Origin of the sequence: Streptomyces radiopugnans, assembly GCF_900110735.1 — a bacterium.
Lineage (GTDB): Bacteria > Actinomycetota > Actinomycetes > Streptomycetales > Streptomycetaceae > Streptomyces > Streptomyces radiopugnans.
Genome location: NZ_FOET01000003.1, coordinates 1 through 57,171, shown reverse-complemented (window position 1 = coordinate 57,171; position 57,171 = coordinate 1). Strand labels below are relative to the sequence as shown.

Genomic DNA, 57,171 nt, shown 5'->3' with positions numbered 1-57,171 from the left:
CGCTTTCCGCCGGGCTCTCGGCTGTCCGGGGCCGGGCCGGCGGCCTTCGGGCCTCCTGCCTTCCGGACCCGGACAGCCGGGAGGCCGGGGGCGGCGCGTGTGCGTGCCCCGGCCTCCGCCGCCTCCGGCGCGACGGTCCCGCCCGGCTCCGTCCGAACCCACCGGGCAGGACCGGCTCCCTCGCTCCGGAGCCGGTGTCCGAGTCCGGGCTCAGCCCGTGTGGTGGTCCCGCTGGACGAGGGCTGCGTGCTCCAGCACGTCCTCCATCGGGTCGTCGATCTGCCCCGTGGAGATCAGCGCGACGGTGGGCCCGTTGTGCGATCCGTGATGGGTCTCGTCGGCCCAGGCCGACGCGGCCCCGCCAGGCAGCGCGACCGCCATCACGACGGCCCCCGCCGCCACCCCGCACCAGCGCATCGTCCGGTTCCGCCTCACCGTGCTTCTCCTCTCGTCCTTCATCCGGTCACGGCAGATCGCCGTCCGCCGTGCATATCTGCCGGTGAGCGGAAAAGTTACGAACGGATTGTGGCCCTGTACTACGACGCGCCCCGTCGCGCACTCCGGGGAGCGTCCCCGCCGCCGGAGCCGCCGCGCTCGAAGGCGTCCAGGACGCGATCGGCCGTGCGCTCGAACACCGCTTCGTAGTCGGCGGGGCGTCCTGCGCGACGCCGCGGCCAGGCGCGGATGCCGCCCGTACGCCACCCGTCCGGCCACGGCCCGGCCTCCCCTCACGGGCGCGAGCCCGCGCGCCGGGCCGGCCCGCCGATCGCCAGCGCCATCGGTACCGCCGCCCCGCACAGCGCACCGGAGACGATCCAGGCGGCGTCGTAGGAGCCGAGGGCGTCGCGGAGGACGCCGCCGGTGAACGCCATCACTCCGGCGCCGAGCTGGTGGAAGGCGAGCGTCCAGCCGAAGACGACCGCGCCGGCGCCCTCCCCGTAGATCTCGCGGACGGCCGAGAGGGCGATCGTCGGCGGGACGGTGGCCACGTCGAGCAGTCCGAAGAAGACCACGAAGACGATCAGGGGCCAGTCGGCCTCCGGCCCCAGGAGGGAGGGCAGGAGCAGCAGCGAGACCCCGCGCATCCCGTAGTAGAGCGCGAGCAGCAGGCGCGGGTCGTGGCGGTCGGTGAGCCAGCCGGAGACGACCGTGCCCGCCACGTTGAAGATCCCGATGAGCGCGAGCAGCGAGGCCGCGACGGTGGGCGGCATGCCGTGGTCGTGGGCGGCGGGCACGAAACCGCTCCACATGATCCCGTTGGTGGACGCGCCGCAGACGGCGAAGGTGCCCGCCAGCAGCCAGAACGGGCGGGTACGGGCCGCCGAGCGCAGTACCCGCAGCGCGTGGCGGGCCGCGCCCGGGGCCGGTGCCGGGCGGGGTGCGTACTCCCGGGCGCCGTAGGGGCGCAGGCCGAGATCGGCGGGGTGGTCGCGCAGCAGCAGCCCCGCCAGCGGGACCAGGGCGAGCGCCGCCAGCGCGACCGTCACCGTGGTCGGGCGCCACTGGTACCGCTCGATGGACCAGGACAGCAGCGGCAGGAAGACGAACTGGCCGAAGACGCTCGCCGCCGTCAGCAGACCGGTGACCAGGCCGCGCCGGGCGGCGAACCAGCGCTCCACCACCACGGCCGCGAAGCCCATCGCCACGGAGCCGCAGCCCAGTCCCACCAGCAGGCCCCAGTAGAGGGCCAGTTGCCAGGGCTGGGTCATGACCGTGGTGAGCGCCGCCCCGGCGGCGACGGCCGCCAGCGCCCCGGCGGCGACGCGCCGCAGCCCGAAGCGGCCCATGAGCGCGGTGGCGAAGGGAGCGACCAGCCCGGAGGCCGCCATGTTCACCCAGACCGCGAGGCCGATGGAGCCGCGCGACCAGCCCAGGTCGCGGTGGAGCGGCTCGACCAGCAGCCCGGGCATGGTGGCGAAGGCGCCCGCGCCCATGACGGCCAGTGCGGCCACGGCGGCGACCCACCAGGCCCGGTGCACGCGCCGCCCACGGGCGGTGCGCGGAGCGGCCCGGCCGGTGCGGACGTCCTCGGTGGTGGTGCGGGTCGTGTGCGTCATGCCTCCGATGCTGTTCGGACCGGCCGGCCCGAACGAGTGGCCGGATGGACGACATCTGGAAGAATCCGGCCATGGACGTCTTCACGCACCCGGGACGGCACAGGGTGGCCGTCCTGGTCCGCCACGGGGTGCTGCCGATGGAGCTGGGCCTGGTCCACCAGCTGTTCCGCGCGGCCGAGTCGGCCTCCGGCGCACCGCTGTACGAGGTCGTGACCTGCGCGCCCGCCCCCGGCGTGATCCGCACCGACGCCGACTTCCCCGTCCACGTCGGGCACGGCCCGCAGGCCCTCGCCGAGGCCGACACCGTGGTCGTCCCGGCCAGCCACGAGGACGACGAGACGTACCCGGACGGGCGGCTGCCCGCCGCGCTCGCCGACGCCCTCGCCCGCATCCGGCCCGGCACCCGGATCGCCTCGGTCTGCACCGGCGCCTTCGTGCTGGCCGCCGCAGGGCTCCTCGACGGCCGCCGGGCCACCACCCACTGGAAGTCCGCCGAGCACTTCCGGCGGCTCCACCCGGCCGTACGGCTCGACCCGAACGTCCTCTACACCGACGAGGGCGACGTGCTCACCTCCGCGGGCGAGGCCGCCGGGATCGACCTGTGCCTGCACATGATCCGCCGCGACCACGGCGCGGCCGTCGCCAACCGGGCGGCCCGCAGCACGGTCGTACCGCCGCACCGCGACGGCGGGCAGGCCCAGTACATCCCGCGCCCGGTCGCCGAACCGCGCCGCTCCTCCACCGGCACCGCCCGGGCCTGGGCGCTGGAGAACCTGGACCGGCCCATCACACTGGCCGAACTGGCCGCGCGCGAGTCGATGAGCGTGCGCACCTTCACCCGCCGCTTCAAGGAGGAGGTGGGCGTCACCGCCGTTCAGTGGCTGAACCGGCAGCGCATCGAGCGGGCCCGGCAACTGCTGGAGGAGACCGACCTGTCCGTCGACCGGGTCGCCGCCGACACCGGCTTCGGCACGGCCGCCTCGCTGCGCCAGCACATGCAGCGCACCCTCGGCGTCACCCCCACCGGCTATCGCGCCACCTTCCGCGGCCCCGCCACCCGCCCGGCCGGCCTGTGACCGGGTTTGCGCGCCGTTCACACGGAGCGGCTGAAAGCCGCCGCCCGACCCCGCCGAGCCGGTGCCTTTCCGCCCATCCGCGGAAGGGAGTTCCATACGTCCGCTTCAGAAGCGGCCTCTGGAGGCGGGACGACGGCCCGGGAGATCGACGAGGGGCATCGCCTTCGGCGCCACCCGGGAGGACGCCCGGAGCTGGGCCTCCGATCACCCCGGCGAGACGTTCACCTGACGGCAGATCGACCTCCGGGCCCGCGACGTGGTGCGGGCCGGGCATCCGCGGCTGGAGGTGCACGAGGGGATCCGCCGGGACGAATGCCTGGGACTCTTCCCCCGCACCGCCCGGCAGGCCCCGGTGGGCGGTGCGGCGGGGTGCCGCTGAGGCGGGCGGCCCCGAGGGAGCGTGAGCGGCCCGCCCCGGGTGGGGCGGGCCGTGGGTACGGGCGCCGGGTGTGCCGGTCAGCTCGGCCAGTAGGTCCAGCCGGAGCAGCCCACGTGGTCCTCGCAGACCCGGAACTGCTTGATGCGGGAGCTGTAGCTCGCCCACGGGCCCCAGTTCCCGTCCGCGCCGTTGCCGTCCCACTGGGAGACGTGGGCGCCGTTGGCCAGGTAGGCGTCGGCGTAGACGCCGTTGCCGTCGCGCTCGCCGTCGTAGGCGCGCATCGCGTAGGCGGTCGCCTGGGCGGCGTCGCTGCCGTGGTAGCGCGTCACGGTCGCCGAAGCCGGCGCGGCGGTGGTGAGGGCGAGCAGGAACGCGCCGCCGAGTACGGCGGCCGTACGCGCGATTCTCCTCGTCCTCCCGGTCGTCTTCGTCATTTTTCCCCCTTGCGGTCACTCGCGGTCGATGTGGTGCGCACGGGCCGGACGGCCCGCTCCCTCAAGTCTGGAAAGGAGATGTGTCGACTTCTCGCTTTCGGCGACGAACGGCACGAAAGGGGTACCGGGGGAACGGAGTTGCGAGTGCCGCCGGAGGGGCGGTCACGCGCGGGCGCAGTCGCGGCAGGCGCGGGCGGAGGACGCCACCACGGTGTGGAGCGCGGCGGCGAGGGCGCCCGCCGGCGCGACCAGCGGCCAGTTCCCCGACAGGGGGGAGGACGCCGCGAGGGTGAGCGCGGACACGCCCAGGCACACACCGGCCGCGGTGCCGGCCCAGGCGGTCGCCCGGGGGAGCCGGCGCGGGGTGGGCAGCCGCCGGGCGAGGGGGCCGGTGGCGGCCAGTGCGGCCGTCGCGAGCAGCGCGGCGGCGGCCGCGACCCCGGCCAGGGGAAGCGTCACCAGCCTTGTGGCCAGCGGCAGTTGAGAGCCGTGCCCCATGACCAGGAGCAGGTACCAGCAGACGGCCGGGAGCGGGGCGGCCAGGGCGACGGCGCGGGCGGTGTGGCGGACCTGGGCGACGGTCAGTTCCCGCTGGCAGGCGGGAGCCACCTCCGCCACGGTGCCGAACTCGCGCACGGCCCGCCGGACGGCGAGGTCGCGGGGCAGCCCCTCGTCGGCGTACGCGGCCACCGTGTCGGCCAGGCCTTCGCGTATCTCCGCCACCAGACGGGCCTTGGCGCGGACCGGGCCGCGCAGGGCGGACGCCAGGGCCGCGGCGTACTCGTCGGCGTACTCCTCGGGGCGCTCCCCGGCGGGACCCGTCCGCCGTCCGGCGCCGCTCATCCGGCGTGCCCGGGGTGCGGGGCGGGGTCCAGGACGGAACCGATCGCCGCCGTGAACGCCTGCCAGGCCGTCCGCTCCTCGGCCAGCGCGCGCCGTCCGGCGTCGGTGAGTTCGTAGCGGCGCCGCTTCCGCTCGCCGGCGGAGTCCCAGCTGCTGCGCAGCAGTCCGGTCCGCTCCAGGCGGTTCAGCGCGGGGTAGACCGTGCCGGTGCGCAGTTCGAGCGCGCCCGCGCTGCGCCGCTGCACGGCGGTGATGATCGCGTACCCGTGCAGCGGCCCCGGTTCGAGCACGGCCAGCAGCAGTCCGTCCAGATGTCCGCGTACGGCGTCGGCCTTCATGAGTAGGCAGCCTACACAAGCGCTGCGTAGCCGTGCTATGTATTGGCAGCCAACGTATTCATCCCGGAGCGAGGAGACCGCGGTGACCAAGGTGCTGCTGTCCGTCCACGTCCTGGCGGCGATCGTGGTGATCGGACCGATCACCGTCGCCGCCTCCCTCTTCCCGCGCCACGCGCGGCAGGCCGCCGCTTCGGCCGCTGCGTCCGGGGAGCCGGGGGAGGGGCGGGACGCGGGTATCGCCGCGTTCCTGCACCGGATCTGCCGGAACTACGCCGTCGCCGGCATCGCCGTCCCGGTCTTCGGGATCGCCACGGGTGCGCGGCTCGGCGTCCTCACCGACGCATGGCTGGTCGCCTCGCTCGTCCTGACCGCGCTCGCCGCGGCCGTCCTGGTCCTGGCGATCGTCCCCGGCCAGCGGCGGATGCTCCGGCCGGCGGGCGGCGCGGGGGCGCGTACGGCGGCGGACGACGGGGGAACGCGCTCGGCGGCGGCCCGGCTGTCCATGCTCACCGGCGTCTTCAACCTGCTGTGGGCGGTCGTCGTCGTCCTGATGATCGTCCGCCCCGGCTCCACCACGGGGGCGTGACCGGCGTGCGCACCCTGCGGATCGCCGCCGGCGCGGAGGCCGCCACCCTGGCCGTCCTGCCGGCCAACCTGCTCACCGTCCACGCGCGGCCGGTCACCTCGCTCGCCGGCCCGCTGCACGGCACCGCGTACCTGGTCGTCATCGCCGCCGCCTGGCAGGCCGCGACCACCGCGGACGCGGGCGCGCGGTGGTACGCCCTCGTCCCCGGCGTCGGCGGACTGCTCGCCCTGCGCCGCATCCGCAAGACCCCCGCCCCCGGCATCCAGGAGGGATGACATGACGGACGCTTACGAGGAACTTCCTTTGCCACGCACCGAGTTGGCGCTGGAGGCCCTTCGCCACGCGAAGCGGACCGAGCATCCGGCGATCTTCAACCACAGCCTCCGGACCTACCTCCACGGGCGCGCTTCCGGCGAACGGCGCGGCCTGCTGCCCGGCCGCGACTACGACGACGAACTCCTCTTCCTGGGCTGCGTCCTGCACGATGCGGGACTCACCCCGGAGGGCGACGGCGACCAGTCCTTCGATCTCGACGGCGCGGACCTGGCCGCCCGCTTCCTCACCGAGCGCGGGATGCCCGCCGACCGGGTCGAGATCGTCTGGGACGCGATCGCCCTCCACCTCCACCACGACCTCGCGATGCGCAAGCGCCCGGAGATCGCCCTGGTGACGGCGGGGGCCGCACTGGACCTCGGCCTCGACGACCCGCACGCCCTTCCGCCCGGCCACGCCGACCGCGTCCACGCCGTGCTGCCCCGCCTGCACGCGGCGGCCGTCCTCCACGACACGGTCGTCGGCCAGGCCCTCGCCAAACCGCACAAGGCCCCGCCGTTCAGCCTGCCCGGCGAACTCGTCCGCCGGACGACGGGCGCGGCCTGGCCCACCTGGGAGGAACTGGACCGGGCCGCCGGATGGAACGACTACGACGGCTACCGGCCGGAGAGCCGAGCACGGACACCCGCCCGCTCCGGCCTGCCCGCCGGCCGGCCTGACGACCTGCCGTAACGGCTTGAACGGGGGCCCGCCGGGCCGGTCCTGCCCCTCAGCGCCGACGAACCGCCGATGTAACCTCAAACCGGGATGAAAGGTTCGACCGGATCTCCTCCGGTCCCTTCCGCCGCGTCGGGCAGCGGCTCCGGTGTACGGCCGCAGGGCAACAGGACAGGGGGCACTCGTGACGCTCTCCGCGGGCAGCCGGGTCGGCCTGGCCGGAGCGACGGTGGTCGGGGTCGCCTTCGGCATGGCCCGGTACGCCTGCGGTCTGACGCTGCCCGGCATCCGGCAGGACCTGGAACTCTCCGAACCGGTACTCGGCCTCGTCGCCGGCGCCACGTTCGCCGGCTACCTGGCCGGCCTGGGGCTGGGGACGCTGCTGGTCCTCACCGCCGCGGTGTCACTGCTCAGCGGGGTGGCACTGATGCTGCACAGGACGTCGAGGGGAAGGGCCGCCGCGGAAACCGGGCGGTGACACGGAAGCCCTGCCCGCCGTCGGCGTACACACCCCGCGCTGCGAAGGGCGGGAGGGCCTGGGCGTGGGCTGCGGTGGGCTGCGGCGTGATCCCCGCGGCCGGTCGTCACGGCGCCGGATCCGGGCGTTTCCCCAGCAGGCCGTCGGTCGTCGCATAGAGTTCCGCCGCGAGGAGGGCCGGGTTGTCCGTCACGGAATGATCATGGACGTCCCTCGTTCCCGTCTCCGCGGACACTCTTCGAAAGCGACCGCCCAGCGGGTCCGGTCACCGTCACACCGGAAGGGGGCGTGGCATGTCCAGCGATCGTCTGATGCGCATCCACAGCGCCGAGTTCCAGGCCATGGCCGAGAGGGTCCTGCGGGTCACCGAGCTCACCTCCCGCCTGAACGCCTTGCCTTTCGATGACGAAGCCGGCAGAGCGAAACTGTTCGAACAGATCCTCGGCAAGCCGCTGCCGTCGAGAGTCACGATCTATCCGCCCTTCTACACGGACCACGGCCTCAACCTCGACCTCGCCGAGCGCGTGTTCATCAACCAGAACTGCACGTTCCTGGACTACGCCGGCATCCGGCTCGGCGAGCGCGTGATGATCGGCCCGAAGGTCACCTTCATCACCAGCGGTCACCCGGTCGACCCCGAGGAGCGACGGCTGTATCTCACCGGCGCACCCATCGACGTCGCGGAGAACGTGTGGATCGGTGCAGGCGCCACGATCCTGCCCGGCGTCAGCATCGGCCGTGACGCCGTGGTCGCCGCCGGCGCGGTCGTGGCCGATGACGTTCCGCCGGCAAGCCTGGTGACCGGCAGCAAGGCGACCGTGCACCGGCGGTGGTGACGATCCCTCCGGGGTGCTGATAACCAGGGCCGTAGCGCTCCAGCCGGGACACGCCCGCCCTTCACGCGGTGGGGACCGTGTCCCGTGACACCGCCGAGGGGAACGCGGCCCGGGCGGGCCGGGAGACACGGCCGGAGGGATGTCCGAGTTCTTGGAGTCGCGGACGGCGATGCCGGCGGCACCGGGTGTCTCCGCGGCCTCCACGCGGTTGCCGCTCTGTGCGTTGGAGCCACTGGGCTTCCGCAACTGCCCGATCGGCAGGTCGTGCCGTCTACCGCCGCAGGCGGTCGTAGGTGTCCCGCGCTTCGCGCAGGTACGGCTCGGTCGCGGCCGGCTCGTCCCGCGCGATCCGCTCCAGCAGGGTCACGGCCTCGGCCGCTGCCTCCCTGGCGAGGTCGGAGCGGTCCCCGGTCAGGAGCCGGGCGCGGGCGAACGCCGAGAGGGCCCGGGCGAGCGCGTCCCGGTGGGCCAGGCGGTCCTGGTGTGTGAGCAGCCGGGCGAGTTCCAGAGCTTCCTTCGTGGTGTCGGCAGCTTCCCGTGCCCGTCCGGCCTCGGCGAGACGGAGGCCGTGGCTCGCCAGTGCCGTGGCCGTGGCCGAGCGGAGCAGGGGGAAGGCGTCGACGAGGCGGCGGAGGATGGTGACGGCCTCCTCCGAGGCCCGGAGTGCCTCCGGGTGCCGTTCGGGGACCGCGGCCAGACGCTGTCCGAAGTACGTCAGCGTCTGGGCGAGTTGTATCTCGCCGACCGGCCCGGTGGGCTCCGCGCAGGCCCTGCAGAGGTCGACCGCCTCTGCCAGGAGGCCCAGGGCGTTCCCCTCGCCCAGTTCGGCCGCGATCATGCCGTACGTGGAGGACGCCGCCGCTGTGGCGGAGGCGGCCGTGTCCGGGTCGGCCACCGAGCGGCTGACGTCCACCGCCCGGGCGCCGGTTTCGAGGGCCGCCCCGCCGTCTCCGGCATGGAAGAGCAGGGCGGCCAGTTGGGACAGTGCCGAGGCCAGGGACGCGGCGTATGTGTCCGGGGCGTCCGCGTGGAGTACCTGGAACCCGTCCACGGCCTCCTGGGTCGGCGGCAGGGCGTCGGCACGGCGACCGCAGTGCAGCAGGCGGATCCCGAACGTCAGCGCCGCCTGAGCCGCCTGTACCTGCGCCTGCGCCTGCACTTGCGTGGGCGGGGTGGTGGCGTTGCCCTGGTGCTCCAGCACCTCGCGGCGGAGTTCGAGCACCTCCTCGGCGGCCGCGAGGGATTGCCTGAGCCGGCCCAGCGCGAACAACTGGTTGCCGTGCTTCTCCAGGTGTTCCGCGAGCAGGGGACGGTGGCGGCCGGGATCGCGGCCCATGAGCCGGCGGCTCACCTCCACGGCCTCCTTCGCCCGGCGGAGGGCCTGTTCGGGCTGCCCGGCGAACTGCAGCAGGATTCCGGTGGAGGAGAGGATCATCGCCAGGTCGGCCTCGTACCGTTCGGGTGCGGACCCGGCCAGGGAACGCAGTCCGCGCACGGCCTTCTCCCCCGCCGTCATCGCGTCCCCGAACCGTTCCAGACCGACCAGGCATCTGTACTTGACCAGCCAGTTCTTGTTGAGGATGTCCGCGAAGGCGGCGGCCTTCCCCCGTGCCAGCCGGGTGTTGACGTCAATGGCCTCCTCGACGGTGCGCAGGGCGGTCTCCAGCTCCCCGGTCCGGAACAGCAGCGCGGAGAGGTTGTTGAGGCAGACGGCCAGACCCGGACGGAAGGCGGCCGGAGCGGTGGCGGCCAGTGACCGGTAGATCGACGCGGACCTCTCCAGGGCGTCGCGGGTGTCCTCCAGCCTGCCCACGCCTTCGAGTCCCTGGGCGAGGGTGACGAGGACCATCGCGAGTTCGGCGCGGAATGCGCCCGGATGCTCCTCGGTCAGTTTCCCGAACCTCCTGACGGCCTCCTCGGCGGCCTCCAGCGCCAGGTCCGGGCGCTCGTGGCTGAGCAGGCTGTTGGCCAGGGTGTTCAGGGACAAGGGAAGGCTGTAGGTATGAGCCCGGGGGTGCTTGCCGGCCAGCTCGCGGTACGTCTTCACCGACTCTCTGGCGGCCTCCAGCGCCTCGCCGTGCAGCCCCAGTTCCCCCAGGTCGATGGAGAGGGCGTTGAGGGTGTTGGCGAGGTCGGCCCGGTACGTCTCCGGCCGGGCGTCGCTCAGCTCGCGGCGGATGGCGATGGCCTCGCGGGCGGCCTCCAGCGCCCGGTCCCTGAGTCCCATGAGGCGGGCGGCACCCGAAAGGGTGGTGAGTGCCAGGGCCAGGCCGGGCCGGAACGCGTCGGGGTTGTCGGTGGCCAAGGCATTGTGGATGGCGACGGCCTCGTCCGCCGCCTTCAGGGCGTCCTTCCACCGGCCGCACTCCATGAGGTAGACAGCCGTGTTGTGCAGGCCGTCGGCAAGGAGGGAGACGAACTGCTCCTCCTGCCCGTGCCGTTCGCACAGGCCCCGGCGGATCTCCAAGCACTCCTCGGCGATCCGCAGGGCGGTCCGGTGGTCGCCGAGTTCGCTCTCGGCAGAGGCCAGCGACGTCAGCCCCCGCGACAGGTGGTCGAGCGCCGCCGGGTCCCCGGACCGGGCTTCCTCGCGCATCAGCCCGACGGCCGTGCGGGCGGCCTGGAGCGCCTCCCTCCGCTGACCGAGCGCGCTGTGCCACATGGCCGCGTTGTTGTGGCAGGCGCCCAGTTCGGACCGGCGTTCCGGAAGGTGCTCGGGCAGGGCCTGCCACAGGTCGACGGCCTCCTGGTTCGTCCGGAGGGCCTCCTCCCGCCGCCCCATGTGACCCAGGCGCTTGGCCAGCTCCCGCAGGGCCACGGCGAGCCGAGCCCGATGCTCCGGGGAGCCGTCGGCCTGTTCGCGGTGGACCTGGACGATCCGCTGGTGGAGCCGCAGGGCCCAGGGGGCGAGGTTGTACGAGATCCTGGGCAGGTGCGCGGCCAGGTGTTCCAGATCGGTCAGGGGTGTGCCGGGGTCGTCGACGATCGCCCCGAGCGCATCCAGCAGCGGCTCGGGGTCCTCCACTCCGGTGGCCACGGTGATCGCGGGGAGGACCAGGACGTGCCGGTGGCGGACGCACCAGCCGGTCAGGTGGTTCTTGTCGAGGATGCCGCGGACGGCCGCGCGGGTGGTGAGGGTGAGGAACCGGGCGGCCTGGTCGGATGCGGCACCGGGCAGGAGGCTGTCGGCGAGCTCCGGGTACTCCTCCAGCCGACCGCCGACGAAGCGCTCGGCCAGCCGGTCGGGTTGCAGGTCGCCGACAGGACGGCCGTCCGGGGAGGGAAGGACGGCCCGGAGCCAGGAGAGCACCGAGCCGAGCCGGTCCTCACTCTGGTCCGACAGCCGGGGCACGCGTCGGACGAGAGTACCGGCCTGGCTCCGGTCCCGCGGGTACAGCACGACCGCTCCCACGACCGCGTCGAGCAGGGCGTCGTTCGACAGTACGGGCCGGCCCACCCCGTGGGCGGCGGCCACGCGCAGCCAGTGCGACCGCTCGTGAGCCAGCAGCTGCTCCTCCACCGCCGCGGTGCCGTCGCCGGGTCCGAAGACGGGTGAGGGCGACGGTTCGCCGGAGCCGGCGGCGTCGAGGAGGCTCACCAGGGCGGCCATGTGCAGGGTGAGGGGGGAGCTGAGGTGTCCGCCGGGTTCGATGGGGGCAAGCCCTTCGGCCAGGTCCCGCCAGGAGGGTGATCCCTCGCCGGTGCGCTCCCAGCCGGGCATGTGCTCCAGGACCGACGAGAACGCGAGGGCGGCCTCGCGGAACGAGCGCCGCTGCGTCTCGGCGTCCGTCTCCAGACCCGGCAGGGGAATCTTCAGCGTTCTGCTCATGAGGGCCGCGACGGGAAGGGACGCCTCGCTCTCCCGCCGGCTGGTCCACCAGCCGTCCGACCGTGCCGTCAGCACGACCTTGACCGGGACGCCCCGGTTCCGCGCGGCGAACTCCACCGCTGCCGCGGCCTCCTCCACGCGGCTGTCGGCGCCGTCGACCACCACGAGCAGTGGAACCGTGGGCGACGGCATCCGGCGGATGTCGCCGGGGCTTCCGGAACCCAGCCAGAGGACCGCCCAGTCCTCCTCTCCCGAAGCCAGTTCACGGGAGAACTCCAGAACCAGACGGGTCTTCCCCCGGCCGCCGGGGGCGTGGACCAGAGCCGCTCCCGGTCCGGGCCGCCGCGACCACTCGCGCAGGAGGGCCAGGTCTTCGTCGCGCCCGCCGAAGGGAACGATTCCCCGGGCGGGGTGGAGCAGTTCGATGACCGAGGAGGGAGCCTGGACCAGGCCGGGACCGTGGTCCCGATCGGCGAAGTCCGCGTACTCGACGGGCTCGAGGACATGGATGCCCGGCGGCCCGTACCGGTTGACGGTGTCCAGGAAACCCTCCGCCCGGAGCAGGGCGGTGGCCGTTTCCGCCTCCAGCCGGGCGGGCCGGTGCCCCGGCAGTTCGGCGAAGACGACGCCCGTCAGGAGATCTCCGCAGAACACGGCCGCCCCGGAGACCCCCCGCCACGGCGAACCCTCGGCCGGGGACGGTGGGGTGGTGTCGCAGTCGACCACGTAGGTGCCGCCGACGAAGCCGTTGCCCGGATTGATCGTGCCGAGGACCTGGGTGCTCTCACCCGGACGGTGTTCCGCGTACGGGAACCCCCACACACGGCACTCCACGCGGTCCCGCTCCCCGACGATGCGCCCCCAGCGCGGCCGGTCCGGCGCGGACCGCCGTCGGCCCGCGGGAGACTCCTTCCACCCGGCCACATGGATCAGGGCCGCGTCGACACCCCGCTCGTTCCACCCCTTCGGGTCGCGGGGGTGCGCGTCGCGGGACATGCCGCGCCACACGACCCGCCCCGTGTGCACCGACTCCGCCCCCTGCCTGCGCACCCGGACCCACGAGTCCGTCTCCTCCACGGTGTGGGCGGCGGTCAGGACGAGACCGGGCAGGATCTCGCACCCTGAGCCCCGCCCTCTCTCGGCCACCACGTGCACAACGCGCTCGCTGTCCATCCCCCCGGACCTCTCCGCCGCTCAGCGGCACTTCCACAACCGGCACCCCGGCCCGGCGGCCGGGGAAGACGGCCCCGTCTGCCGTCAGCGCCTGGGAGAGCGCGTCATGCCCTCGGGGAAGGACCCGGGAACAGGGACCTCGCCCTCGTCCGAGACCAGTACGGCACGCCCGTCGGCCCGGCGGGGGGTGAGGGTGAGGGCCACGCGGTGGCCGCGGCCCCGGGACAGACCGCCCTCGGCGTCGGCCGTGAGGACCCATGCGCGCAGGCCCGACTTCCCCCGGACCTCCTGCCGGAGTTCGACCTGGAACTCCATCTCGATCGGGCCGACCTCGAAGGCGATGTCCTGGCCCGCGCCGCGGGACGCGGCCTCCATCAGGCCGTCGCGCACGGCGGCGACGGCTTCGGCGAGTTCGATCTCCATGTGGTCCCCCCGGATCCGGCGATGTGCTCGGTCGCCGTCCACTTCTCCCGGCAGTCGGCTGACTGCCCCGCCGGACCTCTCCCCACCGGCCGGCGGCCGCGGAATCGCGGACGTGCGGTCAGACTGTAACGACCCGGCGTGGCGCCTGATGCACGTTCCGTGAAATCTTCCCCGTCGCCATGTCCGGGAAGCGTCGGCATGCGCGCCGGTGACGCGTCCCGCGTCGCGGGGCGACCGTGCTTCCCCCCGCGGCGGAATCCACCGGCTCCGGCTTCGGGCATGCCGGTTTCGCGCCGGTGGGAAGCCGGGGAGGTCTACTGTCGGCGGGACACGGCCGACGGCGGGAAGCCGACGCGTCCGCGTGTGACGGGCCGTGCCCGAACGGGGAGGGAACGGTTATGAGCAATCGGGTGCTGCTGCGGCTGCGCGGAGCGGACGGCGAGGACGCGGACCGCCTGGAGCTGGCGACCTCGGCGTTACGCGAGGAACTGCTGGAGCTGGACGTCGAACGGGTCGATGCGGTGAGCGCGGGGCCGGCCCCGGACGGGACCCGGGCGGTGGACGTGGCGGAGATCGGCGGTCTGCTGGTGACCCTCGCACAGGCGCCCGTCGCCCTGCACGAGCTGGTGACGACGGTCCGGCACTGGCTGACCAGGGGCGCGGACTCCGGAGCCGCCGACCGTACCGCCGAGCTGACGATCGACGGCGACACCCTGAAGGTCACCGGCGTCTCGGCCGAGACCCAGGACCGGATCGTCGACGCGTGGCTCCGGGCCCATGCCCCCGCTTCCCCCGCTCCATCCGCTCCGTCCGCTCCCTCCGAGCCGGAGAGGAGCTGACCGCGGTGGCGGGACGACACGCTCTGATCGTGGCCAACGACGTCTACGAGCACGAGGGGCTGAGCCGCCTGGCGGCCCCGGCCCACGACGCCCGGGCCCTGGAGTCCGTGCTGGCCGATCCGCAGATCGGCCGGTTCCAGGTCACGGTGGTCCGCAACCAGCCCGCCCACGTCGTCCGGCGGGAGATCGCGAACTTCTTCGCCGACCGCAGGCCGGACGACTTCCTGCTGCTCCACTTCTCCTGCCACGGACTGAAGGGCGCGTCCGGCGCGCTGTACTTCGCCGGCGCGGACACCGTGCCGACCCGGCTGTCCGCGACGGCGGTCTCCGCCCGCTTCGTCGACCAGGAGATGACCGAGAGCCGCGCCCGGCGGATCGCCCTGTTCCTCGACTGCTGCTACGGAGGGGCCTTCTCCCGGGGCGTACGGGCCCGTGCGGCGGACGCGATCGACGGGGAGAGCGCCTTCCCGGCGGCGGCGTCCGGGGCCGACGGCGCGGGCGACGGCCGGGGCCGGATGGTCATCACGGCCTCCGGCGCCACGGAGTACGCCTTCGAGGACGACCGGCTGGCCCGGACGGACCGGCACGGGCCGTCGGTCTTCACCGGCGCGCTCGTCCACGGGCTGCGCACCGGCGAGGCGGACACCGGCGGGGACGGCCTGGTCGACCTGGACGAGCTGTACGACTACGTCTACGCGCGGGTGCGCGCCACCACCAGGCACCAGACCCCGCAGAAGTGGGTGGACGCCTCCGGCAAGCTGGTCGTCGGCTGGGTTCCGCTGTCCGCCCGGCTCAAGGGCGCGCCCCTTCCCGCCGACCTGGTCGCCCGTACGGACGGGCAGGCCCCCGCCGACCGGCTGGCGGGGGTGCGGGAGTTGCGGCGGATCCTGCTCGACGACGACGTCGAGCGGGCGGTCGGTGCCATGGACCTGCTGCACCGGCTGACCGGGGACGACAGCAAGGAGGTGTCCGCGGCCGCGACCGCCGCTCTGCAGGAGGCGCAGCTCAAGGCCGTCCCCGACCGTGTCGAGCTGGGAGCGGCGGCGGAGGGCGGATTCGGAGTCGGAGCCGGAGCCGGAGGCGGGGGCGGAGGGCCGGCGGGGGCCGCCGGGCCGCCGGCCACGCACACGGTACGGCTGGTGGGCTCGCCCCTGGCACGCGTCTTCCAGGCCACCACCACGGCGGGCTGGATCACCGTGGAGCACAGCGGCCCCTTCGATCCGTCGGGCGGATGGGTCAGGATCGGCGTCGACCCCGGGGCGCTCGCCGAGCACTCCGGGCCGCTGCGCGGCTCGGTCAACATCGTCAACCGGCTGGGCGAGTTCGAGATACCCGTCACCGCGCCGGCACGGGGATCGCTGTGGTCCCGGTCGGCCGACACCACCGTCCCCCGGCTCCCCCGGCCCGGCTGGCTCCTGGACAGGAGGGTGCCCCCGGCCCTCGCCGCCGTGGCCGTCGTGGCCGGTGTGTTCTCCGAGGCGTCGGCCGTGATGGAGACGAACCTCGTCGGCGCGGTGTTCTTCCTGCTGCGCTCGGCGCTGCTCCTGACCGGGGCCCTTCTGCTGGACCGGCCGGGGACGAAGGGCGCGGTGGGCCGGGGCCTGGTCGCCGGGAGCGGCGTCTACTACCTGGCCTTCGGCCTGGCCCTGCTGGCCACCCACGCCGATGTGTACGCGCTGCTGGGGCTGGCGGCCACCGTGCTGCTCCTGGCCGGACTGGGGCTGCGGCTGTGGCCGCACCGGGCGGCCCTGAGGGGGATGACGCCGACGGCGGCCGCCGCGAACCGGCTGACCTACATCACCGGGGCGGCGCTGGCGGGTCTGTTCTTCATGCTGTTCGTGGCGCTGCCGGAGACGGACGTGACCGCGGTGGACGCCAGTGGGCTGCCCGCGGCCCTCTGCGCCGTCCTCCCGATGGGGGCGCTGTGCGTCGCCGCGACGTCGGCCGGTCTGCGCGGAGCGCGGGCGCGTCTCTCCACGGTCGTGGCCATCGCCTCCTACTACGGCCCCGAGTTGTACTTCCTTCTGGGCTCCCTGTTCGCGAAGGACCATGTCTACGTGGGCAACGCCCTGGTATCCCCGTACCCGTCCCCCGGGTACATCCTCGTCCAGGCCGGGCTCGTCACGGCGCTCGCCCTGCCCGCGGCCCTTCCGCTGTGGCGCGGCTGGACGCCGCCGCCGAATGCGCCGCTGCCGCCGAACGCCCCGCCGCCCCCGAACGCCCCGCCGCCGGCGGCTCCACCGCGTCCCTGGTGAGTTCCTGGCATCCCGGCGGCGCGGCACACGGTCCCGCAGACGGGCTCAAAGGCGCTCGAAGCCGCGTACGCGCTCCCAGTCGGTGACCGCGCGTTCGAAGGCGGACAGTTCGGCGCGGGCGGCCCGCGCGTAGTGGGCGACGGTCTCCTTGCCGAAGAGTTCGGCCGCGATGCCGCTGCCCTCCCAGCGGTGCAGGGCCTCGGTGAGGGTGGCGGGCAGGCGGGGGACGGCCGGGTCGGCAAGGGCGTTGGCGGTGTGCTCCGGCGGCAGGGGGAGGCGGTTGTCGATGCCGTACAGCCCGGCGGCGACGGCGGCGGCGACGGCCAGGTACGGGTTGGCGTCGCCGCCGGGGACGCGGTGCTCGATGCGCAGGGACGGCCCCGAGCCCACCACCCGTATCGGGCAGGTGCGGTTGTCGCGGCCCCAGGCGATGCCCGTCGGTGCGAACGCGCCGGGCTGGAGGCGCTTGTAGGAGTTGACGTTGGGCGCCATCAGCAGGGCCAGGTCGGGCAGGCAGGCGAGCTGCCCGGCGATGAAGTGCCGCATCAGCTCCGACATGCCGTCGCCGGCGGACGGGTCGGCCAGGACGGGCGTGCCGTCGGTGCCGCGCAGGGAGAGGTGGACGTGGCACGAGTTGCCCTCGCCCTCGTCGAACTTCGGCATGAACGTCAGCGAGGCGCCCTCGGCGGCGGCGATCCGCTTGGCGCCGTCCTTGAACAGGACGTGGTTGTCGCAGGTGGCCATCGCCTCGTCGTAGCGGAAGACGATCTCGTACTGGCCCGGGTGGCACTCCCCGCGCGCGGTCTCCATCCGCAGCCCGGCGCGCGTCATCGCGCGGCGGATGCGGCGGGCGACCGGCTCGACCTCCTCCAGGCCCTGGAGGGAGTAGTCGGTGTTGTAGCGGGCGGCGGGGCGCAGGCCGGTGTAGCGGCGCTCCCAGGCCTCGCGGTAGGAGGCGGTGAACAGGAGGAACTCCAGCTCGGTTCCGGCGTACGCGGTCAGGCCGCGGGCGGCCAGCCGGTCGAGCTGGGTGCGCAGGACGTGGCGGGGGGCGACGGCGACCGGCTCGGGTCCGTGTTCGGGGCCGTGGCCGGGTCCGTGTCCGCCGCCGGGGCCGACGGGCCACACCGCGTCGGCCAGGACGAGGGCGGTGCCCTCGTCCCAGGGCAGGACGGTGCGCAGGGTGGCCGGGTCGGGGCGCAGGACGAAGTCGCCGAAGCCGCTGTCCCAGGCGTCGATGGCGTAGCCGGGGCCGGTGTCCATCTCCACGTCGGTGGCGAGCAGGTAGACGCAGGCGCCGAAGCCGCCGCGGGCGGCCTCCTCCAGGAAGTAGGGCACGGACAGCCGACTGCCCATCAGCCGCCCCTGGAGGTCGGGCACGGCGACGACCACCTCCTCGACGCGCCCCGCCTCGGCCTCGGCGCGCAGCCGCTCGTACGGGTCGGTCACCTGGACTCCTCGGTGGAAGCGGCGGGTTCGGCGGGCACGGTGGTTCCGGCGGGCTCGGCGGACCCGGAGAGGGGGGCCGCGCCGGCCAGGGGGTTGGGGACGGTGCCGTGGACGACGTCGAAGCCCTCGTCGCGTTCGGCTCGGTCGTGGAAGCCGCCGCCCAGCAACTGCTCGCGGTTGAGGGCGACCCGGTCGAAGGAGGGCGCGAGCAGGCCGAACTCCTCGAACTGGTCGGCGAGTTCGGGATGGCGGTCGTGGTAGCGGCCGACCTCGGCGCGCACCAGGGACCAGAAGTCCGCCTCGGGGACGCCCAGATGCTCCTCCACCAGGGGCGCGAGGAAGCGGAAGTGGCCCGCGAAGACGGCGCTCAGCAGCGAGTGCGCCAGCTCGCGCGCCGGCCAGCGCAGCAGCACGGCGTCGGCGCGCGGCGGCAGTCCGGCGTACTCGGGGCGGCGGCCGGGGAGCAGGTTGACGTCCTCGGCGAAGTCCTTGAGCGCGATGCCGACGGGCACCTCGCGGGCGTCGTGGACGACCACGGTGTTCTCGCCGTGCGGGCAGAAGGCGATGCCGTGGCGGTACAGGCAGTGCAGCAGCCCGGGCAGCAGGGCGGCCAGGAAGCGGGCCAGCCAGGTGCGCGGGGCCAGGCCGGAACGTTCCACCAGTTCGGCGACCAGCGCCTTCCCGTCCGAGCCGGTCTTGAGCAGGGCGGCCATCGTGCGGGCCTTCTCGCCGTCGCGCAGCAGGGCGGTCACCGGCTCGCGCCACACCGCGCCCAGCAGCTCGTGGTAGCGGTAGGGGGCGTCGGCCACCGACTCGTACAGCGGGTGGCGCACGGCGACGGAGGCCACCTCGCCCAGGGGGTGGAAGCGCAGTTCGTCGCGGAGGTAGGGGTCGGTGTCGCGTATCGCGTGCAGCCAGGCGCTGATGTCGGGCGCGGCCCGCGTCGGTTCGGTGGACAGCCCGCGCCACACCAGGGTGTTGCGGATGAGCAGCGGCACCTTGACGTTGCGGCGGCCGGGGTGGTCGAGGTTGGCGAGGGTGCGGATCGACTGGAGGGGCCGGTAGCGGTCCGGGCCCTCGCCGAGGGGGACGATCCGGCCGTCGGCGAGGTAGGGGGCGAAGAGGGTGGCAACGGCCTCGTCCCAGTGGAAGGGGTGGACCGGCAGCCAGACGAAGTCGCCCGGGGCGTAAGGGCCTTGAGCGCAGGCGTCGGCGAGGGCCGCGGTGAAACGTTCGCGCACGGCCGCGTCCAGCTCCTCGGACAGCAGCGCCTGAGCGTTCAGGCCCGGTATGCCCGCGTACGAGGCCAGGGTGGTGTGGACGGCCGCCCAGCGCAGCCGCACCTCGCCGGCCGCCTCGGGGGCGTAGGCGGCGGCGTCGGAGGCGGAGAAGCCCAGGCGGCCCTTGTTGAGCAGCATGCAGGGGTGGCCGTCCTGGTGGGACTCCAGCTCCAGGTGGTCCAGGTCGGCCAGGGCGGCGGCGGGCAGGTCGCGGGCGATGACCTCGGCCTCGGCGCGGCGGGTCGCGGTCAGCTCGCGCAGCGCCTCGGCGGTGGTGGGGCCGTCCCAGCCCAGCACCGCGCGGGCGTCGAGCAGCAGCCGCTCGGGGCCGGACTCCTCCCCCTCCGCGCCGCCGCCGGGCGCGGGGTGGCGGCGCAGGGTGCCGGGGACCAGGCGCCAGGAGCCGAAGGAGCCGCGGGCGGCGCGGAACGACCAGGACACCCCGCCGCCCAGGTCCAGCCGGTACGCGCCGGGGGAGCCGGCGGGCCCGGCGGCGGGGTCGGGCTCGGGGACGAGCAGCTCCTCGTAGGCGAACTCCTCGACGGCCTTGACCAGCAGTCTGCGCCCCGCCTCCCGCCAGGCGTCGCGGGGGACGGCGCTCATCGGGCCGCCTCCCCGGTGCGCGCCCCGGGCTCTTGGGCTCCGGGCCCCCCGGGTTCGGGCCCGGTCTCGGGCTCGGGTGCGCCGAAGGTCGTCCATGCCGCCCGGTCGGGCACGGGCAGCACGGTGCGCCCGGCGGCGGAGTTGAGGATCACCGCCGCCCGCCACGCGCCGAGGGTCAGGTCGGGCGCGCCCACGCCGTGGGTGTGCATCTCGGCGTTCTGCACGTACAGCGCGCCGGTGACGCTCGCGTCGAGCGCGACGCGGTAGTCGCCGCCGACGCGGTAGCGGCCGCGCGCGTCCCAGTCGACGAGCTTCTCCAGCGGGTCCAGGCAGGCCGGTCGTACGGCCGCGTAGCCGGTGGCCGCGACGACCGCCGAGGTGCGCACCTCGAACTCCGTGCCCTGCCGGGTGTGGCGGCAGCCCAGCACGTAGCCCCGCCCTCCGGAGTCCTCCACGGGGCGCACGGCGGTGATCTCCACGCCCGGGTGGAGGCCGGCGCGTGGCCGGCCGCCGCCGATGGTCCGCTCGTACAGCTCGTCGTGGATCTCGCCGAGGGTGTGCTCGCTGACGCCCTTGTAGAGCTGCCACTGCTCGCGCACCAGCCGGTCGCGGACGGCCTCCGGCAGGGTGCGGAAGTAGCGCACGTAGTCCGGGGTGAAGTGCTCCAGGCCGATCTTGGAGTACTCCATGGGCGCGAACGCCGGGGTGCGCGCCAGCCAGCGCACGTACGGGCCGCCGCGCCCCTCGCCGTCCTGGCGCCGCAGCAGGTCGAGCACGACCTCCGCGCCGGACTGCCCCGCCCCGACCACCGTCACGTCGTCGGCCGCGGCGAGGGCGGCGCGGTGGGTGCGGTAGTCGGCGCTGTGCAGTACGCGCCCGGCGTGCGCGGGCGTGAGCAGGGGGCGCAGCGGCTCGGGCACGACCGGGGTGGTGCCGACGCCGAGGACGACCCGCCGGGCCAGTACGCGCTCCTCCCGGTCGCCGCCCGAACCGCCCGGCGCGCGGTGGACGACGGCGAACGCCTCGGCCGACGCGTCCCACTCCACCGCCGTCACCTCCGAGCCGAAGCGGCACGAGGGCAGGCGCTCGGCGACCCAGCGGCAGTAGTGGTCGTACTCGCGGCGCGGGATGTGGAAGCGCTCGGAGAAGAAGAACGGGAAAAGCCGTCCGTGCTCGCGCAGGTAGTTCAGGTACGACCAGCGGCTGGTGGGGTCGGCCATCGTCACCAGGTCGGCCATGAAGGGCACCTGCAGGACGGTGCCCTCCAGCAGCAGACCGGGGTGCCAGGAGAAGGCGGGCCGGCGGTCCAGGAAGAGGGCGTCCAGCCCCGGCACGCCGTCGCAGAGCGCGGCCAGGGAGAGGTTGAACGGGCCGATGCCGACGCCGACGAGGTCGTACACGCCGTGCGGCGGGGTGGAGTGGTCGGTCACCGCTGTGCCTCCGCGAGGGGGTTGGGAAGGTCGATGTAGACGGACTGGGTGTGGACGTCGCCGACCAGCTCGTCGAGCCCGTCCACGCAGGTCAGGAAGTTGGCCTTGCAGCGCAGCGACGGGGCGTCCAGCAGCAGGTCCAGCAGGCCCTTGGCGCCGGGCTCGGCGGCGCGCAGCCGCTCCAGCGCACCGCGCAGCACGCGCAGCAGGCGCTCCTCGCGGGCCAGGCCGAACGAGCCGAACGCGCCCACCAGGCCCAGCAGGTTGCTCACGCCCAGGTAGTAGGCGACGCGCTCGTCGACGAAGGAGTCCTCGAAGACCAGCTCCACCCCCTCGTACAGGCCCGGCAGCAGCCGCTCCAGCGAGGCGGCGCGGGAGGCGGCGACGTAGTAGCCCTGGCTGTCGCGGTACCGGCCCGCCACCGGCAGCCCGTCGGCGCCCAGCGCCACCAGGGTGTTCTGGTGGTGCGGCTCCAGCGCGATCCCGTGGTGGGCCTGGAGGCGGATCAGGGGGACGGCCAGCACGTCGAGGTAGCGCAGCAGCCAGCGCTCGGACGCCTCGGCGGCGGAGATCCCGTGGGCGCGGGCGGTGCGCTCCACGGCCTCGCACAGCGCGGCGCGGTACGGCGGCGGGGAGCCGTCGCCGGGGCCGGTGCGCTCGGCGAGCAGGCCGGCCACGCACAGCGCCTCGCCGGTCCCGTTCCCGCTCCGGCTCCGGCTCCCGCCCCGGAGGCTCCTGCCCCGGAAGGGGTTGTCGCGTATCGCCGTCTCCAGACCCGTCTCCGGTCCCGCTTCCGGGGCGCCCTCGCCGCGGCCCACCGAAACCCAGGCGAAGTCGCGCAGGATGCCGAACTCCGGGTGCTCGGCGCGCAGCCACCCGCCCGGCCCGGGGCGGGCCGGCGATCCGGCGGCCAGCAGCCTTGCGGCCCGCACCCCCAGCCGCAGTTCGCCGCGGAGGTTGTTGCGGCGGGAGTTGGTGATCCGCATGCCGAGCGACAGCTTCAGCATCGCCTCCGCGTCCGGCCGGTGCACCGTCCGCAGCGAGGAGGTGGGGTACCAGGCGGGGCCGGCCGGACCCAGCGGACGCAGCAGCCCGGCGGCCAGCAGCGCGGCGGTCTCCGGGCGGCGTGCGGCCTCGCGCGCCTGCCAGGGGTGGGCGGGCACCGGCACCATGCCGCCGGGCACCTCCACGCCCGCCGCCAGGGACCGCAGCAGCTCGGCGACGGGACGGCCGTCCGCGCTCTCGCCGACCACCGCGTCCGGGTGCGCGGCGAACCAGTGCAGCGGGAAGGAGCCGCGCAACTCCGGCGAGTACGCCTCCAGTTCGGCGTCCGACGCCTCCCCGCGGCTCTTGGGCGCGGGGTGGAGGGGGTGGCCCAGCAGCAGCGCCTGCTCGGCGTCCAGGAAGGGGGTCGGGCCCGCCGTGCCCGGGGCCTCCGCGCGGCGCCGGGCCAGATGGACGGCGGTGCGGCGGGCCGAGTCCAGCACCCGGGCCACCGCGTCGTCGCCGTCGAGCAGGGAGCGGCCGCGCCGCAGCGCGTGCTCCCGGACCAGCCCCGCCGCCGCCAGCGAGATGCCCGCCGGGAGGCTGCCGCCCCGCTCCGAGGTGACGACGCGCACCTCGCCGAAGCGGTGCCAGCCGGTCGCGGACCGGTAGCGCACCGGAACGCGCAGCGTCATCCTGCTCAGCGGCAGCACCAGGTGCAGCGACTGCCCGGCGGCCGGCACCTCGGTGCCGGTCTCGCGGACGTACGCGCGCAGCAGCCGCTCGGCCGCGGCGGTGCCGGCGGCGCGCTGCGGGTCGGGGTGGTCGAGCGGGTCGTTGCCGTCGTACGGGCCGCCGTTCGGGCCGCCGCCGCGCACCGGCGGGTTTCCGTCCCGGGGGGTCGGGTTCACAGGGGCTCCTCCTCGGCTCGGCTCCCGGCTCGTTCACCGGTGCGCTCCCCGGCTCCTTCCCCGGCCCGCTTCCCGGCGAGACCCGCCTCGGCCCGCTCCTCGGCGAGGCCCGCCTCGGCCCGCTCCTCGGCGAGGCCCGCCTCGGCGACCGCGTGCAGCAGCCGCTCGACGTCGGCGGGTGTCGCGTGCGGGTTGAGCAGGGTGAGTTTCAGCCGCACCCGGCCCGGCCCCTCGCCCGGCAGCTCGGTGCGGCCGACGACCGCGCGGCCCTCGCGCAGCAGCCTGCGCCGCAGAGCGGCGTTGATCCGGTCCGCCCGCGCCGGGTCGGCGCTGTGATCGGCGCGGCGATCGGCGCGGCCCTCTTCACGCGGTACGTAGCGGAACAGGAACGCCGTGAGCACCGGGTCGGCGTGCAGCTCCAGCCGGGGGTGGGCGCGCACCGCCGCCGCCCCGGCCAGCGCGAGGTCGTGGCAGGCGTCCACCAGCCGGCCCAGGCCCTCGCGGCCCAGCGTGCGCAGGGTGACGGCGATGGAGAAGCCGTCCGCGCGGCGGGTGGTGCGCAGCGACAGGCCGAGCAGGCTGGGGTAGCCGGCCTCCTCGTCGTCGCGCGGGTTGAGGTAGACCGCGCGGCGGGCGAGCGAGGCGTACGTCTCCGCGCGCCGGACGAGGAACACGCCCGCCGCGACCGGCTGCCAGCCCAGCTTGTGCCAGTCCAGGGAGACGGAGTCGGCCAGTTCGACGCCGTCCAGCAGCGGGGCCAGGCGGTCCGACAGCAGCGCGCCGCCGCCGTAGGCCGCGTCCACGTGGAACCAGGCGCCGTACTCGGCGGCCAGGCGCGCGCACTCGGGCAGCGGATCGACCGTGCCGGTGTCGGTGGTCCCGGCGGTGGCGACGACGGCGACGGGCAGCTCGCCGGCGTCCGCGCACCGCTTCAGGGCGCCGGCCAGCGCGCCGGGGTCCATGCGCTGGGCGTGGTCGATGCCGACGGGCACCACCGCGTCCTCGCCCAGACCCAGCAGGGCGGCGGCGCGCTGGACGGAGAAGTGCGCGGCGGCGGAGGTGAACACGCGGGGGCGCGGGCCGGTGCGCGGTACGCCCTCCAGCTCGACCTGCCGCCCCGATGCGCGCCCCAGCACCCGGTCGCGGGCCAGCATCAGGCCCATCAGATTGGACTCGGTGCCGCCGGAGGTCAGCACCCCGGCGGCCTCCCCGCCGTAGCCCACCAGCTCCGCCAGTTCCGCCAGCAGCAGCGTCTCCAGGGTGGTGGCGGCCGGCGCCTGGTCCCAGGAGTCCTGCGAGGGGTTGAGGGCGGAGACGGCCAGGTCGGCTGCGACGGCGACGGCCAGCGGCGGGCAGTGCAGATGGGCCGCGCACAGCGGGTCGGCCGGATCGGCGCTGCCGTACGCCAGCAGCGAGGCCAGCCGGGGCAGGGCCTCCGTGCCGCGGGCCGCCGCGTACTCCCGGGCGACGCGCGCGGCCAGCTCGCCGGGTTCGAGCGCCGGTACGGGGCCGCCGCGCCGCGCCGCGCCCTCCTCCAGCGCCGCGAGCGCGGCGCGCAGCAGCGGCTCCAGGGCGCCGGGACCGTCCGCGGAACCGGACAGGGCGGCACCGGGCAGCGGGGCGGCCACGGACGGGGCGGCGCCGGGCCGTGTCCCCGCACCGGGCCCGGCGGCCGTCAGCAGCCCGTCGACGAGTGCGCTCAGCGTCTCGGAGCGCCCGCTGCCGTCCCGAGCAGCCGGAACGTCCGCTTCCGTGGCCCGGACGCGCCCTGTCACGCCGCCCGCCCGGGGCGGCGGCGGTACACGCGGGCACGGACGCGGACGCAGGCGCGGGCCGAGGGCTCCCGCGCGCACCGGTGCCGTGGGACGGCGTCCGCGGTGGCGGTCGGCGCGGGGGGTGTGGTGGGCACGGTCATCGCGTTGTCGCTCCGTTGCTCCGTCAGGAGGAATGCGGTGGCGGTACGGCCCGGCGGCCGTCTCCGGGGGCGGTCGGTGGTCACAGCAGGTGGCGTTCCGCGACGGGGTGGCCGAGGAAGCCGTGCATCGCGAACTCCCAGCCGTAGGAGCCCGCGTAGGGGAAAACGACCAGATCCCCCGCTCGGACTCGGTCCACCCGGACATCGCGCAGCAGGGTGTCCTCGGGGGTGCACAGTTCGCCGACGACGGTGACGCGCGTACCGGCCGCCTCCGGGCGCGGCAGGCCGTCGGGCCAGCGGTCGACGGGCAGGACGGCGATGTTGTGGACCAGGTCCCAGGAGGTGGGGAGCTGGAAGTGGTTGATGCCGCCGCGCAGCACGGCGAAGGCGGTGCCGTAGCTGTGCTTGACGTCGGTGACCTCGGCCGCGTACCAGCCGCAGTCGGCCACCAGGAAGCGGCCCGGCTCCAGGACCACCCGCACGCCCGGCGGCGGCTCGCTCCGCGCGACCAGCTCGCCGAAGCGGGAGACGTCGAAGGGCCGCTCGCCCGCGAGTTCCTCGAAGGCCACGCCTATGCCGCCGCCGACGTCGACCATGCGCAGGTCCACGCCGTGCTCCCGGGCGATCGCCGTGCTCCACTCCACGCACCGGCGCAGGTGGGCGGCCTGGGCGGCGGCGTCGAGGTTGTTGGAGGCGGCGTGGATGTGGAAGCCGGTGACGTCCAGGCCCGGCAGCCGCAGCGCCTGCTCCAGAACCCCGGGCACATCGGGCTCGGGCACCCCGAACTGCGACGCCTGCCCGCCCATGCGCAGCGAACCGGAGGCCTGCGCCGAGACGGGCCCGGCGGCGGGGTTGACGCGCAGCGCCACACGGGCGGTGGTGCCCTCGGCGACGGCGATGCGGCTGATGCGGTGGAGCTCCAGCAGGCTCTCGGCGTTGATCGCCTCGATCCCGGCGCGCACCAGGGCGGTCAGCACGGGCACCGACTTGGCCGGCCCGGCGGCGACGACGGGTACGGGGGAGGAACCGCCGGAAGGGGAGCCGTCCCGCTCCCGGAGGGCGGCCAGGGCCAGCTCCAGCTCGGTGCGCGAGGCGACCTCGAAGCCGTCCACGTACGGGGCCAGCGCCCGTACGACGCCGGGGAAGGAGTTGGCCTTCACCGCGTAGTGGACGGCCGCCCACTCCGGCAGCGCCGCGCGCAGCTCGCGGGCGCGCGCGGCGGCGGCCCGACCGTCGTAGAGGTAGGCGGAGACGGGCGCCTCGCCCCGCGCCAGCTCCAGCAGCCGTCGGCGGACCGGCTCGGGCAGGACGTCGGCGGGATAGGCGGAGCGCGGGGCGGCGGATGGCGGGAGAACGATGGACAAGGGCTCTACCTCGCTGGGTGCGGCACGGGCGGGGAGGCGGTGCGGTCGTCCGGTGCGCGGCGTCAGCCGCCGTCGGAAGCGCTCACGTCCCCTCCCTCCGGGTGCGTCGCCCGGCCGCCTGAACGGCCGTCAAATTAGGTGAGCCTAACCTAATGACTTCTCTCTCTTCCTCCAAGAGCGCCACGCGGCGCACGGGCGCTCGTACCCCGCTTCCCGCGCGGGCGCTCGCGCACGCGCACGCGCGCCGAAGACGTCACATCCCTTACCAGTGAGGGCGCTTGTAGTCCTGGACGACGGGTGCCGGCCGCCGGGCCGGGGCGGGTCCGTCCGTCACTTCGTGTGCGCAACCCGCCGCGGGACGCCTTCCCCCGCGGGCGGCGGGCCCGGCCGCGGCGGTGCTCGCGCGGCCGTACCGCCCCGGCTTCCGGCCCCCGGGCCGGACACCCGGCGCACCCCGGGAGGAATTCGCGGCCGAGGCGTGTCACGCTTGAAGTCCGCCACGTCGACGACGACGCCGAGCACCCGATCTCCATGGGGGTGCTCGGCGTCATGCGTTTCACGGGTTCCGCAGGGGTCAGCGGAACAGGCGGGACAACAGGAGCCGCACCTTCTAGGAGAACGCGTGATCGAGAAGATCTACGACCGGATACTGCACCGCAATCCCGGCGAGAAGGAGTTCCACCAGGCCGTGTGGGAGGTCCTGGAATCCCTCGAACCGGTCTTCGCCCGGCGTCCCGAACTGCTGGACGAGTCTCTCATCGAGCGCCTGTGCGAGCCTGAGCGTCAGATCATCTTCCGTGTCCCGTGGAGCGACGACTCCGGGAAGACCCACGTCAACCGCGGTTTCCGGGTGGAGTTCAACAGCGCCCTCGGCCCGTACAAGGGCGGCCTGCGCTTCCACCCGTCCGTCAACCTGGGGATCATCAAGTTCCTGGGCTTCGAGCAGACCTTCAAGAACGCCCTGACCGGCATGCCGATCGGCGGCGGCAAGGGCGGCAGCGACTTCGACCCCAAGGGGAGGTCGGACGCGGAGGTCATGCGCTTCTGCCAGTCCTTCATGACCGAGCTCTACCGTCACCTGGGCGAGTACACCGACATCCCGGCGGGTGACATCGGGGTCGGCGAGCGCGAGATCGGCTACCTCTTCGGCCAGTACCGCCGCATCACCAACCGCTGGGAGGCCGGCGTCCTGACCGGCAAGGGCGTCCTGTGGGGCGGCTCCCAGGCCCGCTCGGAGGCCACCGGCTACGGCCTGGTCGTCTTCACCGCCGAGATGCTCAAGACGCGCGGCGAGAGCCTGGAGGGCAAGCGGGTGGTGGTCTCCGGCTCCGGCAACGTGGCCATCCACGCCATGGAGAAGGCGCGGCAGCTCGGCGCCGTGCCGATCGCCTGCTCCGACTCCGGCGGCTACGTGGTGGAGGAGAAGGGCATCGACCTGGAACTCCTCAAGGAGGTCAAGCTGGCCGAGCGCGGACGGCTGTCGGCGTACGCCGAGCGCAGCGGGGCGCGCTTCGTGCCCGACGGCCGGGTCTGGGAGGTGCCGTGCGAGGTGGCCCTGCCCTCCGCCACCCAGAACGAGCTGGACCGGGACGACGCGGCGACGCTGGTCCGCAACGGCGTGCTCGCGGTCGGTGAGGGCGCGAACATGCCGACCACGCCGGAGGGCGTGCGCGTGCTGCGCGAGGCCGGCGTCCTGTTCGGCCCGGGCAAGGCGGCCAACGCCGGCGGCGTGGCCACCAGCGCGCTGGAGATGCAGCAGAACGCCTCGCGCGACTCCTGGACCTTCGAGCACACCGAGGCCCGGCTGACCGAGATCATGCGGCACATCCACGACCTGTGCCACACCACCGCCGAGCGCTACGGCCGCCCCGGCGACTACGTGGCCGGCGCCAACATCGCCGGCTTCGAGCTGGTGGAGCGGGGCATGGTGGCGCAGGGCCTGATCTGAGTCGTATGACGGGCGGGTGACCAGACGGCCCGGGGCGGGAACCGAGTCCTGTCCCGTGCCGTCGTCCGCACCACTTGCCCGGTTCCCCGGCGGAACGCGGCTTTCCGGATTAGGGTTCACCCTGCGCACAAGGGGAGTGTGCGCCACGTCACGGAACAGCGAGCGGTCGGTCGCCGGTGCCCCGGCGCGGCCGTGTACTTGGGGGGGCACATGCACAAGATGGTCAAGGGCGCCAACGTCGGCCTGGCGGCTCTGAGTGAGAACACGGGCTCCGTGGTGCTGAGCCTGAACTGGAGCAGCGCTACGGGGGACGGGGACGCGGATGTCTCAGTCCTGCTTCTGGGCGCCGACGGCAAGGTGCGCAGCGATGCGGACTTCTTCTTCTACAACAACCCGGTCGCCGCCGACGGCAGCGTGCAACTACTGGGGAAGACTCCGACGGCGAATGGCAGCGAGGACCGCATCAGTCTCGATCTGGCCGCGATGCCATCGGACGTCGAGCGCATCGTCGTCGGGGCGAGCCGCTACGGCGGTGCCCGGTTCGGTGCTCTCGAAGGCCTTGGGGTGGTGCTCGCCGACAGCACCGGCGAGGCCCTGCTCGAGTTCTCGGTCGATGATGCCGGTGCGGAAAGCGCCTTCATCTTCGGTGAGCTCTACCGGCGAGGAGAGGACTGGAAGTTCCGGGCGGTCGGTCAGGGCTATGAGACCGGCCTGGCGGGTCTGGCAACCGATTTCGGAATCGACGTCGAGGACGACGCGGCTGAGGACGACGCAGCCGGGGAGGAAGCGGCGGAGCCCGAACCGGGACAGCGGACGGACACCGCTGGGGGCGTGGAGCCTCCCACCGGGCCGCTGCCAGGCGTCCCCAGACAGGCGACTCGCCGGGAGCCGGCGCCGGTGGCGGACGGGGCCCCGGCACGACGCCCCCGCACGGCCCGGAAGAAGGTCACACTGCCCAGGGTCGCCAAGAAGTCCCTGGCCGAGAACGAATCCTGGAGGCCCGCCCGCCTCTTCCCCGTCTCCTCGCTGAAGAGCGACAGGGAGCGTGAGACGCGGGCGACTTCGATCCTGCTGTCAGTGATGGCCCAGGTACCGGAATTCGGCCGCAGCATCACCGCCGCCTTCGGTGCCCCGGCAGGCCGGATGGAGACGTTCACCGAGGTCTCGCTGCCGCACGGGGACTCCCCGAAGCGGCCGGACGGCGTGATCAGGGTCGAGCGCGCGGGCAGGCTCTGGACGGCCCTGGTGGAGACCAAGACCAATGGCAACCCGCTCAGAGCCGAACAGGTCCAGGACTACATGGACATCGCCGCACGGCGCGGCTACGAGGCCGTGATCACGTTGTCCAACGACGTGGCCCTGGAGGGCAGCCCTCTGGTCGACGTCAGGATCGACCGCCGGCGCAAGCACAAGGTCGCCCTGCGACACCTGTCCTGGGCCGAGGTGGCGCACCAGGCCCAGATGCTGATCCGCCACGAAGGCGTCGGCAACGCCGCCCACGCCTGGCTTCTCCAAGAACTCCTGCACTACCTCCAGCACGAGAACTCCGGCTGCCACGGCTTCCAGAACATGGGTCCGGCCTGGGTGCCGGTACGCAATGCCATCGACACCGAGACCCTCTGCCAGGGCGACCAGCGCGCCCTGGAGGTCATCGAAAGCTGGGAGCGGCTAGTCCGCCAGGTCTGCCTGCGGCTCGGCGGCGAACTCGGCCAGAAGGTCCTGCCCGTCCAGCGTGCCCGGCGCGGCACCGAACCGCACTCCCGCCGTGCTGCTCTGGCAGACCGGTTCTGCGAGGACGGCCGTCTGCACGCGGAACTGCGCATCGAGGGGACGCCGGGGGTCCTCGCGATCACCGCCGACCTGCGCACCGGCAAGCTGCGTACATCCATCGAGATCCCCGCTCCCGAGCAGGGCTACCCCCTCAGCTGGGCTAAACGCCTGGTACGGCAGCTCGCCGGAGCCCCGGCGGACCTCCATGTGGAGACTCTGGTCGAAGGCCAGGGCGGAGGCCCACGCGGCACTCTGGAACGGCTCCGTCCGGAACCGGGCGACATGCTTCCGAGGGACGGTGCACGGATCACCGGCTTCCGGCTGTCCCTCTTCAAAGGCATGGGCGTCGCACGGGGCAACGCCGAGACGGGGTTCATCCGCAGCGTCGACGACGCCGTTCACCGGTTCCATTCCGGTGTCGTCACCCACCTTGAGGGCCGTCCGCCTCGTCGGCAGGGGACCGGAGTGTCTGCGGGCTGACCCTGGGGCCGTCCGGAGGCGCCGGGGCCGCCCCCGGCGCCCGCGTCGTTCCGGCCCGCCGCCGGTCCGATCCGCCGCCGGTCCGGGCGCCTCGCGCCCGGCGGGGCCCTCCGGCGGGCGGCGGGGCACTACAGCAGGGCGCCCAGGGCGGCGAGCAGGACGGAGACGGCGACGACCGCGCCGTTGACCGCCGCCAGGCGGGCCGGGGAGGTGCGGCGGGAGATGCGGGTGCCCGCCAGGAGCCCGGCGAGCTGCGGCGGCAGGCACACCGCCGCCAGCAGCAGCGCGTCCGCGACCTGCGCGTCGTCGCCGACGGCGAGGAACGTGGCGACCCGCACCACGGCCGACACCAGCAGGACGCGCGTCACCACGGCCCTGAGGTCGTGAGGCGTCAGGACGCGCTGGAGGTGGACGACGAGCGGCGGCCCGCCGACTCCGGTGAGGCCGCCGACGAACCCGGCCAGCAGACCGGCCGCCCCGTCACGGGCGTCCAGCGGCCGGGATTCGCGCACCGGGCCCCGCCGCCCGGCGTCCACCACCGAGAACAGTCCGGCGAGCACCGCCAGCACCAGGGCGGCGGCGGCCACGGCCTCGGGCACACGGGTCAGGGCCACCACCCCGGCGACCGTCCCCACCGCCATGAACACGCCTGTCAGCAGGCCCTCCCGGACCCGGCGGACGCTCCGGTCCGCGGCGGTGAGGGCCGCACCGGAGGTGGCGTCCAGGACCCCGGAGGCGGCGACGGCGGTCGGCTGGCCGAACAGCAGCGACGCCACCGGTACGAACAGGGTCGCGGGCCCGAAGCCGGTGAGGCCCTTGAGGCCGTGGGCGACCAGGGCCAGGAGGCCGACGGCCGCGAGCTGCTCCGGGCCGATGCTCACGCGTGGAGGCGGTCGAGGAAGGCGAGGAGGTTGGCCCTGGTGCGCTCCGCCTGCTCCTCCACCGTCAGCGACTCCTCCAGCCGTCCGCCGCCGTCGGGGAGCCTCCTGCCGCGCACGTACAGGGAGCAGGCGAGGTCGGCGCACATGTACAGCCCGACCGAGTCGCCCTCGCGCCCGGCCCGGCCTGCCTTGGGGGCGGCCATCAGGGCCACGCCGTCGGCCGGGTGCGTGGTCAGGCACAGCGAGCACATGCCGCCGCCGCCGCGGCGGGCGCGGCCCGGCTGCCGGGCGGGGGAGCGGAGCGCCACGCCCGTGAGCAGACCGCCGCGTTCGACGACGACGCAGCAGCGGTCGGGGGCCGCGGGGTCGCGCCAGCCGAGGAAGTCCAGGTCGTCCCAGGGCTGTTCGGTCAGATCGCGCGGCAGTGCCATGCGCTTCGCCTCGCCCTTGGAGCAGTTGACGAACGACGCGCGGATTTCCTTCTCGGTCACGGGTCTCATGGCGGGCAGCCAACCATTCGCGGGGAAGCTCGGGCAAAAGGTTAATACTCACGGGAACACCCGGTGCCGGCACGGCCGGACGCCGGGTGCGGGACGCCGCGTACCGGCGCTTCCCGACGGTGCCGCCCGGCGGGCCGCCGGACGGTTCTGCCCGGCGGTCCTGGCTGACGACGCGTCACGGAGGCTGCCGGAGGGGGCGGGCGGGACGGCGGGCGGTGCGCGTGTCTGAACGGCTAAAGGTCCGAAATGATCCAGAATGGTGGAAACTGCTCCATGTTGACCATAGTTGTCCCGTTGCCGAGGAGCGTGGCATGCATGTTCGCGAAGGGCTCCCCGACCAGCCCACCCGCGTCGGCCGCATCGACTGGCCCAAGGAAGGCGACAACGGTACGCACCTGCGCCTGAGGAGCGGGCACGTCGTCGTCTTCGACCGGCAGCCCTGGCGGATCCTGGAGATCGACGAGTACCGGGACCACCCCTGGCCGCTCTCCTACGAGCAGGCCTGGCGCGAGCACCTCGAACTGTGGCGGCACTCGGAGGACCTGCGCCGGATGAACGGGCGGCTGAACGCGCAGCCCCCCGAGCGGGCCGACTTCTACAAGAGGCCCGTGGTGCTGGTCCTGCGCAACGAGAACTTCCCGCGCTCCGCGCCCAAGCACTGGTGCGCGCCCATCAGCCACGGCTGGCAGGTCCTGCCGGAGCACTACGCGGTCTGCCGCACCTGCGGCGAACTGCCGCCCTGCAGCAACGGGGAGTACCGCGGGGAGATCGGTCCCCGCGCCGCCGCGCAGAAGGAGGGCGCGGGCCTGTGCGTACCGGCGGGCTGCTGCATCGGCTGCGCGGAACCCATCAAGCCCCGGATGCGGACGGTGCGCTTCCCCGGACCGAACCTCTGGTACCCCGACCTGGGCGAGGGCAGCGCGATCTTCCACGCCCGCACCGCCTGCGCCGACCAGGTCGAGTGCTACCGGCTGCAGTGGAAGGCCGAGCACGTCCCCACCGCGCCGCAGCCGACGGCGCCGCTGTGGTCCCCGGGCACCGCCGAGAACGTACTGCCGCCGCAGACCAGGTTCTCGCCGGACGCGTCCAGGTCCGCCGGGGGGTGGAACGTTCCGGCGGCGAACGGTGCGGGTGCGGCGGAGGCCGCCCCCGCGGCGGTGCCCGCGGCACCCGCGGCACCCGCGGCACCCGCGGCACCCGCGGCATCCGCGGCGCCTGCCGCTCCGGCCGCGCCCGCCGCTGTGGCGGCCCCGGGCACGGGTGCCGCCGAGGCCGCATCCCAGCCCGCGCCCGCGCCCGAGCGGCCGCAACCGCAACCGCAGCCGCCCGCCCAGTCCGCCCAGTCCGCGGAGCCCGCGCCCGCGCCCGCGCCGGAGCCCGTGCCCCTCGTCCCGGCGACCCCGGCCGCCCCCGCGGCACCGGCACCGCCGACCCCGTCGGCCCCGCCTGCCCCTCCGGCGGAGCCCGCGGCCGCCGACACCCCCGCCGTACCGCCCACCGCGCCGCCCGCCGAGGAGCTGGACGCGATGCGCCGGCTCACGGAGGACCTCAGCAGCTCCCTGTCCGCGTCCGCCGACCGCCCCGCCTTCCACGACGCCGAGCAGGCCGCCCGCGTGATCGAGGAACTCACCGCCGCGGTCCGCAACATCGCCCTGTGCCTGAACGGCACCAACCTCCGGGCCCGCCCCTGAGAGCGGGCGGCGGCGCCCGGCCGGGAGCGGTGCTCAGCCCAGGTAGCTGAGGGCGAGGACGGCCAGGTCGTCGCGGAGCCGCTCGCCCCACCAGGAGTGGGCGTCCTCCACCAGGGCCGCGACCACGCGGTCGGCGGGACGCCCGTCACCGGTCGGCAGCGGATGCCCGGCTAGCAGGGCGGCGAGGTCCTCGGGCTCGCGGCGGTCCTCCGCCCCGGCGCCCTCGGTGAAGCCGTCGGTGTAGAACACCAGGGTCTCGCCCGGAGACAGCTTCACCTCGGTCACCGGGTGGTGCAGCTCGTCCAGGACGCCCAGGAGCGGGCCGCGCACCTCCAGCAGCTCGGTCCCGCCGTCGGCGCGGCGCAGCAGCGGGGCCGGGTGCCCGGCGGAGGCGACCCGGACGCGGGCGGTGCCGGAGGTGCCCGAGGGAGCCGCCGGGTCGGAGGGAGGCTCCAGAACGGCGTAGACGAGGGTGCAGAAGGGGGTGTTCTGGCGGCGCAGCGCGTTGTTGACCAGGCCCAGGACGTGTTCGGGATCCGTGGTGTGCTGGGCCGCCGCCCACAGGGTGTGGCGCACCAGGCCGGTGATCGCGGCGGCGCCGGGACCCTTGCCGCAGACGTCGCCCAGCGCCAGGACGTACCGGCCGTCGGGGGCGGCGAAGGCGTCGTAGAAGTCACCGCCGATGTGCAGGCCGCTGCCGAAGGGGTGGTAGCGGGCGGCCAGGTCGAAACCGGGCAGCTCGGGCAGGCGGGGCGGGAGCAGCGGGTGCTCCAGGGCCTCGGTGGTGGCGCGCAGCCGCTGCAGCAGGCGGTCCCGCTGGATGCCGACGGCCACCTGGTCGGCGATGTTCTCCAGGATGGACAGTGTGGAACCGGGCAGGGCCAGGCGGGTGTTCAGGGTCAGCACGCCGATCAGTTCTCCGCCGGAGACCAGCGGATAGCCGGCGAAGGACCCCTGGGGCCGTCCGGTCCCGGGCGGGGGGCCGCCGGGGGGCGTGAGGTCCAGGTGGGGGCGCTGCCGGTCGGCTATCCGCCCCACCAGGGCTCCGTCCGCGTGCTCGGGGTGGAGGAGGCCGGCGGCGGTGGTGCGGTCGGCGTCGGCGCACGCGGCGGGCTCGGGTCTGCCGGACGGCGCCAGGGTCCACAGGCAGACGCGGTCGGCGCCCAGCCGGTCCACGGTGGCCCGCACACAGCGGTGCAGGCGTTCGGCCAGCGGCCCGGGGGCCGTCATGGCGGCGGCGACCTCCGCGCTGAGCAGGGCGTGGCCGGTGCGCTCGGCGAGCTTGCGCTGCGCGTGCAGCCGGTCGGTGACGTCCTCGGCGAGCACCAGGACGCGCTCGCGGCCCTCGGAGTCCGTCACCTTCTGGGGGGCTATGCGCATGGCCTGCGAGGTGCCGTCGGACCTGGTGCGTTCGAAGACCACGTCGGGGCCGGGGGAGGACTGCTCCCGGGCCGTGTCCAGGTGCTGCCGCAGCGCGGCGCGGGCGTCCGGCGGGAACAGGTCGGCCAGCGGGCGGCGGAGCGAGTCGTGGTCGTCCAGCTCCAGGACGGCCGAGGCCCGGCGGTTCCAGGCGAGCACCGCGCCGTCGTCGTCCAGCATGAGCGCGCCGATCGGGGCCTGGGTGAGGAACTCGCCCAGCAGGCGCTCGCCGAGCTGCCGGCTGATCACCGTGCCGGCGACGAGCTGACGCTGGGCGGTGGCCCGCATCGCGGTCTCGGCACGCCGCCGGGAGAGGGACTCCAGCAGTTCGCGGACCGTCCGCGGCAGCAGGTCGGCCCGGGCGTCCGGGACGCGGCGGACGAGATCGGCGGGGAAGAGTATCGGCAGCGTGGTGAGCCGGGAGTCGGTGGCGGAGGTGGCGACCACCACCGCCGCCAGGTCCGCCGGATGGGGGCGCAGCGCGTGGATCAGGCCGACCGGGGCCTGCACCCGGCGGCCCACCACCGCCACGGCGGGCCGGCGTTCGCCGGGCGTCCCCTCGGTGTGCTCCAGGACGCTCGTGGCCGTGACGTGGACCAGCTCGGCCTCCTCGCCGGACGCGGTCCCCTCGCCGAACGCGGCCTCGAAGTCCTCCGCGGTCTCGGGCAGGACGTCCACCAGCAGGATGCGGGTCCTCCCGCCGGACATCGTCGGCACGCCTCAGCCCTCCAGCAGCGGTTCGTCCAGCAGCGCCTTGCCGGTCCACACCCGCAGCACGTCGGTGACCGGGGACATCACATGGGCGGCGCGGGCGTCGCGCAGCATCCGCTGCAGCGGCGAGTCGGTCCCGTAGCCGATCCCGCCGACCAGGGTCAGGGCGTCGTTCACGGTCGCCTCGGCCGCGTCGGCGATCTCGGCCTTGGCCGAGGCCAGCCCCGGCAGGGCCTCGGGGCCGCCGAGCTCCGCCTCGGCGGCGGCGTGGTAGATCAGCCGCCGGGTGCGTTCCACCCGGGCCCACATCGTGCCCAGCCGGTGCTGTACGACCGGGTTGCCGGCCAGGACCCGGCCGGCGCGCGTGCGCCGCCGCAGCAGATGGGAGCGGGCCTCCTCCAGGGCGGCCGCGGCGACGCCCAGGTAGGTGCCGGCCATGGCCATCAGGAAGTAGGGGGCGACGACGTTGAACACGTACCAGATCTCGTCGCCCTCGTTGCCCAGCAGGCATTCGACGGGGATCTCCACACCGGGCAGCTCCAGGCCGCGCGAGGCGTTGCCCCGCATGCCGAAACCGTGCCACTCGGGCCCCCACTCCAGGCCGGGCGTGGCGGCGTCGACGACCGTGCAGGAGAACTGGCCGGGCGGCGTCCGCGGGCCCACGGCGACGGTGGACAGGACATAGGAGTCGGCGTGGCCGCCGTTGGTGACGAAGCTCTTCGCGCCGGTCAGCCGCAGCCGGCCGTCGCCGGAGCGCTCCATGCGCGTCTGCGGCAGCCAGAACTCGCCGCCCGTCCCGGGCTCCGACAGGGCCAGTGTCGTCAGGTGCTCCCCGGCGGCGATCGGCTCCAGGTACCGCTCCCGCTGCACGGCGCCGGCCTGTGCGGAGATCACCGCCGAGCCGACCAGGTGCATGCCGAAGCAGATCGACGTCGACGCGCAGGCCCGGCCCGTCGCCTCGCCCACCTGCGCCACGGCCAGCAGCCCGTGCCCCAAGCCGCCGGAGTGCTCGGGCACCACCAGCCCGCCCAGCCGGGAGAGCAGGGCCGCCATGCCCTCCGCGGGCCACCGCTGCTCCGTGTCGACGGCGGCAGCCTGCGGGCGCAGGACCTCCTCGGCGATCTCACGGGCGGCGGACACCGCGGTCCCCAGTTCCATCCGCACCACCGCTGTACCCCGCTTCTTTGTACGAACCCGGTCGAGAGCATCGGCGGGCGTCACGGTTTCCGGCATCCTTGCCGGACGGCAACGGTGCCGTAGCCTACTTGAGACTTCTTCCGGGCCGGGAGGCCAGGACTCCGCCTGTCCCGGCCCCGCCTCGCGGACCCGCCCGCCCTCCTGCCTCACGGTCCCGCCCAAAGTCGCGGCCCGCCCCGTCCGGGGCAGCCGGCCCCGGTGCTCTCCGGCGGACGAAACCCCAGGTCAGACGCTGTTCACCGCCTTCTGTGCGCCTGGTCCCGGACCGGCGCGGGCCGCGGCTCCCGGTGTGTCCGGGGCTCCCGCCGCCGACGCCGGACCAGGCGCCTGGGGCGTGCGTCACAGCGCCCGCTTCCCCGCGTGCGCCCCTGCCCGCCGCGCCCGTTCCGGCACTCACCGGGGACGCGGCCGTAGGCCGGCTGCCGTACGACCGTCGTCCGATCGGTGCGGCCGCCGCGCGGGTGCGCGCCGCCCCGGCCGGCGCGCTGGTACAAACGGCGAGCGGGGGGCAGACCGCAGGCCGCAGAACGACCGGGTGGAGGCCGCGTGAACGCCGTGCCGGACAGAGCCCCGACCTTCGGCCGCACGGTCCCGCTCCCCGGCGGGCTCGTCGGCCCCGGAGGGCTCGGCGGCGCCGGAGCCGTGGCCGTGGCGCCGGGCTCGCCGAGCGCCCTGCGGCGGGAGGCCCGGAGACTGGCGGCCGTCTGCGTCCTCCTGGCGCTGTCCGCCGCCCTCCTGGTGCCGCTCACCCTGCCGCTCGGCTGGGACGAGACGGTCTACGCCAGCCGCTTCTCCCCCTACGGCCCCCCGACCCCGTTCAGCGCCCCGCGCACCCGCGGCGTGCCCCTGCTGCTGTTCCCGGTCGCCTCCTGGAGCGACTCGGCCGTGCTGCTGAGGATCTGGCTGCTGGCGCTGTCGAGCGTCGCGCTGTACCTGGGGTTCCGCCCCTGGCTGCGGGTGGTGCCCCGGCCGTCGGCGGTGTGGGTGGCGGCTGCGCTGTACGGCTCGCTGTGGACGGCGCTGTTCTACGCGGGCGCCGCGATGCCCAACCACTACACGGCGATGGGCGCGCTCGCGGCGGCGGGCTGCTTCGCGGGGCGCGGGCCCGGCCGCGGCGCGCGGTACGCCGGGCTGGCCGCCGGACTGGCCGTGGCGACCCTGATGCGGCCCAACGAGGGCGCGGCCGTCGCCCTGCCCCTGCTGCTGGCCGCCGCCGCGGTGCCCGCCTGGCGCGGCCGGGGCAGGGTCCTGGCCGTGGCCGCGGGCGCCGCGGCGGGCGCGCTGCCGTGGGTGGTGGAGGCGTGGCTGCGGTTCGGCGGGGTGGCGCAGCGGCTCGCCGAGGCGAGCGAGGTCCAGGGCGGCATGCGGCCGGTGCTGTCGGTGGCCCACCACTTCACCTCGCTGGACGGCCCACTGCTGTGCCGCCCCTGCACGGGCGACGGCGTGTGGTGGGCGGCCGCGGCCTGGTGGCCGCTGCTGGCGCTGCTCGCCGCGCTGGGCCTGCTCGCGGCACGCCGCTCCCGTACGCCGTGGGGCATGGCGGGCACGGGGGACGCGGCGCCGCTGTGGCTGGCCGCGGTCACGGCCGGCTCGCTCGTGGCGCAGTACTTCTTCCTGCTGCCCTACGCCGCGCCGCGCTTCCTGCTGCCCGGCTACGCGCTGCTGGCCGTACCGGCCGCCCTCGGCCTGCTCCGCCTGGTGGACCGGGCCCGCCGCTCGGTGCCGGCGGCGGCCGTCCTCGCCGTGGCGCTGGCGGGCCATCTGGCCGTCCAGGCCACCCTGGCGCACACCCACGCGGGCGTCCAGGAGCAGGCGCGTGAGGACTGGCGGCGCATCGCGGCGGTGCTCCACGCGCACGGCGTACGCGCCCCGTGCGCGGTCACGGGCAACGACTCGGCGATCCCCGTCGCGCACGCCGCGGGCTGCGTCAGAACGGACCCGCGCGCCCCCGAGCGGTCCGACGCGGTGGTCATGCGCCGGGCGGATCCGCCGTCCTGGGCGCGCGACTGGCCGCGCCACCCGGTGCCGGACACCTACAAACGCGGCTGGACGGTGTCGGTCCGCCCATGACGCCGCCGCGGGCCGGGTGCGAGCCGGGGCCGCGGCCCGCCCGCCGAAGCCCTCACGCCGCAGCCCCCGTGCCCGCCGAAGCCCTCGCGCCCGCCGAAGCCCTCGCGCCCGCCGCAGCCTCGCGGGCCGCGACCGAACCACCGGGAGACGCACGTGCCGCCACCCGAACCGCCCCACCGGCCGCCCCCGGACAGCTGGGAGGGCGTCCGCGACGCCCGTGCCGCCCACGGCGTCCCCGCGGTGCTCGCGGCGGTGCGGCTGGCCTTCATCACCGCGGCGCTCCTGGTGGCGTACTACCTGCTGCCCGTGGACGAGGAGTTCACCGGCGGCACGGCCGTCATCCTCGTCCTGGGGCTGCTCGCCGTCCTCGCCCTGTTCCTCTGGGAGATCCGCGAGATCGAACACTCCCCCCGTCCGATCCTGCGTGCCGCCGAGGCGCTGGTGAGCGTACTGCTGCTGTTCCTGCTGCTGTTCGCGACCGTCTACCACCTGCTGGAGAGGGCCGAGCCGGGCAGCTTCACCGAACCCCTCACCCGCACCGACGCCCTGTACTTCGCGCTCACGACGTTCGCCACCGTCGGCTACGGCGACATCACCGCCCGATCCCAGACGGCCCGGATCATCGTGATGGTCCAGATGGCCGGCGGCCTGCTGCTGGTGGGCGTCGCGGCCCGGCTCGTGGTCGACACGGTCAAGTCGGCGCTGCGCCGCCGGGCGCCCTCCGAGCCGGAGGCGTGAACCGCGCGCCGTACGCCGCCCGGCTCACGGCGCCCCGCCACTCGTTCCGCAGACGCAGGACCAGCGGCCGATACCCCCCGCGCTCCCCGGCGGATAGCGTGGCAGGCGCTCCCGGTCGCCGACCGCCCGCCCCCGAAAGCCCGTTGAGGAGAACGCCGTGCGCGTCATCGCCTTCGACCACCTGGTGCTCAACGTCGAGGACGTCGAACGGTCCCTCGACTTCTACTGCGGCCCGCTGGGCCTGGAACCGGTGCGAGTGGAGGAGTGGCGCGCGGGGAAGGCGCCGTTCCCGTCGGTGCGGGTGAGCGGCACGACCATCATCGACCTGGTCGCGGGCCCCCGGGACGGCTCCAACGTGGACCACATCTGCCTGGTCGTCGAACCCCTGGACTGGCAGGAGGTCGTGGACTCCGGCGCCCTCACCGTGGTGGACGGCCCCGGTCCCCGCTTCGGGGCGCGCGGCACCGCCCAGTCCGTCTACGTCCTCGACCCGGACGGCAACACCGTCGAACTGCGCTGGTACCCCCAGGACCGCTCCCGGGAGAGTTCCCGGGACGCCTGACAGCGGCACCGGCGCCCTGCCATCCTGGACGCCATGTCCAGGGGGAGCGACGCAGGGGACACCGAGCGCGGCCTCGTACGCCGCAGGCGCTGGACGGGGGCGGCCGTCACCTGTGCGGCGACGGCGCTGGCACTCGTCCACGTGCTGTTCCCCGAACTGAGCATCGACAGCACGGCGGTCGCGCTGCTCGTGATCGCCCTGGTGCCGTGGCTGGGCGACCTGTTCCACAGCATCGAACTGCCGGGCGGCGCGCGGCTGGAGTACCGGCGACTGGAGGAGCGCATCGGCGCGGCGGAGGAGCGCGCCACGCGCCTGGACCAGCAGGTGGACGGGGCGGCGGCCACCGCCCGCGTGGCCCTCGCCGCGGCCAACGGCCCCGACCCGGAGGACCGGCGGGGAACGGAGGACGACGCCTCCTGGGCGGCCGACGCCCTCGAACGGCTCGTCACCGAGTACGCGCAGGTGCGCGAGCGGATGCCGAGCAGCTCCCTGCGCACCGCGCGCCAGGAGCGGATCTTCGGCGAGATGCTGAAGGTGGTGCCGCGCGTACCCGGCTTCGACACCGACGCCATGCTGGCGTCCGAGAAGCCCGGCGAGCGTGTGGCCGCCCTCGCTCGCCTCTACGCCGAGCCGGACCAGGCGAAGCTGGAGGTGCTGCTGGACGCCGCCGCCCGCGAGGAGCTGCCCTTCCTCCTGTACTGGTGCGCCAACACCACCGACCGCCTGCTGAGTGACACGGCCGCGGACACGGACTCCGTCCCCGTCGGTCTCGTACGCCGCCTGCGCACCCGCCTCGCCGAACTCCCAGCCGGCAGCGACCCCGCCCGCTCCCTGCGCCGTATCCTGCGCCGCCTCGACCCGTCCACCACCCCTCCCGTCACCGGCGGCTGACGTCGCGTCACCGGGCGGGTGCACCGGCTGTGGCCCCGTACGTCCGGCTGAGCCGCCGTCTGCGGAACCGGCCTGCGTGACGATCTCGGGTCTCCGGGGCCACGGCACCATCAGCCGGCGCGCCTCCGATCCACCGGGTCGGTCTCGCGGAGGAGACGGTGGCCGAGACGACCAGGGGCGAGGCGGTGGCCCGGCTCCAGCGGTACTGGACCGAAGGAAACCGAGCGAGGGCGGTCGACGGGCGGCCACCCGTGCGCGGTTACGGTGACGGGGTCGATCTCCCGCGTCGGACGAATCGGCGGGAGGCCACCCAGAGGTTGATCAGGAGCAGCACCGATCCGGCGATGGGCCAGCCCATGGACCCACCGTCCCGGTAGGTCTCGACACCGATCACCAGCATCAGGGAACCGATCACCACGCCCGCCAGGTCGAGGAAGACGTCCGCACCTCTGGCGACCTTCTGAAGGTCGATCACGGCCTGATCGTGACAGGCGGGCGTGGACGTTGCCAAGGGCGGCCCCCACCGCGCCCCGCGTGACCGCTCGCCGTCACGCTTTCATTCGGCCTCGCCGGGGACGACGACGGCGGCCGGGCACCGGACCGGTCCGTAAATCCGTCGAGACGGGCCGGCGGCGGACCTACGCTGACCGCATGGGACACGCGAAGACCTCGTACGTCTGCCTGCCGTGCCGGGCGTCCTACAAGCAGCCCTACCCCGGTGACCACGAGCGGCGGTGCCCCCGGTGCGGCGAGGGACTGGTCCACGTCGGGTCGGCCTTCGCGGCGCCCCGGAGGCGGGACGACGAGGGCTGGCGAGTGCTCACGGTGCTGGTGAATGCGGGGATCCGTTTCCACAGGAACTGCTGCGGCGGGCCCGGCTACCGGCCGCGCACCCTTCGCGAGGTGCGGGAGCGCATGTCCTACGCGGAACGCACCGGAGAGCCGATCGCCCGGGCCCTCGTACGCCCCGAACTGCCCTGACCGCTCCCACGGTCCCGCCGATCACCCGGCGACCGGCGTGCGGTCGCGCACCGGGGTGCCCGCCGTACCGGAGGGCGAAGCGCCCGGCCCGCTGCCCAGGGGATGAAACGGCGGGCCGGGGGCCCTTGGGAGCCGGAAGCCGTCACACGCCGCGGAGCTCCTCCTCCGCCACGCCCTCCGGCACTCGCGTGCCGGGCGCGGTGGAGCTGTCCAGAAGCCGCAGGGCCGCGTCGGACGGTGAGCCGGGCTCGGCGCTGTAAGCGATCATGCGCTGCCCCGAGCCGCCGGGGATGTGGAGGTTCTCGAAGGCGAGTTCCATGGCGCCGACCACGGGGTGGCGGAAGTGCTTGACGCCCGAGGTGCAGGTGCGCACCGGGTGCCTGGCCCACCGGGAGGCGAAGTCGGGGCTCCGCATCGCGAGGTGCCCGACGAGTTCGGCCAGCCGGCGGTCGTCGGGGTGGCGCCCGGCCACCAGGCGCAGCGAGGCGACCGCGAGCTGGGCCTCCTTGTTCCAGTCGGCGTACAGGGTGCGGAAGTGCTCGTCGAGGAAGAGCAGTCGGGTGAGGTTGGGACGGGCGCTCGGGTTGTCCGGTCCCTTCGGGTCCAGGTGCCCGGCCAGCAGCGCGTGGCCCAGCCGGTTCCAGGCGAGGATGTCGTTGCGGCGGTCCAGGACCAGGGCGGGGACCGCCGTCATGGCGGACAGGAGCTGCCGGGCCGACGCGCCGGCGTACTCCGCCCGCGGGGCGGCGGGGACGCGCCGGGGGGCCGCGGGGCGGGCCAGGTCCTTCAGGTGGGCGGTCTCGTCGTCGGTCAGCCGCAGCGCCCGGGCGATCGCGTCCAGGACGGAGTCCGAGGCGGTCGTCGCCCGCCCCTGCTCCAGCCGGGTGTAGTGGGTGACGCTGACGCCGGCGAGCATCGCCAGCTCCTCGCGGCGCAGCCCCGGTACGCGGCGCCGGCCCGTGTGCCGCAGGAGACCGACGTCCTCCGGGCGGAGGTCGCCGCGACGGCTCCTCAGGAAGTCTCCCAGTTCGGACGACGCGCTCATCGGCACCCCTCGGGTCGGCGGCTGCGGTCTCCAGGATGCCCGGGCCGGGCGGCCCGCGCCGCGGCCGAGGGTGGTCCTGTCGTGACCACCCTGCGCGGTGCTGGTCTCAAGCGGGTTCTGGCTGGGGTGCCGCGCCCCGGCGAGGCTCTCCCCCGCGACGAGCACGCGTGAGAGAAAAGAAGGGAACCCCCTGATGAGCGTCATCGACACGGCCGATGTGAGACCGGCCGAGGAACCGCCTCCCACACGGCTCACCCCCCGCCTGCGGCTGGTGCTGGTGATCCTGCTGGCCGCGCAGTTCATGCTGGCCGTGGACTTCTCCATCCTGAACGTGGCGCTGCCGGTCATCGGCGAGGGCCTGGGCTTCGAGCTGGCGAACCTCCAGTGGATCGCGACGTCCTTCGCGCTGTGCGCGGCCGGTTTCACGCTGCTTTTCGGGCGTATCGCGGACCTGTTCGGCCGCAGGCGGCTGTTCCTGGGCGGCCTGCTGCTCCTGGGCGCGGCATCGCTGCTGGGCGGTCTGGCGACCTCGCCCGAACTGCTCATCGTGGCGCGGATCCTCCAGGGTCTGGCGACGGCCGCGGTGACGCCGGCGGGCCTGTCGCTGCTGACCACGTCCTTCCCCGAGGGGCCGCTGCGGGACAAGGCGCTGGGGCTCAACGGAGCGCTCATGTCGGCCGGGTTCACCACCGGCGCCATCCTCGGCGGTCTGCTGACGGACCTCCTCTCCTGGCGCTGGGCCTTCTTCGTCAACGTGCCGGTGGTCGCCGCCGTGGTGGTCGCCGCGGTGGTGGTGATCAAGGAGTCGCACCCGGAGGGCCGACCGAAGCTGGACCTGCCCGGCGCCGTCACCGTCACGCTCGGCCTGCTGGCCGTCGTATTCGGCCTCACCCAGGCCGGTGAGCACGGCTGGACCGCGCCCGTCGCCCTGGCGTCCCTCGCCGTGGGCGCGGCGCTGCTGCGGCTCTTCCACGCCGTCGAGAGCAGGGCGGCCTCCCCGCTGGTGCCGGTGGGAGTGCTGCGCCGGCGCAACGTGGCCTGGGGCAACGTCGCCGGTCTGATCGCCTTCCTCACCGAGACCTCCCTGGTCTTCCTGGTGACCCTCCACCTCCAGAAGGTCCTGGACTTCTCCCCGCTCTCCGCCGGTCTGTCGTTCGGCGTGCTGGGCATCGGAACGGTCATCGGCGGGTCCACCGCCCCACGGGTCGTCGGGCGGATCGGCACCCGGTCGACGCTGATCGCCGGCGGCCTGCTGCAGACCGTCGCCACCGCGGCGCTCCTCGGCCTCGGGGACGACCGGTCGTGGATGTGGCTGCTGCTGGCGGCCACCTTCGCCGGAGGCGTGGGCAACATGCTGGTGATCGTGGGCTTCATGATCACCGCGACGACGGGGCTCCCCGACCACGAGCAGGGCCTCGCCACCGGCCTGGCGACCATGACCCAGCAGGTCGGCATCACGACGGGCACGCCGATCATGAGCGCCGTCGCGACCGCCTCCATCACCGGCACGGGCGCCGCGGGCATCCTCGGCGGACTGAAGGTGGCCGTCGCCGTGAACGCCGCCATCGTGCTCGCCGGAGTGCTCGCGGCCGTGCTGTTCCTCCGCAAACCCGCGCGGAACGGCGCGCGGTGAGCCACCGCGCGGTCGACGGGCGCCCCGCCTCCACCGGGGGCGGCCGCAGTACCGACTGGTGCGCGCACTGCGGCAGCGGCGCGCGGCCCGCCGCATGCCCTGCCAGGCGTGCGGCGGGCCTCCCCCGACCGCATGGGGCACGCGAAGACCTCGTGTGCCTGTCGGCGCCTGCGGTACCGCCTCTTCCGAAGCTCCTCAATCCGCGGGGATCAGGTGTGCCCAGACGGCGCGGAGCCTCTCGAGCAGGAGACGCTGCTCGTCGATCCAGCCGCGGTCCATGGTGAGGGAGATGGCCACTCCGGTGGTCTGCCGGTCCGCGACGGTGACCGTGATCCGATCGTGGTCGTCCTCCCGCCAGTCCAGGCGGATGCCGATCTCGGCGACTCGCGCGGCTTCGCGCCAGACGGCGTCGTGCCCCGCGGCGGCCTCGTCCAGTACGCGCGCCCAGTCGGCGAGGTCTCTCGGTTCCACGTAGGTGTCGTGGACGCCGGACACGAAGTCGTTGTGGACGATGAGCTGTCCCTTCACGTCCGGGACGCCCGGGGCGCAGGAGTCGTCCAACTCGACCACGACACCGCCGCCGTGCCTGCCGGTGATCCGCAGCAGCGCGAACCGTTCCCGCTCCTCCATGTCCCGCCCCCCGGGTGTTCGATCCAGTGCCGGTATTGCGCACCCCAGGCGGTGCCACCGACGATGCCTGCCGCGCTCGGAGTACCGACGGCGCGCTCAGGACCTGTCTTCCTGCCCTGGGTCTCACCGGTGCTCTCCGGGCCTGCGTTTCCGCTGCTCCGAGCCCTGCCGGTGAGCAGGGACCTACCTGCCGCCGTCGGTCGTCCCCGGTCCCCCGCGAGCACCCTCGCACGGCCCGCGGTCCGGACAACGAACAAGGCCCAGGTCGCCGACCTGGGCCTTCGTCATGGAGCGGGTGACGGGAATCGAACCCGCGCTCTGAGCTTGGGAAGCTCATGTTCTACCATTAAACTACACCCGCGAGGAGCGGACGATCACGTCGCTCATCGACGCACACTGTACCCCATCCCGGGCCCCCGGCGCACAGCCGAGGGGTCCTTTTCGTCGTGTCCCCGGGGCGTGTGACGGGCGGGTTTCCGGGAAGCGGGGGAGGGGAGTTGGGGCGTACGGTGGGAGCGGAGCGCCGGGCGCGAGGCAGGCCGATTGATCCCCTAATGTGGCTTTGGTCGTTCACGTAGTGGGGAGAGGCAGGCGATGGAGTCCACCGTCGTTCAGTGTGCCGATGGGCATGTGTTCAGCACCTCGACGTTCCCGATGCAGAACCTCGGCAGCGGCCGGATCGGCCCGGGCCGGCTGCTGCGGTGTCCGCGGTGCGCGCGGCTGAGGCAGGCGGTGCCGGTGGCGCGGCAGGCCGTGACGGGCATGGAGGTCGTGAGGCGCTGAGACGCCGAGGTGCCGGGGCGGCCGTGGTGAGCGGCCGTGACGGGCGAGGGCACGCGGGCCCGGTGCGCAGGCGCCGGGCCCGCGGTCTGTACGCTCGGCGTCGTGCTTCTCTCAGACAAGGACATCCGGGCCGAGGTCGACTCCGGGCGGGTGAGGATCGATCCGTACGACCCGGCGATGGTGCAGCCGTCCAGCATCGACGTGCGGCTGGACCGCTTCTTCCGGGTGTTCGAGAACCACCGCTACCCCCACATCGACCCCGCGGTCGAGCAGTCGGACCTGACGCGGCTGATCGAGCCGGAGGGGGACGAGCCGTTCATCCTCCACCCGGGCGAGTTCGTGCTGGCCTCGACGTACGAGGTGGTCACCCTGCCCGACGACATCGCCTCCCGGCTGGAGGGCAAGAGCTCGCTGGGACGGCTGGGCCTGCTGACGCACTCCACGGCCGGCTTCATCGACCCCGGCTTCTCCGGGCACGTGACGCTGGAGCTGTCGAACGTGGCGACGCTGCCGATCAAGCTCTGGCCCGGGATGAAGATCGGGCAGCTGTGCATGTTCCGTCTCTCCTCGCCGGCCGAGCACCCCTACGGCTCCGCCCGCTACGGCTCCCGCTACCAGGGGCAGCGCGGCCCGACGCCCTCGCGGTCCTATCTGAACTTCCACCGCACGCAGGTCTGAGCGGCGGGCGGTCCGGGAAGCCGGGCGGTCCGGGCGGGGGACGAGGAGCGAGGAGCGAGGAGAGACGCATGGGTGACGAGCGGGAGAACCTGACCTACGAGCTTTTCGGGCAGGCGGTCCGGGAGCTGGCGCAGGCCGTCGCGGACGACGGCTACGAGCCGGACATGATCCTGTCCATCGCGCGCGGCGGGCTGTTCGTCGCCGGAGGGCTCGGCTACGCGCTGGACGTGAAGAACCTGCACGTGATGAACGTGGAGTTCTACACCGGCGTCGGCACGACGCTGGAGATGCCGGTCATGCTGCCGCCGGTGCCCAACGTCGTCGACCTGAGCGAGAAGAGGGTCCTGGTCGCCGATGACGTCGCCGACAGCGGCAGGACGCTCAAGCTGGTGCACGACTTCTGCGCCGAGCATGTGGCCGAGGTGCGGTCCGCGGTGGTCTACGAGAAGCCCCGGTCGCTGGTGAAGTGCGAGTACGTGTGGAAGCACACCGACCGCTGGATCAACTTCCCGTGGAGCGTGGAACCGCCGGTCGTGCGGCGGGAGGGGCAGGTCCTCGACTCCTGACATGCGGAGGGGCCCGCGCCGGTGCGCGGGCCCCTCCGCATGCGGGCCGTACCCGCCGCGCCCTACAGCGTGCCGAGCTTGAACAGCGCCAGCAGCGCGACCAGTTGGATCGCGGAGGCGCCCAGCGCCTTCGGCCAGGGCAGGTCGTGCGAGCGGCGGACCATCGAGGTGAGCAGCGCGCCCGCCGCGAGCAGGGTGATCCAGCCGACGACCTGGACCACCGTGGCGCTGCCGCCCAGGAACATCGCCAGCAGCAGTCGCGGGGCGTCCGTGATCGACATGATCAGCATGGACAGGCCGACCGTCGGGGCCCACAGGCCCTCGCCGCCGAGCTGGCGGGCCATGGTGTGGGTGACCACGCCCATCAGCAGGGCGGAGACGACCACGGCCACGCCGGTGATCAGCACGAACGGGATCGCGCTGGAGAGCGTGGAGTTGATCGCGTCCTCGCGGGCCTGGTCGAAGCCGAAGACGGCGAGCAGGCCGTAGACGAAGGTGACGATGAGCGCCGGGCCCCACACCGAGTGGTCGCGCATCTGCCAGAAGGTGGCGTCGGGGCGCAGCACGATGCCGCTCAGCAGTCGCTTCCAGTGCAGCCGCGGGCCGGAGGGCGCCACGGGCGGCTGCCCCGCCGCGTAGGTGCCGCCGGCGGTGTAGCCGTCGCCGGCCGGGTGTCCCTGCTGCGGGGCGTGGCCGTGGTCGGGGGCCTCGCCGAAGCTGAACATCTGGGTGTGCCCGGGGTTGTTGGCGGGATCGTGCGAGGCCGGGCGCACATGGCCGCCGCGTCCGCCGTGCCCGGGGTGGTGGCCGCCGTGGCCCGGGTCGCCGAAGTACTCCGGCTCGCCGTGCCCCCCGCCGCCCTGGCGCCACAGGGTGTGCCCGGGCTGACCGGGCTGTACGGGCTGCTGCCCCGGCTGCGCGGGAGGCGCGTACGGCGGCTGCCCGTACGTGCCGGGAGCCTGCTGCGGGGGGCGGTGCCCTTGCTGTCGTGCGTTCCGGGGATCCCGGCCGTGTCCCATCCTGAATCCAGCCACGCCTTCGAACGTACCGTGTTCCGCCGGACGTGGTGCCGCGGTCCGGGCGGAGGGGCGCGCATTGCCGCCGAGCTGTGACATCCCCTGGGGGACCCCCGTAGGGGAGGCCCCGGGGCGGGGGTGGGGCTGTCCGCAGGGCGGCGCCGCGAGGGCGGGCCCGGGGACGCTCGGGGGAGCGGACACGGGACGCCCCGTGGGGCCCGGCCGGCGGGCCGGGCCCCACGGGGCGTGTGTGCGGAAGCGGTTGTGGATGCGGTGCGGAAGGCGTCAGCCGGCGAAGTTGATGCCGAACAGCGGGGTGCCGGCCGAGGAGACGCCCACCCTGCTGACGGAGAGGAAGTAGCCGCCGCCGGCGATCTGCGTCCCGTCGGAACGGAGCGCGGTGACCGCGCCGTTGCCGTTGTTCTCGCCCAGGGCGCCGACCGTCAGGTCCGCCAGGCCGTCGTCGTTCATGTCGGCGAGGTGGACGTCGCTGCCGAACTGGTCCTCGGTCTCGTTGCCGCCGGGGACGCCGGGGGAGTCCTGGTGGATGAGCTGGGAGCCGGCGCCGGTGAGGCCGGAGCCGTCCGCCGCGCCGTACAGGACGACGACCGCGCCGGTGTACTTCGCCTCGCCCAGGGACTCGCCGGGTGTGCCGACGGCGAGGTCGAGGTGGCCGTCGCCGTTGACGTCGCCCAGGTCCAGTTCGGCGCCGAAGCCGTCGTACCGCTCCGAGCCGCCGGGGACGCCGGGGGAGTCCTGGGTGAAGGACTGGCGGGCGCCGCTCGGGCCGGAAGGGGAGCCGTGGAGGACGTTGACCAGGCCGCCGGTGCGGCTGCCGGGGACGCCGGAGTCCGCATCGAAGTCCATGCCGATGACGATGTCGCCGAAGCCGTCGCTGTTGACGTCGCCGATGTCGGTGATCAGACCGGCGGGGAGCTTCTGCTGGCCGCTCGCGGTCAGGCCGGAGGCGGAGCCGGGGACGTAGTAGTTGGCGTTCCAGTGGTAGTCGCCGCCGTCGGCTGCGTCCCTCTCGTAACCGTCCACGACCAGATCGGCGATGTCGTCGCCGTTGACGTCGCCGGAGTGGAGGTTCATCGGGCCGGTGTCCGCCCCGCTGAGGATGGCGGGGCGGACACCGTAGGCGCCGCCGTACTCCCCCTTGCCCTTGCCGAAGCCGCCGCGGAAGACGCGGACGTAGGAGGAGCTGGTGCCGACGGCCAGGTCGGCCAGGTCGTCGCCGTCGTAGTCGGCGGCGTCCAGCACGTAGCCGAAGCGGTCGTGGGAACCCGGCGAGGGGTCGGGGACGGTGGTGCCCCCGTACAGGCCCGAGGCGGAGCCCCAGATGATCTGCACCGTGCCGCCGTTGACGTCGTCGCCGACCTTCTCGCGCGGGGTGCCGACGGCGAGGTCGGTGAAGCCGTCGTTGTTGAAGTCGGCCGCGGTGGTGTCGTGGCCGAAGCCGTCGCCGGTCTCGGACGCGCCGGGCACCCCGGGGCTGTCCTGGCTGATGAGGGTCCGCTTGGAGCTGGTGGTGATGCCCGCGGCGGAGCCGTAGAGCACCACGACCTGGCCGGCCCTCGCCTGCCCGTTGACGGTGGCGAAGGGGGCCGAGACGGCGAGGTCGCGGAAGCCGTCGCCGTTGAAGTCGGCGGTCGGGCGGTCGCCTTCGGCGGCGGCCGAACCGGCGGTGGCGGCCATCAGGCCGCCGGTCAGGGCCGCCACGGTCGCGGCCGCGAGGGCCACGCGGAAACGATTGTGCACTCGGAACTCTCCTGCTGCACGAGGAGGATGCCGCCAGGCATCCCGGACTGATGTGGCCGAATCCGCCTGTTTCACCGGGCGTTGGCCAGGAATTCACGCGGAGGTGGCCCACAGGAGACCTCCGGGGAGGCGCCGGGGTTGTACGGGAGGCGGGAATTTCTTCACCGGCCGAGCACGGGACCGTCTGTCGCCGGTACGGGTCCGTCGGCCATACTGCCCGCCGTGGAACAGCTCAGAGGTCCGGTCATCCCGCCCGTAACCGCAGCCGGCACCGATCCGGCCTACATCCCCGGCCTCACTCCGCCGGGCCCGGACCGGGCCGGTGAGGAGGCCGCCGCCGAGGAGGTGGAGCAGACAGAGCAGGAGACCCCTTCCGGGGAGACCTCCGGAGAGGCGTCCGGGGAAGCGGTCCCGGAGGAGTCGGCCGAGGACGCCGCCGGGAGCGCCGGTCCGTCCTCCGGGGCGGCCGCGGCCGGTGAGCCGGAGGACGGGCCCGTCTTCGAGGCGTCCGACCGCCGCGGTTCGATCGCCGCCGGCCCCTTCGGGCTGGTGTTCCGGCTGGACGGCGAGGAGGCCCGGTTCCCCTGGGACGAGATCGGCGCGGTCGAGACGGACCTCCCGCGCTTCGGGCGCCGGTTCTCCGTGTCGGTCTGCACGACCGCCCGCCGCTGGTACGAGGCCGACGTCGACGCGCCGTCCCGGAAGGTCCTGAAGGAGTGGGACGAGGAGTTCGACGCCGTCCTGGACGAGTGGTTCGACGAGGACTGAGGGAAGGGCCGGCGCCGGCACGGCAGGAAGACGCCACATGCGGCGGTGGCCGGCCCCGCGTTCCGCGGGACCGGCCACCGCCGTCTTGCTGCGTGCCGCCCGGAGCGCGACCGCTACGCGGCCGGCTCGGGCTCGGGGGCCGACTCCGTACCGGCCGGGCCCTCCGGCTCCGCCGGGGTCTTGACCGACTCCAGCAGGAGCTGGGCGACGTCCACGACCTGGACGTTCTCCTTGGCCTTGCCCTCGTTCTTCTTGCCGTTGACCGAGTCGGTCAGCATCACCAGGCAGAACGGGCAGGCGGTGGAGACGATGTCCGGGTTCAGCGACAGCGCCTCGTCCACGCGCTCGGTGTTGATGCGCTTGCCGATGCGCTCCTCCATCCACATCCGCGCACCGCCGGCGCCGCAGCAGAAGCCCCGCTCCTTGTGGCGGTGCATCTCCTCGTTGCGCAGGCCGGGCACGCGGCCGATGATCTCGCGCGGCGGCGTGTAGACCTTGTTGTGGCGGCCCAGGTAGCACGGGTCGTGGTAGGTGATCAGACCCTCGACCGGCGTGACCGGCACCAGGCGGCCCTCGTCGATGAGGTGCTGGAGCAGCTGGGTGTGGTGGATGACCTCGTAGTGCCCGCCGAGCTGCGGGTACTCGTTGGCGATCGTGTTGAAGCAGTGCGGGCAGGTCGCGACGATCTTCTTCTTGGACCGCTCGACGGTGACGCCCTCCTCGCCGTCCTCGTCCGGGGCGGACTCGCCGAAGGCCATGTTCAGCATCGCCACGTTCTCGGCGCCGAGCTGCTGGAAGAGGAACTCGTTGCCCAGGCGGCGGGGGGAGTCGCCGCTGCACTTCTCGTCGCCGCCCATGATCGCGAACTTCACGCCCGCGATGTGCAGCAGCTCGGCGAAGGCCTTGGTGGTCTTCTTGGCCCGGTCCTCCAGGGCGCCGGCGCAGCCGACCCAGTACAGGTAGTCGACCTCGGTGAGGTCCTCGATGTCCTTGCCGACGACCGGGACCTCGAAGTCGACCTCCTTCGTCCACTCCAGGCGCTGCTTCTTGGCCAGGCCCCAGGGGTTGCCCTTCTTCTCCAGGTTCTTGAGCATCGTGCCCGCCTCGGACGGGAACGCGGACTCGATCATCACCTGGTAGCGGCGCATGTCGACGATGTGGTCGACGTGCTCGATGTCGACGGGGCACTGCTCGACGCAGGCGCCGCAGGTGGTGCAGGACCACAGCACGTCCGGGTCGATGACGCCGTTCTCCTCCAGCGTCCCGACCAGCGGGCGCTCGGCCTCGGCCAGGGCCGCGGCGGGAACGTCCCTGAGCTGCTCCTCGGTGGCCTTCTCCTCGCCCTCCATGGTCTTGCCGCCGCCGGCCAGCAGGTAGGGGGCCTTGGCGTGCGCGTGGTCGCGCAGCGACATGATCAGCAGCTTGGGCGACAGCGGCTTGCCGGTGTTCCAGGCGGGGCACTGCGACTGGCAGCGGCCGCACTCGGTGCAGGTGGAGAAGTCGAGGATGCCCTTCCAGGAGAACTGCTCGACCTGGGAGACGCCGAAGGTGTCGTCCTCGCCCGGGTCCTCGAAGTCGATCGGCTTGCCACCCGAGGTCATCGGCTGGAGCGGGCCGAGGGCGACCTCGCCGTTGGACTCGCGCTTGAACCAGATGTTGGGGAACGCCAGGAAGCGGTGCCAGGCGATGCCCATGTCGGTGTTGAGGCTGACGGTGATCATCCAGATCATCGTCGTGCCGAGCTTCACCATGGCGGTGAGGTAGACGAGGTTCTGCAGGGTGCCCGTGCTCAGCCCGTCGAAGGCGGCCACCAGCGGGTACGAGGCGAAGTACGCGGCCTCGTAGCCGTCCACGCCGTGCAGCGCGCCCTCCAGGCCGCGCAGGACGAGGATGGCGAGGCCGATGATCAGGATGACGTACTCGACGAAGTAGGCCTGCCAGGCGGTCGAGCCGGCGAAGCGCGACTTGCGGCCCGGGCGGGTGGGCAGGTTGAGCAGCCGGATCACCATCAGGGTGAGGATGCCCACCGTGGTCATCAGGGCGATGAACTCGATGTACATCTCGTACGGCAGGAAGCCGCCGAGGACGGGCAGCACCCAGTCGGCCTGGAAGAGCTGGCCGTACGCGGTGATGATCGTCAGGCCGAGGGTGAGGAAGCCGATCGCCACGAACCAGTGCGCGACGCCGACGATGCCCCAGCGGTTCATCCGGGTGTGGCCGAGGAACTCCTTGGCCAGGGTGATGGTGCGCTGCTTGGGGTCGTCCGTGCGTGTGCCCGCCGGGACCGGTTGGCCGAGCTTGACGAAGCGGTAGATCTGCGCGACGGCGCGTGCCAAGAGCGCTACGCCGACCGCGGTGAGTACCAGCGAGACGACGATCGCGGCGAGTTGCATGGCGGCTCCTCGAACCTGCGGGGGCGGTGCCTGCGGCTGCAAGCTTACTAAGCGGTAACTTATCCGATCTGTTCGAGACTACCCACTAACGGAGGCCGTCTGTAGCCACTCGTGCGGTGATCTGCGTCGCTGAGGCGGCCCTTGCCCGAGGGGTGGCCGCGGGGCCTCGCGGAGGGCCCGGGAACGGAAGAGTGGATCCATCCTATAGATCTCCCGGACCTCATCCGCCGAATCGGTGTCGAATGCGGCAAAAAGGGATGCGTTCGTTTCCCGTGGCCGGGAGGAAGTCCCCATATGCGCCGCCGCACTCCGCGCGCGGGGCTCGCGCGGTCCACCGCGAGGCTCCGGGAGCGCCTGTGGGAGCGTTTGTGGGAGCGCCTGTGGGGGCGGCTGTGGATCTGGCTGCTCCTCCCCTGGCTGCTCGTCCTGGCGGTCGTCGTCGTCGAGGTCACCGACGGGATCCAGGGGCGTGTCACACACGTCGGCTCCCTGCTCACCCCGGCGCCCGCGCTCGCCGCGGTCCGCGGACGCCCCCGCGACGTGCTCGCCGTCTCCGCCGCCGCCCTGGCCATCGGGCTGGCCACGTCCTTCGAACCGGCCGCGGCCGGTTCGGACGCCTCCGCGACCGCACTGGTCTCGCTGGCGGTGGTGAGCGCCGCCGGCCTGGTGGCGGCCGTGGCCCGGCGGCGGCGCGAGGGGCAGCTCGTCCGGATCAGGCAGGTCGCCGAGGCCGCCCAGCTCGCCCTCCTCTCCCCGGTGCCGCGCCGTGCGGGCGGGCTGCGCCTGGCGGCCAGGTACAGCGCCGCCGAGTCCGACACGCTGATCGGCGGCGATCTGTACGAGGTCGTGGTCCTTCCGGACCGCACCCGGCTGATCATCGGCGATGTGCGCGGCAAGGGCCTGCCCGCGATCCGTACGGCGGCCGCGGTGCTGGGCGCCTTCCGGGAGGCGGCCCAGTACGAGTCCGCGCTGACGACCGTGGCCGGCCGCTGCTCGCGCGCGGTGGCGCGGTGTGCGCGGGAGGCGGCCGCCGGTGACGGCCCGGACGCGGAGGCGGAGGCGGACGAGCTGTTCGTCACCGCCGCGCTGGTGGAGGTCCAGAACGGGCGGCTGCGCGTCGTCGACCTGGGGCATCCGCCGCCGCTGCTGCTCACCGCCGAGGGCTGCGCGCCGCTGCCGGTCGAGCCGCTGCCGCCGCTGGGGCTGGTGCACGGGTTCACGGTCGGGTGGGACGACGACTGCGGTCTGACCGTCCACACCCGGTGGAGCCCCGGGGACCGGTTGCTGCTCCACACCGACGGCATCGACGAGGCGCGCGACGGAAGGGGGCGCTTCTTCCCGCTCGCCGAGACGCTGGAGGAACTGCGCGGGGTGCCCACCGAACGGTTGCCGGACGAACTGCTGGATGCGGTCGCCCGGCACACCGGCGGGAGGCTGCGGGACGACGCGGCGGTCGTCGCCGTCGAGTTCTCGGGGGCCGGGGAGTCGGTGAACGGGGAGACGGTGACGAGGGAGGCGGCGGGCGTACGGGAACCGGGGGAGAAAGAGCGCGGAGGGCCGGATGGACCGGGCGGCACGGGGAAGGCTGCCCCGTCCGGGAGCCGTGACGGCCCCGGCGGGCGTCCTGTTCTGCGGACGATTCCCGACGACCGGCGTTCCGCGGGCAGTTGAGACGGGAGCGCTGGGGCATGAGTTGGCCCGCCGGAGGAGAGTTGAGTCGGCGCGGCTCAGGTCTCTTGACGTTGCCCTCCCTCCTGCTGCACTCTTGAGCCAGATCTACTCAAGGTATGAGCTGGAGGAACCCGAAATGGCACGAGCGGTCGGCATCGACCTGGGTACGACGAACTCCGTCGTCAGTGTTCTCGAGGGCGGTGAGCCCACCGTCATCACCAATGCCGAGGGCGCCAGGACCACGCCGTCCGTCGTCGCCTTCGCCAAGAACGGCGAGGTTCTCGTAGGTGAGGTCGCCAAGCGCCAGGCCGTCACCAACGTCGACAGGACGATCCGTTCGGTCAAGCGCCACATGGGCACCGACTGGAAGATCAACCTGGACGGCAAGGACTTCAACCCCCAGCAGATCAGCGCCTTCGTGCTGCAGAAGCTGAAGCGGGACGCCGAGGCGTACCTGGGCGAGAAGGTCACCGACGCGGTGATCACCGTCCCCGCCTACTTCAACGACCACGAGCGCCAGGCCACCAAGGAGGCCGGCGAGATCGCGGGCCTGAACGTCCTGCGCATCGTCAACGAGCCGACCGCGGCCGCCCTGGCCTACGGCCTGGAGAAGGACGACCAGACGATCCTGGTCTTCGACCTCGGCGGCGGCACCTTCGACGTCTCGCTGCTGGAGATCGGCGACGGCGTCGTGGAGGTGAAGGCCACCAACGGCGACAACCAGCTCGGCGGCGACGACTGGGACCAGCGGATCGTCGACTACCTGGTCAAGCAGTTCCAGTCCGGCCACGGCGTGGACCTGTCCAAGGACAAGATGGCCCTCCAGCGGCTGCGCGAGGCGGCGGAGAAGGCGAAGATCGAGCTCTCCAGCTCGACCGAGACCACCATCAACCTGCCCTACATCACCGCGTCGGCCGAGGGCCCGCTGCACCTGGACGAGAAGCTCACCCGGGCCCAGTTCCAGCAGCTCACCGCCGACCTGCTGGAGCGCTGCAAGATCCCGTTCCACAACGTGATCAAGGACGCGGGCATCCAGCTCTCCGAGATCGACCACGTCGTCCTGGTCGGCGGCTCGACCCGTATGCCGGCCGTCGCCGAGCTCGTCAAGGAGCTGACCGGCGGCAAGGAGGCGAACAAGGGCGTCAACCCGGACGAGGTGGTGGCCATCGGCGCCTCGCTGCAGGCCGGTGTGCTCAAGGGCGAGGTCAAGGACGTCCTGCTGCTGGACGTCACCCCGCTGTCCCTGGGGATCGAGACCAAGGGCGGCATCATGACCAAGCTGATCGAGCGCAACACCACGATCCCGACCAAGCGCTCGGAGATCTTCACCACCGCCGAGGACAACCAGCCCAGCGTGCAGATCCAGGTGTACCAGGGCGAGCGGGAGATCGCCGCGTACAACAAGAAGCTGGGCATGTTCGAGCTGACCGGGCTGCCGCCGGCGCCGCGCGGGGTGCCGCAGATCGAGGTCACCTTCGACATCGACGCCAACGGCATCATGCACGTGTCCGCCAAGGACCTGGGCACCGGCAAGGAGCAGCGGATGACCGTCACCGGCGGTTCGGCGCTGCCCAAGGACGACATCGAGCGGATGATGCGGGAGGCCGAGCAGTACGCGGAGGAGGACCACCGCCGCCGTGAGGCGGCCGAGACCCGCAACCAGGCCGAGCAGCTGGTGTACACCACCGAGAAGTTCCTCAAGGACAACGAGGACAAGGTGCCCGGTGAGGTGAAGAGCGAGGTCGAGGCGTCGGTGGCGGAGCTGAAGGAGAAGCTCAAGGGCGAGTCCGCCGAGGGCGACAGCACCGCCGCCATCCGTGAGGCCTCCGAGAAGGTCGCGGCCACCAGCCAGAAGCTGGGCCAGGCCCTGTACGCCGACGCCCAGGGCCAGCAGGCCGCCGGCGGCGCCGGTGCCG

The 57,171-nt window shown here is 73.9% G+C and carries 46 protein-coding genes, 1 tRNA gene and 1 pseudogene; 23 read left to right on the top strand and 25 right to left on the bottom strand.

All coding sequences use genetic code 11. The features are described from left to right. Positions 1–210: 210 nt before the first annotated feature. Positions 211–417 (bottom strand): hypothetical protein, encoded by a 207-nt coding sequence (locus BMY40_RS07700; protein WP_093657746.1) that lies wholly within the window; start codon positions 415–417, stop codon positions 211–213. Positions 418–728: 311 nt separating this feature from the next. Next, positions 729–2,057, bottom strand: coding sequence for an MFS transporter (locus BMY40_RS07695; protein WP_093656932.1), 1,329 nt, complete (start codon positions 2,055–2,057; stop codon positions 729–731). A 44-nt stretch (positions 2,058–2,101) separates the two neighbouring features. Here BMY40_RS07695 and BMY40_RS07690 point away from each other — a divergent pair, with 44 nt between their 5' ends. Continuing rightward, positions 2,102–3,133, top strand: a complete 1,032-nt coding sequence (locus BMY40_RS07690; RefSeq protein ID WP_093656930.1) for a GlxA family transcriptional regulator — start codon at positions 2,102–2,104, stop codon at positions 3,131–3,133. A gap of 456 nt (positions 3,134–3,589) precedes the next feature. Here BMY40_RS07690 and BMY40_RS07685 read toward each other — a convergent pair whose 3' ends face one another. The 3 genes from BMY40_RS07685 to BMY40_RS07675 all read right to left on the bottom strand — a co-directional run bounded on the left by BMY40_RS07685 (position 3,590) and on the right by BMY40_RS07675 (position 5,127). Beyond that, the gene (locus tag BMY40_RS07685; protein ID WP_093656928.1) at positions 3,590–3,946 is read right to left on the bottom strand and encodes a hypothetical protein; all 357 of its coding nucleotides are present in this window, start codon (positions 3,944–3,946) and stop codon (positions 3,590–3,592) included. Positions 3,947–4,108: 162 nt separating this feature from the next. Further along, positions 4,109–4,789: a permease prefix domain 1-containing protein gene (locus tag BMY40_RS07680; protein WP_093656926.1), complete on the bottom strand. Its 681-nt coding sequence runs from the start codon at positions 4,787–4,789 to the stop codon at positions 4,109–4,111. After that, positions 4,786–5,127: a PadR family transcriptional regulator gene (locus BMY40_RS07675; RefSeq protein WP_093656924.1), complete on the bottom strand. Its 342-nt coding sequence runs from the start codon at positions 5,125–5,127 to the stop codon at positions 4,786–4,788. The genes BMY40_RS07680 and BMY40_RS07675 overlap by 4 nt, the downstream gene beginning before the upstream one ends. 82 nt (positions 5,128–5,209) lie before the next feature. Here BMY40_RS07675 and BMY40_RS07670 point away from each other — a divergent pair, with 82 nt between their 5' ends. From BMY40_RS07670 to BMY40_RS07650, 5 genes are all read left to right on the top strand, one after another. Next, complete coding sequence (locus BMY40_RS07670; protein WP_093656922.1) at positions 5,210–5,713, top strand: DUF2269 family protein; 504 nt, start codon at positions 5,210–5,212, stop codon at positions 5,711–5,713. Then, on the top strand, positions 5,710–5,988 hold the full coding sequence (locus tag BMY40_RS07665; RefSeq protein WP_425443085.1) for a hypothetical protein: 279 nt from the start codon (positions 5,710–5,712) through the stop codon (positions 5,986–5,988). Before BMY40_RS07670 ends, BMY40_RS07665 begins: the two co-directional genes overlap by 4 nt. Position 5,989: 1 nt before the next feature. After that, positions 5,990–6,718: an HD domain-containing protein gene (locus BMY40_RS07660; protein ID WP_093656920.1), complete on the top strand. Its 729-nt coding sequence runs from the start codon at positions 5,990–5,992 to the stop codon at positions 6,716–6,718. 169 nt (positions 6,719–6,887) lie between these two features. Beyond that, positions 6,888–7,181: a YbfB/YjiJ family MFS transporter gene (locus BMY40_RS28255; protein ID WP_218158249.1), complete on the top strand. Its 294-nt coding sequence runs from the start codon at positions 6,888–6,890 to the stop codon at positions 7,179–7,181. 293 nt (positions 7,182–7,474) lie between these two features. Then, positions 7,475–8,017: a sugar O-acetyltransferase gene (locus tag BMY40_RS07650; protein ID WP_177213919.1), complete on the top strand. Its 543-nt coding sequence runs from the start codon at positions 7,475–7,477 to the stop codon at positions 8,015–8,017. 144 nt (positions 8,018–8,161) lie between these two features. Here the strand turns inward: BMY40_RS07650 and BMY40_RS29130 are convergent. From BMY40_RS29130 to BMY40_RS07635, 3 genes and pseudogenes are all read right to left on the bottom strand, one after another. Further along, positions 8,162–8,263 (bottom strand): annotated as a pseudogene (locus BMY40_RS29130) (DUF397 domain-containing protein); the annotation flags it as partial. A 25-nt stretch (positions 8,264–8,288) separates the two neighbouring features. Next, a complete protein-coding gene (locus BMY40_RS07640; protein ID WP_093656916.1) occupies positions 8,289–13,019 on the bottom strand; it encodes a tetratricopeptide repeat protein in 4,731 nt (1,576 codons plus the stop codon). Positions 13,020–13,103: 84 nt separating this feature from the next. Continuing rightward, complete coding sequence (locus tag BMY40_RS07635) at positions 13,104–13,442, bottom strand: trypco2 family protein (RefSeq protein WP_093656914.1); 339 nt, start codon at positions 13,440–13,442, stop codon at positions 13,104–13,106. 398 nt (positions 13,443–13,840) lie between these two features. Between BMY40_RS07635 and BMY40_RS27980 the strand changes: the two genes are divergently transcribed. Beyond that, positions 13,841–14,281 carry a hypothetical protein gene (locus BMY40_RS27980; RefSeq protein ID WP_177213918.1) on the top strand — a complete coding sequence of 147 codons (441 nt, stop codon included), beginning with the start codon at positions 13,841–13,843 and terminating at the stop codon, positions 14,279–14,281. 5 nt (positions 14,282–14,286) lie between these two features. Then, positions 14,287–16,536 (top strand): caspase family protein, encoded by a 2,250-nt coding sequence (locus BMY40_RS07630; protein ID WP_177213917.1) that lies wholly within the window; start codon positions 14,287–14,289, stop codon positions 16,534–16,536. Between the two features lie 45 nt (positions 16,537–16,581). On the opposite strand, the gene BMY40_RS07625 is transcribed toward BMY40_RS07630, so the two are convergent. The 6 genes from BMY40_RS07625 to BMY40_RS28485 form a co-directional block, all read right to left on the bottom strand. Then, positions 16,582–17,985, bottom strand: a complete 1,404-nt coding sequence (locus tag BMY40_RS07625; RefSeq protein ID WP_245769936.1) for a glutamine synthetase family protein — start codon at positions 17,983–17,985, stop codon at positions 16,582–16,584. Continuing rightward, positions 17,982–19,868, bottom strand: a complete 1,887-nt coding sequence (locus BMY40_RS07620) for an IucA/IucC family protein (protein ID WP_093656910.1) — start codon at positions 19,866–19,868, stop codon at positions 17,982–17,984. The genes BMY40_RS07625 and BMY40_RS07620 overlap by 4 nt, the downstream gene beginning before the upstream one ends. After that, positions 19,865–21,298 carry a lysine N(6)-hydroxylase/L-ornithine N(5)-oxygenase family protein gene (locus tag BMY40_RS07615; RefSeq protein ID WP_093656908.1) on the bottom strand — a complete coding sequence of 478 codons (1,434 nt, stop codon included), beginning with the start codon at positions 21,296–21,298 and terminating at the stop codon, positions 19,865–19,867. The genes BMY40_RS07620 and BMY40_RS07615 overlap by 4 nt, the downstream gene beginning before the upstream one ends. Further along, a complete protein-coding gene (locus BMY40_RS07610; protein ID WP_093656906.1) occupies positions 21,295–23,193 on the bottom strand; it encodes an IucA/IucC family protein in 1,899 nt (632 codons plus the stop codon). The genes BMY40_RS07615 and BMY40_RS07610 overlap by 4 nt, the downstream gene beginning before the upstream one ends. Beyond that, positions 23,190–24,809 (bottom strand): pyridoxal phosphate-dependent decarboxylase family protein, encoded by a 1,620-nt coding sequence (locus BMY40_RS07605; RefSeq protein ID WP_093657740.1) that lies wholly within the window; start codon positions 24,807–24,809, stop codon positions 23,190–23,192. Before BMY40_RS07605 ends, BMY40_RS07610 begins: the two co-directional genes overlap by 4 nt. 379 nt (positions 24,810–25,188) lie before the next feature. Continuing rightward, complete coding sequence (locus tag BMY40_RS28485; protein WP_245769934.1) at positions 25,189–26,472, bottom strand: type III PLP-dependent enzyme domain-containing protein; 1,284 nt, start codon at positions 26,470–26,472, stop codon at positions 25,189–25,191. A 622-nt stretch (positions 26,473–27,094) separates the two neighbouring features. Here BMY40_RS28485 and gdhA point away from each other — a divergent pair. Both gdhA and BMY40_RS07585 read left to right on the top strand, forming a co-directional pair. Then, a complete protein-coding gene (gene gdhA, locus BMY40_RS07590; protein ID WP_093656902.1) occupies positions 27,095–28,420 on the top strand; it encodes an NADP-specific glutamate dehydrogenase in 1,326 nt (441 codons plus the stop codon). 219 nt (positions 28,421–28,639) lie between these two features. After that, entirely contained in the window at positions 28,640–30,670 is a 2,031-nt protein-coding gene (locus BMY40_RS07585; protein ID WP_177213939.1) for a TerD family protein, read from the top strand. A 128-nt stretch (positions 30,671–30,798) separates the two neighbouring features. On the opposite strand, the gene BMY40_RS07580 is transcribed toward BMY40_RS07585, so the two are convergent. Then, entirely contained in the window at positions 30,799–31,551 is a 753-nt protein-coding gene (locus BMY40_RS07580; RefSeq protein ID WP_093656898.1) for a sulfite exporter TauE/SafE family protein, read from the bottom strand. Further along, positions 31,548–32,051, bottom strand: coding sequence for an FBP domain-containing protein (locus tag BMY40_RS07575; protein WP_093656896.1), 504 nt, complete (start codon positions 32,049–32,051; stop codon positions 31,548–31,550). Before BMY40_RS07575 ends, BMY40_RS07580 begins: the two co-directional genes overlap by 4 nt. 311 nt (positions 32,052–32,362) lie before the next feature. Between BMY40_RS07575 and BMY40_RS07570 the strand changes: the two genes are divergently transcribed. Continuing rightward, on the top strand, positions 32,363–33,742 hold the full coding sequence (locus BMY40_RS07570; protein ID WP_093656894.1) for a hypothetical protein: 1,380 nt from the start codon (positions 32,363–32,365) through the stop codon (positions 33,740–33,742). Positions 33,743–33,775: 33 nt separating this feature from the next. On the opposite strand, the gene BMY40_RS07565 is transcribed toward BMY40_RS07570, so the two are convergent. Then, positions 33,776–35,869: a SpoIIE family protein phosphatase gene (locus tag BMY40_RS07565; RefSeq protein WP_245769975.1), complete on the bottom strand. Its 2,094-nt coding sequence runs from the start codon at positions 35,867–35,869 to the stop codon at positions 33,776–33,778. A 12-nt stretch (positions 35,870–35,881) separates the two neighbouring features. Further along, on the bottom strand, positions 35,882–37,030 hold the full coding sequence (locus BMY40_RS07560) for an acyl-CoA dehydrogenase family protein (protein WP_093656890.1): 1,149 nt from the start codon (positions 37,028–37,030) through the stop codon (positions 35,882–35,884). Positions 37,031–37,615: 585 nt separating this feature from the next. Here BMY40_RS07560 and BMY40_RS07555 point away from each other — a divergent pair. The 4 genes from BMY40_RS07555 (at position 37,616) to BMY40_RS07540 (ending at position 41,330) form a co-directional block, all read left to right on the top strand. Beyond that, positions 37,616–39,139: a hypothetical protein gene (locus BMY40_RS07555; protein WP_177213916.1), complete on the top strand. Its 1,524-nt coding sequence runs from the start codon at positions 37,616–37,618 to the stop codon at positions 39,137–39,139. A 153-nt stretch (positions 39,140–39,292) separates the two neighbouring features. After that, the gene (locus BMY40_RS07550; protein ID WP_093656888.1) at positions 39,293–39,877 is read left to right on the top strand and encodes a potassium channel family protein; all 585 of its coding nucleotides are present in this window, start codon (positions 39,293–39,295) and stop codon (positions 39,875–39,877) included. Positions 39,878–40,034: 157 nt separating this feature from the next. Next, a complete protein-coding gene (locus tag BMY40_RS07545) occupies positions 40,035–40,439 on the top strand; it encodes a VOC family protein (protein WP_093656886.1) in 405 nt (134 codons plus the stop codon). Between the two features lie 33 nt (positions 40,440–40,472). Further along, entirely contained in the window at positions 40,473–41,330 is an 858-nt protein-coding gene (locus BMY40_RS07540) for a hypothetical protein (protein WP_093656884.1), read from the top strand. A 259-nt stretch (positions 41,331–41,589) separates the two neighbouring features. Here the strand turns inward: BMY40_RS07540 and BMY40_RS07535 are convergent, their stop codons facing one another. Further along, positions 41,590–41,805, bottom strand: coding sequence for a hypothetical protein (locus BMY40_RS07535; RefSeq protein WP_093656882.1), 216 nt, complete (start codon positions 41,803–41,805; stop codon positions 41,590–41,592). A 176-nt stretch (positions 41,806–41,981) separates the two neighbouring features. On the opposite strand from BMY40_RS07535, the gene BMY40_RS07530 reads away from it, so the two are divergent. Next, complete coding sequence (locus BMY40_RS07530) at positions 41,982–42,311, top strand: deoxyxylulose-5-phosphate synthase (RefSeq protein ID WP_093656880.1); 330 nt, start codon at positions 41,982–41,984, stop codon at positions 42,309–42,311. 142 nt (positions 42,312–42,453) lie between these two features. Here BMY40_RS07530 and BMY40_RS07525 read toward each other — a convergent pair whose 3' ends face one another. Beyond that, complete coding sequence (locus tag BMY40_RS07525) at positions 42,454–43,356, bottom strand: helix-turn-helix domain-containing protein (protein WP_093656878.1); 903 nt, start codon at positions 43,354–43,356, stop codon at positions 42,454–42,456. A 193-nt stretch (positions 43,357–43,549) separates the two neighbouring features. Here BMY40_RS07525 and BMY40_RS07520 point away from each other — a divergent pair, with 193 nt between their 5' ends. Then, on the top strand, positions 43,550–44,989 hold the full coding sequence (locus BMY40_RS07520) for an MFS transporter (protein WP_093656876.1): 1,440 nt from the start codon (positions 43,550–43,552) through the stop codon (positions 44,987–44,989). A 195-nt stretch (positions 44,990–45,184) separates the two neighbouring features. On the opposite strand, the gene BMY40_RS07515 is transcribed toward BMY40_RS07520, so the two are convergent. Next, positions 45,185–45,619, bottom strand: a complete 435-nt coding sequence (locus BMY40_RS07515; RefSeq protein ID WP_093656874.1) for a DUF5959 family protein — start codon at positions 45,617–45,619, stop codon at positions 45,185–45,187. A 287-nt stretch (positions 45,620–45,906) separates the two neighbouring features. Further along, positions 45,907–45,980 (bottom strand) — tRNA-Gly (locus BMY40_RS07510). A 233-nt stretch (positions 45,981–46,213) separates the two neighbouring features. On the opposite strand from BMY40_RS07510, the gene BMY40_RS07505 reads away from it, so the two are divergent. From BMY40_RS07505 to BMY40_RS07495, 3 genes are all read left to right on the top strand, one after another. Next, complete coding sequence (locus BMY40_RS07505; protein ID WP_093656872.1) at positions 46,214–46,402, top strand: hypothetical protein; 189 nt, start codon at positions 46,214–46,216, stop codon at positions 46,400–46,402. A gap of 102 nt (positions 46,403–46,504) precedes the next feature. After that, entirely contained in the window at positions 46,505–47,080 is a 576-nt protein-coding gene (gene dcd / locus BMY40_RS07500) for a dCTP deaminase (protein ID WP_093657735.1), read from the top strand. Between the two features lie 68 nt (positions 47,081–47,148). Continuing rightward, positions 47,149–47,646: a phosphoribosyltransferase gene (locus BMY40_RS07495; RefSeq protein ID WP_093656870.1), complete on the top strand. Its 498-nt coding sequence runs from the start codon at positions 47,149–47,151 to the stop codon at positions 47,644–47,646. Between the two features lie 62 nt (positions 47,647–47,708). On the opposite strand, the gene BMY40_RS07490 is transcribed toward BMY40_RS07495, so the two are convergent. Further along, positions 47,709–48,761 carry a Yip1 family protein gene (locus tag BMY40_RS07490; protein ID WP_177213915.1) on the bottom strand — a complete coding sequence of 351 codons (1,053 nt, stop codon included), beginning with the start codon at positions 48,759–48,761 and terminating at the stop codon, positions 47,709–47,711. 186 nt (positions 48,762–48,947) lie between these two features. Next, positions 48,948–50,423: an FG-GAP-like repeat-containing protein gene (locus tag BMY40_RS07485; RefSeq protein WP_093656866.1), complete on the bottom strand. Its 1,476-nt coding sequence runs from the start codon at positions 50,421–50,423 to the stop codon at positions 48,948–48,950. A gap of 222 nt (positions 50,424–50,645) precedes the next feature. On the opposite strand from BMY40_RS07485, the gene BMY40_RS07480 reads away from it, so the two are divergent. Continuing rightward, positions 50,646–51,191, top strand: coding sequence for a hypothetical protein (locus tag BMY40_RS07480; RefSeq protein ID WP_093656864.1), 546 nt, complete (start codon positions 50,646–50,648; stop codon positions 51,189–51,191). 113 nt (positions 51,192–51,304) lie between these two features. Here the strand turns inward: BMY40_RS07480 and BMY40_RS07475 are convergent, their stop codons facing one another. Then, positions 51,305–53,584, bottom strand: coding sequence for a (Fe-S)-binding protein (locus BMY40_RS07475; protein ID WP_093656862.1), 2,280 nt, complete (start codon positions 53,582–53,584; stop codon positions 51,305–51,307). A gap of 294 nt (positions 53,585–53,878) precedes the next feature. Here BMY40_RS07475 and BMY40_RS07470 point away from each other — a divergent pair, with 294 nt between their 5' ends. Together BMY40_RS07470 and dnaK are read left to right on the top strand one after the other, a co-directional pair. After that, positions 53,879–55,255, top strand: a complete 1,377-nt coding sequence (locus BMY40_RS07470) for a PP2C family protein-serine/threonine phosphatase (RefSeq protein WP_093656860.1) — start codon at positions 53,879–53,881, stop codon at positions 55,253–55,255. A gap of 136 nt (positions 55,256–55,391) precedes the next feature. Beyond that, positions 55,392–57,171: molecular chaperone DnaK (dnaK, locus tag BMY40_RS07465; protein WP_107436748.1), on the top strand; the 1,780-nt coding region annotated here is incomplete at its 3' end.

Excerpts from the sequence above, each read along its gene's own strand:
- BMY40_RS07700 (WP_093657746.1), bottom strand. The coding sequence starts at position 417 with ATGCGCTGGTGCGGGGTGGCGGCGGGGGCCGTCGTGATGGCGGTCGCG.
- BMY40_RS07695 (WP_093656932.1), bottom strand. The coding sequence starts at position 2,057 with ATGACGCACACGACCCGCACCACCACCGAGGACGTCCGCACCGGCCGG.
- BMY40_RS07690 (WP_093656930.1), top strand. The coding sequence starts at position 2,102 with ATGGACGACATCTGGAAGAATCCGGCCATGGACGTCTTCACGCACCCG.
- BMY40_RS07685 (WP_093656928.1), bottom strand. The coding sequence starts at position 3,946 with ATGACGAAGACGACCGGGAGGACGAGGAGAATCGCGCGTACGGCCGCC.
- BMY40_RS07680 (WP_093656926.1), bottom strand. The coding sequence starts at position 4,789 with ATGAGCGGCGCCGGACGGCGGACGGGTCCCGCCGGGGAGCGCCCCGAG.
- BMY40_RS07675 (WP_093656924.1), bottom strand. The coding sequence starts at position 5,127 with ATGAAGGCCGACGCCGTACGCGGACATCTGGACGGACTGCTGCTGGCC.
- BMY40_RS07660 (WP_093656920.1), top strand. The coding sequence starts at position 5,990 with ATGACGGACGCTTACGAGGAACTTCCTTTGCCACGCACCGAGTTGGCG.
- BMY40_RS07650 (WP_177213919.1), top strand. The coding sequence starts at position 7,475 with ATGTCCAGCGATCGTCTGATGCGCATCCACAGCGCCGAGTTCCAGGCC.
- BMY40_RS07640 (WP_093656916.1), bottom strand. The coding sequence starts at position 13,019 with ATGGACAGCGAGCGCGTTGTGCACGTGGTGGCCGAGAGAGGGCGGGGC.
- BMY40_RS07635 (WP_093656914.1), bottom strand. The coding sequence starts at position 13,442 with ATGGAGATCGAACTCGCCGAAGCCGTCGCCGCCGTGCGCGACGGCCTG.
- BMY40_RS27980 (WP_177213918.1), top strand. The coding sequence starts at position 13,841 with ATGAGCAATCGGGTGCTGCTGCGGCTGCGCGGAGCGGACGGCGAGGAC.
- BMY40_RS07620 (WP_093656910.1), bottom strand. The coding sequence starts at position 19,868 with ATGAGCGCCGTCCCCCGCGACGCCTGGCGGGAGGCGGGGCGCAGACTG.
- BMY40_RS07585 (WP_177213939.1), top strand. The coding sequence starts at position 28,640 with ATGGTCAAGGGCGCCAACGTCGGCCTGGCGGCTCTGAGTGAGAACACG.
- BMY40_RS07575 (WP_093656896.1), bottom strand. The coding sequence starts at position 32,051 with ATGAGACCCGTGACCGAGAAGGAAATCCGCGCGTCGTTCGTCAACTGC.
- BMY40_RS07570 (WP_093656894.1), top strand. The coding sequence starts at position 32,363 with ATGCATGTTCGCGAAGGGCTCCCCGACCAGCCCACCCGCGTCGGCCGC.
- BMY40_RS07565 (WP_245769975.1), bottom strand. The coding sequence starts at position 35,869 with ATGTCCGGCGGGAGGACCCGCATCCTGCTGGTGGACGTCCTGCCCGAG.
- BMY40_RS07560 (WP_093656890.1), bottom strand. The coding sequence starts at position 37,030 with ATGGAACTGGGGACCGCGGTGTCCGCCGCCCGTGAGATCGCCGAGGAG.
- BMY40_RS07540 (WP_093656884.1), top strand. The coding sequence starts at position 40,473 with ATGTCCAGGGGGAGCGACGCAGGGGACACCGAGCGCGGCCTCGTACGC.
- BMY40_RS07530 (WP_093656880.1), top strand. The coding sequence starts at position 41,982 with ATGGGACACGCGAAGACCTCGTACGTCTGCCTGCCGTGCCGGGCGTCC.
- BMY40_RS07525 (WP_093656878.1), bottom strand. The coding sequence starts at position 43,356 with ATGAGCGCGTCGTCCGAACTGGGAGACTTCCTGAGGAGCCGTCGCGGC.
- BMY40_RS07520 (WP_093656876.1), top strand. The coding sequence starts at position 43,550 with ATGAGCGTCATCGACACGGCCGATGTGAGACCGGCCGAGGAACCGCCT.
- BMY40_RS07515 (WP_093656874.1), bottom strand. The coding sequence starts at position 45,619 with ATGGAGGAGCGGGAACGGTTCGCGCTGCTGCGGATCACCGGCAGGCAC.
- BMY40_RS07505 (WP_093656872.1), top strand. The coding sequence starts at position 46,214 with ATGGAGTCCACCGTCGTTCAGTGTGCCGATGGGCATGTGTTCAGCACC.
- BMY40_RS07495 (WP_093656870.1), top strand. The coding sequence starts at position 47,149 with ATGGGTGACGAGCGGGAGAACCTGACCTACGAGCTTTTCGGGCAGGCG.
- BMY40_RS07490 (WP_177213915.1), bottom strand. The coding sequence starts at position 48,761 with ATGTCACAGCTCGGCGGCAATGCGCGCCCCTCCGCCCGGACCGCGGCA.
- BMY40_RS07475 (WP_093656862.1), bottom strand. The coding sequence starts at position 53,584 with ATGCAACTCGCCGCGATCGTCGTCTCGCTGGTACTCACCGCGGTCGGC.
- BMY40_RS07470 (WP_093656860.1), top strand. The coding sequence starts at position 53,879 with ATGCGCCGCCGCACTCCGCGCGCGGGGCTCGCGCGGTCCACCGCGAGG.